General features: G+C 36.4%; 63 protein-coding genes. 25 read left to right on the plus strand and 38 right to left on the minus strand.

What is annotated here, in order from left to right:
* Window positions 1–102: 102 nt before the first annotated feature.
* On the minus strand, window positions 103–2,124 hold the full coding sequence (locus tag ACTJIP_RS00005; protein ID WP_428168917.1) for a hypothetical protein: 2,022 nt from the start codon (window positions 2,122–2,124) through the stop codon (window positions 103–105).
* A 149-nt stretch (window positions 2,125–2,273) separates the two neighbouring features.
* Between ACTJIP_RS00005 and ACTJIP_RS00010 the strand changes: the two genes are divergently transcribed.
* The gene (locus tag ACTJIP_RS00010) at window positions 2,274–2,888 is read left to right on the plus strand and encodes a DUF4377 domain-containing protein (RefSeq protein ID WP_077416556.1); all 615 of its coding nucleotides are present in this window, start codon (window positions 2,274–2,276) and stop codon (window positions 2,886–2,888) included.
* A 132-nt stretch (window positions 2,889–3,020) separates the two neighbouring features.
* Here the strand turns inward: ACTJIP_RS00010 and ACTJIP_RS00015 are convergent, their stop codons facing one another.
* Window positions 3,021–3,959, minus strand: coding sequence for an SPFH domain-containing protein (locus ACTJIP_RS00015; protein ID WP_077416554.1), 939 nt, complete (start codon window positions 3,957–3,959; stop codon window positions 3,021–3,023).
* 195 nt (window positions 3,960–4,154) lie between these two features.
* Between ACTJIP_RS00015 and ACTJIP_RS00020 the strand changes: the two genes are divergently transcribed.
* The 6 genes from ACTJIP_RS00020 (at window position 4,155) to ACTJIP_RS00045 (ending at window position 7,926) form a co-directional block, all read left to right on the plus strand.
* A complete protein-coding gene (locus tag ACTJIP_RS00020) occupies window positions 4,155–4,727 on the plus strand; it encodes a Crp/Fnr family transcriptional regulator (RefSeq protein ID WP_047385450.1) in 573 nt (190 codons plus the stop codon).
* Window positions 4,728–4,834: 107 nt separating this feature from the next.
* On the plus strand, window positions 4,835–5,368 hold the full coding sequence (locus tag ACTJIP_RS00025) for a YceI family protein (RefSeq protein ID WP_440703918.1): 534 nt from the start codon (window positions 4,835–4,837) through the stop codon (window positions 5,366–5,368).
* Between the two features lie 39 nt (window positions 5,369–5,407).
* Window positions 5,408–5,626: a tautomerase family protein gene (locus ACTJIP_RS00030; RefSeq protein ID WP_047377560.1), complete on the plus strand. Its 219-nt coding sequence runs from the start codon at window positions 5,408–5,410 to the stop codon at window positions 5,624–5,626.
* 7 nt (window positions 5,627–5,633) lie between these two features.
* On the plus strand, window positions 5,634–6,368 hold the full coding sequence (locus tag ACTJIP_RS00035) for an SDR family NAD(P)-dependent oxidoreductase (RefSeq protein WP_440703919.1): 735 nt from the start codon (window positions 5,634–5,636) through the stop codon (window positions 6,366–6,368).
* Window positions 6,365–6,817, plus strand: a complete 453-nt coding sequence (locus ACTJIP_RS00040; RefSeq protein ID WP_077416549.1) for a nuclear transport factor 2 family protein — start codon at window positions 6,365–6,367, stop codon at window positions 6,815–6,817. Before ACTJIP_RS00035 ends, ACTJIP_RS00040 begins: the two co-directional genes overlap by 4 nt.
* Window positions 6,818–6,849: 32 nt before the next feature.
* Window positions 6,850–7,926, plus strand: a complete 1,077-nt coding sequence (locus tag ACTJIP_RS00045; protein WP_440703920.1) for an NAD(P)H-dependent flavin oxidoreductase — start codon at window positions 6,850–6,852, stop codon at window positions 7,924–7,926.
* A gap of 3 nt (window positions 7,927–7,929) precedes the next feature.
* Here ACTJIP_RS00045 and ACTJIP_RS00050 read toward each other — a convergent pair whose 3' ends face one another.
* Window positions 7,930–9,285, minus strand: a complete 1,356-nt coding sequence (locus ACTJIP_RS00050; protein ID WP_219073244.1) for a deoxyguanosinetriphosphate triphosphohydrolase — start codon at window positions 9,283–9,285, stop codon at window positions 7,930–7,932.
* A 204-nt stretch (window positions 9,286–9,489) separates the two neighbouring features.
* On the opposite strand from ACTJIP_RS00050, the gene ACTJIP_RS00055 reads away from it, so the two are divergent.
* Both ACTJIP_RS00055 and ACTJIP_RS00060 read left to right on the plus strand, forming a co-directional pair.
* Window positions 9,490–10,119 carry a class I SAM-dependent methyltransferase gene (locus ACTJIP_RS00055; protein ID WP_440703921.1) on the plus strand — a complete coding sequence of 210 codons (630 nt, stop codon included), beginning with the start codon at window positions 9,490–9,492 and terminating at the stop codon, window positions 10,117–10,119.
* A gap of 90 nt (window positions 10,120–10,209) precedes the next feature.
* Entirely contained in the window at window positions 10,210–10,944 is a 735-nt protein-coding gene (locus ACTJIP_RS00060) for a DNA-formamidopyrimidine glycosylase family protein (RefSeq protein WP_077416544.1), read from the plus strand.
* A gap of 230 nt (window positions 10,945–11,174) precedes the next feature.
* Here the strand turns inward: ACTJIP_RS00060 and ACTJIP_RS00065 are convergent, their stop codons facing one another.
* Window positions 11,175–11,897 carry a LytR/AlgR family response regulator transcription factor gene (locus ACTJIP_RS00065; RefSeq protein WP_180563973.1) on the minus strand — a complete coding sequence of 241 codons (723 nt, stop codon included), beginning with the start codon at window positions 11,895–11,897 and terminating at the stop codon, window positions 11,175–11,177.
* Window positions 11,897–12,973, minus strand: a complete 1,077-nt coding sequence (locus tag ACTJIP_RS00070; RefSeq protein ID WP_440703922.1) for a sensor histidine kinase — start codon at window positions 12,971–12,973, stop codon at window positions 11,897–11,899. Before ACTJIP_RS00070 ends, ACTJIP_RS00065 begins: the two co-directional genes overlap by 1 nt.
* A gap of 192 nt (window positions 12,974–13,165) precedes the next feature.
* Here ACTJIP_RS00070 and ACTJIP_RS00075 point away from each other — a divergent pair, with 192 nt between their 5' ends.
* The 3 genes from ACTJIP_RS00075 to ACTJIP_RS00085 all read left to right on the plus strand — a co-directional run bounded on the left by ACTJIP_RS00075 (window position 13,166) and on the right by ACTJIP_RS00085 (window position 15,480).
* Window positions 13,166–13,594 (plus strand): hypothetical protein, encoded by a 429-nt coding sequence (locus ACTJIP_RS00075; protein ID WP_077416538.1) that lies wholly within the window; start codon window positions 13,166–13,168, stop codon window positions 13,592–13,594.
* Between the two features lie 7 nt (window positions 13,595–13,601).
* Window positions 13,602–14,573 carry a hypothetical protein gene (locus tag ACTJIP_RS00080; RefSeq protein WP_180563974.1) on the plus strand — a complete coding sequence of 324 codons (972 nt, stop codon included), beginning with the start codon at window positions 13,602–13,604 and terminating at the stop codon, window positions 14,571–14,573.
* Between the two features lie 250 nt (window positions 14,574–14,823).
* Window positions 14,824–15,480, plus strand: coding sequence for a glycosyltransferase family 32 protein (locus ACTJIP_RS00085; protein ID WP_077416533.1), 657 nt, complete (start codon window positions 14,824–14,826; stop codon window positions 15,478–15,480).
* Here the strand turns inward: ACTJIP_RS00085 and ACTJIP_RS00090 are convergent.
* On the minus strand, window positions 15,477–15,812 hold the full coding sequence (locus ACTJIP_RS00090) for a DMT family transporter (protein WP_077416531.1): 336 nt from the start codon (window positions 15,810–15,812) through the stop codon (window positions 15,477–15,479). The genes ACTJIP_RS00085 and ACTJIP_RS00090 overlap by 4 nt on opposite strands.
* A gap of 1,208 nt (window positions 15,813–17,020) precedes the next feature.
* On the opposite strand from ACTJIP_RS00090, the gene ACTJIP_RS00095 reads away from it, so the two are divergent.
* From ACTJIP_RS00095 to ACTJIP_RS00110, 4 genes are all read left to right on the plus strand, one after another.
* Complete coding sequence (locus tag ACTJIP_RS00095; RefSeq protein WP_440703923.1) at window positions 17,021–17,737, plus strand: AAA family ATPase; 717 nt, start codon at window positions 17,021–17,023, stop codon at window positions 17,735–17,737.
* A 151-nt stretch (window positions 17,738–17,888) separates the two neighbouring features.
* On the plus strand, window positions 17,889–18,296 hold the full coding sequence (locus tag ACTJIP_RS00100; protein ID WP_219072860.1) for a hypothetical protein: 408 nt from the start codon (window positions 17,889–17,891) through the stop codon (window positions 18,294–18,296).
* A 158-nt stretch (window positions 18,297–18,454) separates the two neighbouring features.
* Window positions 18,455–19,195, plus strand: coding sequence for a YggS family pyridoxal phosphate-dependent enzyme (locus ACTJIP_RS00105; RefSeq protein ID WP_440703924.1), 741 nt, complete (start codon window positions 18,455–18,457; stop codon window positions 19,193–19,195).
* Window positions 19,196–19,201: 6 nt separating this feature from the next.
* Window positions 19,202–19,471: a hypothetical protein gene (locus tag ACTJIP_RS00110; RefSeq protein ID WP_440703925.1), complete on the plus strand. Its 270-nt coding sequence runs from the start codon at window positions 19,202–19,204 to the stop codon at window positions 19,469–19,471.
* Between the two features lie 778 nt (window positions 19,472–20,249).
* Here ACTJIP_RS00110 and gcvP read toward each other — a convergent pair.
* Complete coding sequence (gene gcvP, locus ACTJIP_RS00115) at window positions 20,250–23,108, minus strand: aminomethyl-transferring glycine dehydrogenase (RefSeq protein WP_219072862.1); 2,859 nt, start codon at window positions 23,106–23,108, stop codon at window positions 20,250–20,252.
* A 486-nt stretch (window positions 23,109–23,594) separates the two neighbouring features.
* Here gcvP and ACTJIP_RS00120 point away from each other — a divergent pair, with 486 nt between their 5' ends.
* Window positions 23,595–23,744, plus strand: a complete 150-nt coding sequence (locus ACTJIP_RS00120; protein ID WP_164723264.1) for a hypothetical protein — start codon at window positions 23,595–23,597, stop codon at window positions 23,742–23,744.
* 1 nt (window position 23,745) lies between these two features.
* Here the strand turns inward: ACTJIP_RS00120 and ACTJIP_RS00125 are convergent, their stop codons facing one another.
* The 28 genes from ACTJIP_RS00125 to tpx form a co-directional block, all read right to left on the minus strand.
* The gene (locus ACTJIP_RS00125) at window positions 23,746–24,393 is read right to left on the minus strand and encodes a J domain-containing protein (RefSeq protein ID WP_077416519.1); all 648 of its coding nucleotides are present in this window, start codon (window positions 24,391–24,393) and stop codon (window positions 23,746–23,748) included.
* 374 nt (window positions 24,394–24,767) lie between these two features.
* Window positions 24,768–25,301 carry an alpha/beta hydrolase gene (locus tag ACTJIP_RS00130; protein WP_139348520.1) on the minus strand — a complete coding sequence of 178 codons (534 nt, stop codon included), beginning with the start codon at window positions 25,299–25,301 and terminating at the stop codon, window positions 24,768–24,770.
* 248 nt (window positions 25,302–25,549) lie between these two features.
* The gene (locus tag ACTJIP_RS00135; protein WP_047385468.1) at window positions 25,550–25,807 is read right to left on the minus strand and encodes a hypothetical protein; all 258 of its coding nucleotides are present in this window, start codon (window positions 25,805–25,807) and stop codon (window positions 25,550–25,552) included.
* Between the two features lie 91 nt (window positions 25,808–25,898).
* The gene (locus ACTJIP_RS00140; protein ID WP_047385469.1) at window positions 25,899–26,231 is read right to left on the minus strand and encodes a hypothetical protein; all 333 of its coding nucleotides are present in this window, start codon (window positions 26,229–26,231) and stop codon (window positions 25,899–25,901) included.
* Between the two features lie 11 nt (window positions 26,232–26,242).
* Window positions 26,243–26,797: an RNA polymerase sigma factor gene (locus ACTJIP_RS00145; RefSeq protein ID WP_174774444.1), complete on the minus strand. Its 555-nt coding sequence runs from the start codon at window positions 26,795–26,797 to the stop codon at window positions 26,243–26,245.
* Between the two features lie 436 nt (window positions 26,798–27,233).
* On the minus strand, window positions 27,234–29,237 hold the full coding sequence (locus ACTJIP_RS00150) for a S9 family peptidase (protein ID WP_077416516.1): 2,004 nt from the start codon (window positions 29,235–29,237) through the stop codon (window positions 27,234–27,236).
* A 176-nt stretch (window positions 29,238–29,413) separates the two neighbouring features.
* Window positions 29,414–29,872 (minus strand): DoxX family protein, encoded by a 459-nt coding sequence (locus tag ACTJIP_RS00155; protein WP_077416514.1) that lies wholly within the window; start codon window positions 29,870–29,872, stop codon window positions 29,414–29,416.
* Between the two features lie 126 nt (window positions 29,873–29,998).
* Window positions 29,999–30,457 (minus strand): SRPBCC family protein, encoded by a 459-nt coding sequence (locus tag ACTJIP_RS00160; RefSeq protein WP_077416513.1) that lies wholly within the window; start codon window positions 30,455–30,457, stop codon window positions 29,999–30,001.
* A 69-nt stretch (window positions 30,458–30,526) separates the two neighbouring features.
* Window positions 30,527–30,955, minus strand: coding sequence for an ATPase (locus ACTJIP_RS00165; protein ID WP_077416511.1), 429 nt, complete (start codon window positions 30,953–30,955; stop codon window positions 30,527–30,529).
* Between the two features lie 113 nt (window positions 30,956–31,068).
* Entirely contained in the window at window positions 31,069–31,902 is an 834-nt protein-coding gene (locus ACTJIP_RS00170; protein WP_440703926.1) for an SDR family oxidoreductase, read from the minus strand.
* 47 nt (window positions 31,903–31,949) lie between these two features.
* Window positions 31,950–32,816: a VOC family protein gene (locus tag ACTJIP_RS00175; protein WP_440703927.1), complete on the minus strand. Its 867-nt coding sequence runs from the start codon at window positions 32,814–32,816 to the stop codon at window positions 31,950–31,952.
* A 167-nt stretch (window positions 32,817–32,983) separates the two neighbouring features.
* The gene (locus ACTJIP_RS00180) at window positions 32,984–33,223 is read right to left on the minus strand and encodes a hypothetical protein (protein ID WP_228408796.1); all 240 of its coding nucleotides are present in this window, start codon (window positions 33,221–33,223) and stop codon (window positions 32,984–32,986) included.
* A gap of 35 nt (window positions 33,224–33,258) precedes the next feature.
* Window positions 33,259–33,672 carry an SRPBCC family protein gene (locus ACTJIP_RS00185; RefSeq protein WP_440703928.1) on the minus strand — a complete coding sequence of 138 codons (414 nt, stop codon included), beginning with the start codon at window positions 33,670–33,672 and terminating at the stop codon, window positions 33,259–33,261.
* A gap of 195 nt (window positions 33,673–33,867) precedes the next feature.
* A complete protein-coding gene (locus ACTJIP_RS00190) occupies window positions 33,868–34,299 on the minus strand; it encodes a VOC family protein (RefSeq protein ID WP_077416506.1) in 432 nt (143 codons plus the stop codon).
* A gap of 148 nt (window positions 34,300–34,447) precedes the next feature.
* Window positions 34,448–35,224, minus strand: coding sequence for an alpha/beta fold hydrolase (locus tag ACTJIP_RS00195; RefSeq protein ID WP_077416505.1), 777 nt, complete (start codon window positions 35,222–35,224; stop codon window positions 34,448–34,450).
* A 2-nt stretch (window positions 35,225–35,226) separates the two neighbouring features.
* Window positions 35,227–35,727 (minus strand): DinB family protein, encoded by a 501-nt coding sequence (locus ACTJIP_RS00200; protein WP_440703929.1) that lies wholly within the window; start codon window positions 35,725–35,727, stop codon window positions 35,227–35,229.
* Between the two features lie 209 nt (window positions 35,728–35,936).
* Window positions 35,937–36,398 carry a hypothetical protein gene (locus ACTJIP_RS00205; RefSeq protein ID WP_440703930.1) on the minus strand — a complete coding sequence of 154 codons (462 nt, stop codon included), beginning with the start codon at window positions 36,396–36,398 and terminating at the stop codon, window positions 35,937–35,939.
* Between the two features lie 35 nt (window positions 36,399–36,433).
* On the minus strand, window positions 36,434–36,844 hold the full coding sequence (locus ACTJIP_RS00210) for a VOC family protein (protein ID WP_077416499.1): 411 nt from the start codon (window positions 36,842–36,844) through the stop codon (window positions 36,434–36,436).
* Between the two features lie 96 nt (window positions 36,845–36,940).
* Window positions 36,941–37,348 (minus strand): VOC family protein, encoded by a 408-nt coding sequence (locus ACTJIP_RS00215; RefSeq protein WP_440703931.1) that lies wholly within the window; start codon window positions 37,346–37,348, stop codon window positions 36,941–36,943.
* Window positions 37,349–37,425: 77 nt separating this feature from the next.
* Entirely contained in the window at window positions 37,426–38,016 is a 591-nt protein-coding gene (locus tag ACTJIP_RS00220) for a Crp/Fnr family transcriptional regulator (RefSeq protein WP_219072868.1), read from the minus strand.
* 270 nt (window positions 38,017–38,286) lie between these two features.
* Window positions 38,287–39,498 (minus strand): DUF763 domain-containing protein, encoded by a 1,212-nt coding sequence (locus tag ACTJIP_RS00225; protein WP_219072869.1) that lies wholly within the window; start codon window positions 39,496–39,498, stop codon window positions 38,287–38,289.
* A gap of 78 nt (window positions 39,499–39,576) precedes the next feature.
* Complete coding sequence (locus tag ACTJIP_RS00230; protein ID WP_428168932.1) at window positions 39,577–40,707, minus strand: FAD-dependent oxidoreductase; 1,131 nt, start codon at window positions 40,705–40,707, stop codon at window positions 39,577–39,579.
* 48 nt (window positions 40,708–40,755) lie between these two features.
* Window positions 40,756–41,589 (minus strand): helix-turn-helix domain-containing protein, encoded by an 834-nt coding sequence (locus ACTJIP_RS00235; protein ID WP_440703932.1) that lies wholly within the window; start codon window positions 41,587–41,589, stop codon window positions 40,756–40,758.
* A 7-nt stretch (window positions 41,590–41,596) separates the two neighbouring features.
* Window positions 41,597–42,001 (minus strand): glyoxalase superfamily protein, encoded by a 405-nt coding sequence (locus ACTJIP_RS00240; RefSeq protein WP_219072872.1) that lies wholly within the window; start codon window positions 41,999–42,001, stop codon window positions 41,597–41,599.
* Between the two features lie 9 nt (window positions 42,002–42,010).
* Window positions 42,011–42,358 (minus strand): VOC family protein, encoded by a 348-nt coding sequence (locus tag ACTJIP_RS00245; protein ID WP_180563988.1) that lies wholly within the window; start codon window positions 42,356–42,358, stop codon window positions 42,011–42,013.
* A gap of 86 nt (window positions 42,359–42,444) precedes the next feature.
* Window positions 42,445–43,134 carry an alpha/beta hydrolase gene (locus tag ACTJIP_RS00250; RefSeq protein ID WP_077416484.1) on the minus strand — a complete coding sequence of 230 codons (690 nt, stop codon included), beginning with the start codon at window positions 43,132–43,134 and terminating at the stop codon, window positions 42,445–42,447.
* Window positions 43,135–43,201: 67 nt separating this feature from the next.
* Window positions 43,202–43,777: a Crp/Fnr family transcriptional regulator gene (locus ACTJIP_RS00255; protein ID WP_077416483.1), complete on the minus strand. Its 576-nt coding sequence runs from the start codon at window positions 43,775–43,777 to the stop codon at window positions 43,202–43,204.
* Window positions 43,778–43,861: 84 nt separating this feature from the next.
* Complete coding sequence (tpx, locus tag ACTJIP_RS00260) at window positions 43,862–44,362, minus strand: thiol peroxidase (protein ID WP_077416481.1); 501 nt, start codon at window positions 44,360–44,362, stop codon at window positions 43,862–43,864.
* 357 nt (window positions 44,363–44,719) lie between these two features.
* Here tpx and ACTJIP_RS00265 point away from each other — a divergent pair, with 357 nt between their 5' ends.
* The gene (locus ACTJIP_RS00265; RefSeq protein ID WP_428168935.1) at window positions 44,720–46,939 is read left to right on the plus strand and encodes an NADP-dependent isocitrate dehydrogenase; all 2,220 of its coding nucleotides are present in this window, start codon (window positions 44,720–44,722) and stop codon (window positions 46,937–46,939) included.
* A gap of 234 nt (window positions 46,940–47,173) precedes the next feature.
* Here the strand turns inward: ACTJIP_RS00265 and ACTJIP_RS00270 are convergent, their stop codons facing one another.
* A complete protein-coding gene (locus ACTJIP_RS00270; protein ID WP_180563990.1) occupies window positions 47,174–47,509 on the minus strand; it encodes a winged helix-turn-helix transcriptional regulator in 336 nt (111 codons plus the stop codon).
* Window positions 47,510–47,609: 100 nt separating this feature from the next.
* Here ACTJIP_RS00270 and ACTJIP_RS00275 point away from each other — a divergent pair, with 100 nt between their 5' ends.
* The 7 genes from ACTJIP_RS00275 to ACTJIP_RS00305 all read left to right on the plus strand — a co-directional run bounded on the left by ACTJIP_RS00275 (window position 47,610) and on the right by ACTJIP_RS00305 (window position 53,361).
* Window positions 47,610–48,356: an SDR family oxidoreductase gene (locus ACTJIP_RS00275; RefSeq protein WP_175627241.1), complete on the plus strand. Its 747-nt coding sequence runs from the start codon at window positions 47,610–47,612 to the stop codon at window positions 48,354–48,356.
* A gap of 171 nt (window positions 48,357–48,527) precedes the next feature.
* The gene (locus ACTJIP_RS00280) at window positions 48,528–49,508 is read left to right on the plus strand and encodes a heme-binding domain-containing protein (RefSeq protein ID WP_440703933.1); all 981 of its coding nucleotides are present in this window, start codon (window positions 48,528–48,530) and stop codon (window positions 49,506–49,508) included.
* Complete coding sequence (locus ACTJIP_RS00285) at window positions 49,505–49,948, plus strand: hypothetical protein (RefSeq protein WP_440703934.1); 444 nt, start codon at window positions 49,505–49,507, stop codon at window positions 49,946–49,948. The genes ACTJIP_RS00280 and ACTJIP_RS00285 overlap by 4 nt, the downstream gene beginning before the upstream one ends.
* Before the next feature lie 75 nt (window positions 49,949–50,023).
* Window positions 50,024–51,037, plus strand: a complete 1,014-nt coding sequence (locus ACTJIP_RS00290) for a sensor histidine kinase (RefSeq protein ID WP_440703935.1) — start codon at window positions 50,024–50,026, stop codon at window positions 51,035–51,037.
* Window positions 51,018–51,782, plus strand: a complete 765-nt coding sequence (locus ACTJIP_RS00295; protein ID WP_440703936.1) for a LytR/AlgR family response regulator transcription factor — start codon at window positions 51,018–51,020, stop codon at window positions 51,780–51,782. Before ACTJIP_RS00290 ends, ACTJIP_RS00295 begins: the two co-directional genes overlap by 20 nt.
* Before the next feature lie 367 nt (window positions 51,783–52,149).
* A complete protein-coding gene (locus ACTJIP_RS00300; protein WP_428168936.1) occupies window positions 52,150–52,923 on the plus strand; it encodes a DUF1223 domain-containing protein in 774 nt (257 codons plus the stop codon).
* Window positions 52,924–52,968: 45 nt separating this feature from the next.
* Entirely contained in the window at window positions 52,969–53,361 is a 393-nt protein-coding gene (locus tag ACTJIP_RS00305) for a DoxX family protein (RefSeq protein WP_077416468.1), read from the plus strand.
* A 305-nt stretch (window positions 53,362–53,666) separates the two neighbouring features.
* Here the strand turns inward: ACTJIP_RS00305 and ACTJIP_RS00310 are convergent, their stop codons facing one another.
* Window positions 53,667–54,659: an MBL fold metallo-hydrolase gene (locus ACTJIP_RS00310; protein WP_180563995.1), complete on the minus strand. Its 993-nt coding sequence runs from the start codon at window positions 54,657–54,659 to the stop codon at window positions 53,667–53,669.
* A 97-nt stretch (window positions 54,660–54,756) separates the two neighbouring features.
* Window positions 54,757–55,758: an aldo/keto reductase gene (locus ACTJIP_RS00315; RefSeq protein ID WP_440703937.1), complete on the minus strand. Its 1,002-nt coding sequence runs from the start codon at window positions 55,756–55,758 to the stop codon at window positions 54,757–54,759.
* Between the last annotated feature and the right edge of the window lie 67 nt (window positions 55,759–55,825).

The following is a 55,825-nucleotide window of genomic DNA, read 5'->3' on the forward strand; positions in this document are numbered from 1 at the left end:
TGGGCGGAAATGATGATGCGGGACAAATGAGTGCCTGGTATATTTTAAGTTCATTGTTCCAACTGAAATGTATTATCAGTTAGGAGCCGGAGAATCCAGGCTCTATTTAAATTTCTTCTTAAAACTGAATTTAAGTCTATTCATCAGCCCTGGTTCTATGATGTCAATTCCAATTCCAAAATTGCTGTCTGCAATGGTATGATGGTCTGTTCTGAACTTTTCAAACTCACTTTGCGGAATTTCAAGATTGATCAGAGGGTTGTATTCGATGTATACACTTGCCCCGTTCTTGCTTACTTTTTTACGGCTTTTATAGTCAAAATACGGATTGGCAATGGTGCATTCCTGAACCGTATATTTTTCTTCGGTATCAATCTTCTGATCTGTATAGAGATTAATTTCATACTTTTCGGTATCGAAATTATGCCAGAACGATAAATCTTTATGCATAAAATCTCTTGCACTTGCCTTCACAACATTTCTGTCAAAATACATAAGGAAACGGTTGTTCTGTGGATCTACATAGTAAGGATTCTCAATGATAGCGGTATATTGAATCTTCACTTCATTCAGTCTTTTATCATCACTTATCACATCAATGGCTGCATCTTTGAATACATTCCGTACATCTGTACCATTTCTGTCACTCGAATAATTTAAGCCATAGAAAAGGAAACTGTTCCAGCTGTCTATAATTTCCCTTTTGTTGGTGCTTTTAAAATACCTTCTCATGGCATTGGCCCTGCTTCCTTTGTAAGTTGTTGACAGAGTAAATTTTCCGACAGTCCCCTGTACATTAAAATCTACTTTTTCGTCAATACAGAAATAAGGAAATTGATAAGGTTTTCTTATCTGGAGCTCCTGATCTTTTTTCACTTCCAGATAATGCATAAAATACATGAATCCTCTGTTTTCAATCAGTCCGAATTCATCACGAATCGTAGCATCAATAAAGTATTCCTGATCTTTATAATTCACTTTTACGACAACATGATTGAAGTTTAACAGTGATGGAAGGTAATATTTGATATAATAATCTGTATTGAAATTCACCAGTACAACAGAAGCATCCACTCCAATATAATCAAGGATCACTTTTAATAAAACTGATTTCGCTTTACAGTCTCCCTGCTTATTTTCATAGGTTACGGACGGTGCTTGCGGCTTATGTCCATTCATTTCATCCGCATTGAAGATATAATAGATATGGTTCTGAACATATTCTATAGCAAACTGAAGCTTTTCACCCTGATCGGCAATAGCATCCAGCTTTTCAATCAGGTTCGGCGCAAAATCCTTCAAGGAAGAGCTATTGAAAATCTCCTCATAAAGAGGCACAATATAATTGGAAAGGTCTTTCCAGCTGCTTTCGGTAGCAAAGTCCACATAAGGAAAAATTTCTCTTCCGGAATCTACAGGATTAATATAATTCTGTTCTTCTATCACAAACCTCTCCCCTTTTTTCAGATGCTTCGTTTCCGGTTCCAGAACATCTCCCTGCTCATCTCTGAAAAATGTCTTTTTATAGGCAATCGTCTGCTCACGTTCATTGATAAAAGTAAATTTAAAATTGCCATAGGCCCAGTAATTATCCGGACTTACCCATACATATTTTGAGAATTCCTTTCTTAGGAAATCCCGGTCTGTAAATGCTTTAATCCTTGAATCTTCTAAAATCAGTACATCATACAGCCTGAGATCTTTAATCGTAATATTGATCTTTTTATTACTGCTCAAAACTCCGCCGCTGCTCTGGTTTTCGCTGTCAAGAACTTTAATATTCGTATCCGGAATTTTATCTATCAGTACTCCATCTCTCAAAACACTGATCCTGTGAATCTGATAGACTTCATTTTCCTCCACAATGACATCAGACACAGAAGCTCGTTCCAGATTTCCCGGCTCGTTCAGAGTATAAGCCATGCAGACATATTCACTGTTTTCCGTATTGCTCGTGTAATATTTTTTGTCTAAAAAGTAGCAGTAATCACGGCCTTCATCAATTTGTTTTTTGGCAAATTCGGAGTCTTTGATTCTGTTTTTTATTTCCTCATCTCCAATATTTCCTGCCCACATTTCAGGTTTTTGAATCCTGTAATTTTCAACTTGCATTTGATTTTCCATATTTATTGTAAGAATTATGTTTTGCGGTTAGTGTTTAAGAACTTCAAATTAAATGATTAAAAAAATAAAAAGCAATAGCAGAAGTACTACAAATTCAGGAAAGCCAAGTTCGGCATGGTAATTGCGAAGTATGGGGAAAAATCAAGTTTATGAAAAGTATCGCAACAATTCTAAAAGGGGCAGCACCCGCATTAGCATTATTTGCAATGACGCAATGTACAACCACAGCCAATGCATCCACAGGCGATGAAGCCACCTTCATTGTAGGACCACAAACAGCAGACTGTACCGGCGTAGCTCCTATGAAATGTCTGCAGGTAAAAGAAAATGCTTCCGGAAACTGGACCAATTTCTACAGCAATATTGAAGGATTTACCTATGAACCGGGATATGAATATGTTTTAAAAGTAAAAACTGAAAAAATTGCCAATCCTCCAGCTGACGGATCATCCATAAAATACACCTTGGTAAAGCAGGTTTCTAAAACGAAAAAGAAAGAAATGGCATCCAATGAAAAAACACTTATCGTAGGCCCACAAACCGTAGACTGTTCTGCAGGAGCAGGCCGTATGAAGTGTATGCAGGTAAAAGAAAATGCTTCTGAAAGCTGGACCAATTTCTACAGCAATATTGAAGGATTTACCTATGAACCAGGTTACGAATATGTTTTAAAAGTAAAAACTGAAAAAATAGCAAATCCACCGGCTGACGCTTCTTCCATAAAATACACATTGATAGAACAGGTTTCTAAAACGAAAAAATAATAAAAAAAGCTTCTGAAAATTTCAGAAGCCTTTTTGTTTTATGAAGGAAATGAAGTCTGAAGTTATTTTTGACAATAAAGGAAAATTCTCCAAGGATTCATCTTTTAAGTATTCATACTCTTTTTCCCTATTTTAAAATCCACTCTCTTTTTGAGGTGGATCCGGGTATTTACCTTTAGCTGCCTCACCTACCGTATTTGCAGTAGTCATAGCTACTACAAGATCATTCAACATGCTGCTGGCTGCTGTAGGTGAATTGGGAAGAAGAACCAGGTTGCTTCTGTTACTTGCTCCTATGGAATGCAATGTATCATAATGCTGTGTCACTACGATAAGTGCTGATGCTTCGTGTGAATTGATTTCTACATTATTCAGCATCCTTACAGACTCTTCAAGACCCTTTGCAATTTCTCTTCTTTGGTCTGCAATCCCTTGTCCCTGAAGTTTTTTAGATTCTGCTTCTGCTTTTGCAACGGCTACAATTCGGATTCTTTGTGCTTCGGATTCATATTCTGCAGCAGTTTTTTCTCTTTCCGCCGCATTGATTCTATTCATCGCATGTTTTACCTGTTCATCCGGATCAATATCAGTAACCAAAGCTTTGATAATATCATATCCATAGCTGTTCATAGCCTCCTGAAGCTCACTTTTTACTGCAATCGCCACATCATCTTTTCTTACAAAAACATCATCCAGTTTCAATTTCGGAACTTCTGCTCTTACCACATCAAAAACAAATGAAGTAATTTGATTTTCAGGATTTTCCAAACGATAATAAGCATCTCCAACCTGATTTCTGATCACCTGATACTGAACAGAAATTTTCATTTTGATGAAAACGTTGTCTAATGTTTTAGTATCAATCATTACATCCAGCTGCTGAATTCTCAGGTTCAGTCTTTTCGCAATCTGATCTATGATTGGCAGCTTAAGATGGAGACCGGAATGTTTTACTGCCCGGAACTTTCCAAAACGTTCAATAATCGCTGCGGTCTCCTGCTTAACTACAAAGAACGAAGCGAATAAAATGATTAGCCCGAAGAAAATAACGGGCGCTAAATATATTCCCATAGCTTTTAATTTTTTAATAGGTCGTAATAAATCCTGTTTTGTTAAAACATTTTTATTGGTGTTTGCTTAAATATATGAAAAATAAATCTAAGGTTTAATACAATATCTCCTAATAATCAAGCCCAAGAATGATTGATTATTTTTAAACTAAAATTATCCTGAAAAAAACTTACTTTTGAATATTCATTGCATATCATGGTCAATTCTAAAGAAATATTAAAGGATCACATCTCTAAATTCACTTCTCTTACTGAAGAACAACTTGACTATGTTTTTGAACATTTTAATCTGATTACTTTAAAAAAAGGGCAAAGCCTTATCTCGGAAGGTGATTTCGTAAATCATGAATATTTCGTTCTGGAAGGCTGTCTGAAAGCTTTTTATCTTAATGACAGCATGAAAATGTTTATTCTCCAGTTTGCTATGCCGACCTGGTGGGTGACAGATTTTGATGCACTTTACAGTAAAACCAGGGCTACTATTAACGTAGACTGCATTACGAACGCTACTATTCTTTCTATTTCCAACGAAGACAGGGAAAAAATCTGCAATGAAATTCATGAAGTTGAACATTTTTTCAGATGGAGAACCAACAAAGGATATGTAGCAGCACAAAAACGTCTGCTTTCTTTCATGAATAATGATGCTAAATTCCGGTATGAGGAACTTTTGGCCATGTATCCCCAACTGTACAATCTGGTCCCTAAACACCTGATTGCATCTTATCTTGGAGTAACCAGGGAAACCCTGAGCAGACTTCATCAATAAACAACACCCTTACCTCGTCTATCCTCTCTTCTATTTTGTGAGGTACATCACGTAACTTTTTCTTTCAACCGGCTGAACTTTGTGTCATTAATTAAACCCAAATAAAAATGGACACAAAAAATTTCAAAGTCAATAATGAAAACAGTACGATCGACTGGATCGGAAGAAAAGTAACCGGAGCTCACAACGGAACAATCGGTGTAAAAGATGGAAACTTCAGATTTGAAGATGGAAAACCTGTATCTGGAAAATTTGTCATTGATACCCGTGCTATCAAAATCCTTGATATCAAGGATGCTGAAACCAATGCTCAGTTTGCAGGCCACCTTACCTCTGACGATTTCTTTAATTCTGATCAGTTTCCTGAAGCTCTTTTTGAAATCACTCATGCTGAACCTGGTGATCAGAATCTGTATAACGTAACCGGAGATCTTACCATAAAAGGGATTACTCATTCTATCAACACAAGCCTGCAGATTGTAACAACGGATAATACGGCTGTTTTAGATGCTAAAATTGTAGTCGACAGAACGAAATTCAATATCAAATTCAGATCCTCCAATTTCTTTACCAATCTTGGTGATACGCTGATCTACAACAATTTTGATTTACATATTCATCTTGTTGCAGAAGCTTACTAACAGAACTTAAAGATTATTTAACCTTAAAAATTTACCATCATGCCATTCATAAAAGTAGATGTGCTTCGCGAAGATCTTAACCGCGAAACGAAACAACAATTAATCAGAAAAATAAGTGAAGCTGTAACTTCAGTTTTGAATAAGGATCCTCATTTGACCCATATTGTGATCAACGAAATCGAAGATGATAACTGGGGATATGCCGGAGAACAGGTTTCAGTATTAAAAGAACAAGGATTTTCAACAGAAAAAAAATAAACATAAAATGAAAAAGCAAACGATAATTGTAACAGGAGCCTCTTCAGGGATAGGATTGGAAACAGCCCGTTATTTCTTAGACAGAGGTGATAATGTAATCATCAATTCACAAACAGCATCTAAATTAGAGGAAGTTTACCATGAACTGGGATCCGGAGAAAATCTGGCGATGGTTGCCGGAAATGTATCCGAGAAAACAACAGGAGAAGCCTTGGTAAAAACAGCACTTGAAAGATTTGGATCAATTGACGTTCTGATCAACAATGCGGGAATTTACGAGAACAAACCTTTTCTGGAAGTCACTGAAGACTATCTGGACCGTTTTTTAACAACCAATCTAAAAGGAACATTCTTTACAACACAGGCTGTCATTCCTCAAATGATCAAACAAAAAGACGGTGTTGTGATCAATGTAGGAACTCCATTAGTATATCATGCGATTGCACCGTCTCCTTCTACAGCGCCTATTTCAAGCAAAGGAGCTATTCATGCACTGACTTTGCAGCTGGCTGCAGAGTTTGGAAAAGAAAATATCAGGGTAAATACGGTCGCTCCGGGCTTGATCAGAACACCGATGCATGGTGCAGGTCTTGATAACAATGCCGGAATGCACCTCATCAACCGTATCGGGGAGCCGGAAGAATTAGCTCAGATGATTCATGCGATTGCTAAAAACAAATTAATTTCCGGAGCCATCATCAATGTTGACGGGGGAATGGGTGCCGGACATCATTTATTATGAAACTATCATTAATTATAGCATGGCTGCTCAGTTTTCCATTGAGCGGCCATGCACAAAATGTAAAGAATATGAAAACCAACCCAACACCAGAAACTGAAATAAGAAACGTCATTGAAAATTATTATTTCAAAGGAATTTATGAAGGGAATACAGACCTTCTTAGAAAAGCCTTCTATAAAGGAGCTTTGCTTTTCGGAGATGTAGATGGAGTTCCCTATTTCAAAACTGCGGATCAATATATTGAGGGAGTCGGAAACCGTGTAAGTCCGGAAAAATCCGGAAAAGATTTTAAAGCTGAAATCCTTTCTACTGACATCATTAATTCGATTGCTACAGTGAAATTAAATGTAAGAATGTATGATTTTAATTATTATAATTTCATAACTTTCAATAAGATAGACGGAAAATGGCTCATCGTTAATAAGACATTGACCAATGTACACCCTTAATTCAAGTTTTTTAATTAAAAATCAACAAAATCATGTGGAATAAAAATAGAATTACGGAATTACTGGGTATTGAATATCCTATTCTGCAAGGTCCTTTTGGCGGAGGGCTTTCTACAGTTGAGCTGACAACAGCAGTGAGCAATCTTGGCGGACTAGGCGGATTCGGAGCTTATACTTTGTCACCGCAGGAAATTTATGATATTCACAAAGAAATACTAACGAAAACGGATAAACCCTATAACCTTAATCTTTGGATAAAAGATCACGATATTATTGATGAACAGCATACAAAAGACCAGTATCAAAAGGCCATTGAAATTTTCAAACCTTATTTTGATCTTTTAGACACGGATATTCCTTCACCTCCACTCTCTTTTGAATCAAGATTTCAGAATCAGCTGAGTGTTATTTTTGATATCAAACCTAAAGTTTTCAGCTTTATGTTTGGATTGATGGATGAAAATATCATCGAAGATCTTCATCAGCAGGGAACTGCTATTTTGGGAACTGCAACAACCTTGGATGAAGCTGTTGCTCTGGAAAAAACCGGAGTGGACGTTATTGTGGCTTCCGGCTTTGAAAGTGGCGGCCACAGACCTTCGTTTCTGGATCAGGCGGAACTTTCTACAACTGGAACTTTCGCTTTGATTCAATTAATTAAGGATAAGGTAAAAATTCCTGTAGTTGCAGCGGGAGGTATTGTCAACGGGCGTGGAATTGCCGGAGTTTTCCAACTGGGCGCAGAAGCGGTACAGATCGGAACGGCATTTCTGGCCACTGAAGAATCCGGAGCTTTACCGATACATAAAGAGTTTTTGTTTTCCGATGCAGCAAGATCTACCGCTCTCACCAGAGCATATACCGGAAGATTAGGGCGCGGAATTACCACAAAAATATCCCGGGATGTATTGGCTGCCACTGACAAAACATTACCATTTCCTTTACAGACCCATTTTATGGGCGCACTGAGAAAGGCAGCTTTGGAACAGCAGAAGAATGATCTGGTATTTTTCTGGGCAGGCCAGATTGCCCCGCTTTTAAAGCATAAAAAAGCCTCCACTTTAATGCAGTCATTAATTGAAGAGGCTTCTGAATTATTGAATAAATAGAATTTACACGGTCATTCCGATGTCTATTCCTTTAATTTTTCTATATAAATCGGTAGCATAGTTATCAGTCATTCCTGAAACGAAATCAATTACTCCGAGAACTTTCTGATAATCGGTACCATCATTGTAAATGAATTGCTTTGGAATTAATTTCAAAGCTTTTTCATCATAAGATTTTCTATGGCCTTCCGGTTTCAGAATGGAAGGAATAAAATGATCCAGCAATTCATACATTACATTATATCCTGCATTTTCAATTTCTACAACCGCTTTATGATTATAGATTTTTTCTACGGAGAAACTTGCAATATCCTGCAGTGCTTTATTTTCTTTTTTATAGATATCAAGTAAGCCGTTGCCAAGATTGCCTTCAAGAATCGTTTCAAAGTTATGTTTGTACATCTCAATCGACTTATTGATCAGAGCATTGATTACTTTTGCTCTTAAGTAAGAAATCTGTTCGTTTTCGTTGGAGATAGAACTTAGCTTTGTTTCAATTCTCTGAACATCATTTGTTTCAGATTTTACCAGTTCAAAAAATAAATTTTTACAGTCTGCTGTTGAAACAATTCCCAATCTGTGGGCATCTTCCATATCAATGATGTTGTAGCAGATATCATCAGCAGCTTCTACCAGCCATACAAAAGGATGTCTTTTGAAAATATAAGGTTCTTCACTTTCAGAAATAAGCTGGGTTCCTTTGGCAATTTCAAGGAATATGTCTTTTTCATTCTGGAAAAACCCGAATTTCTTCCTGTGAATGATTCCTTTTTTCTTGGCTACAGCCTCACAAGGATATTTTGCAATACTTGCCAGTGTGGAGAAAGTAAGCTGAACACCTCCCGCATCTTTCCCTTGCTGCTGCTGTGCCAGTACTCTGATCGCATTGGCATTTCCTTCAAAGTTAACCAGATCCGCCCACTCTTTTTCATTGAATTTTGACTTCAGGTCTTTTTCATTCCTTTCAAAATAGCTTGCAATGGCATCTTCTCCAGAATGTCCGAAAGCAGGGTTTCCGACATCATGACATAAACATGCAGCTGCAATTACGTTTCCCAGATTATAGAGATAAAAATTCTTTGAATCTTCAGTCAGTTCATTTTTAAAATCTTCCGCAATAAATTCACCGATAATACTTCCTAAACTTCTTCCTACAGATGATACTTCCAGAGAATGGGTAAGTCTGTTGTGTACAAAAACACTTCCGGGAAGAGGAAAAACCTGCGTTTTATTCTGTAGTCTTCTGAAAGCAGAAGAGAAGATAATTCTGTCGAAATCCCTTTGAAAATCAGTTCGTGAAGCTTTGGTCTGTGGATTGTTTCCTGTACGTTGATTGGTGAAAATCTGGTTTAAATTCATCATTTTTCAAAATTACTCCAAATTTTAATTGTATGGAATAGTATTTAGATTTTTATTAAACAGATCTGTCATTCAAAAAATCTATAATAGTAAACGTTTTTTAGGGATCGGAAAGCTTGAAGAAATATTCTACATTTGATGCAACTAATACAACCGAAGAATACTTACAGTTTTTCTTTATCCAAATTTTAAAATTCTTTTACAATGACGGACAACACATGGCTCAAAAGATGGGACGAAAGGTATAGCAGCGAAGAGTTTGCGTATGGAACAAAACCCAACAATTATCTGAGAGAACAACTTACTCTATTAAAACCAGGTAAAATACTTTTCCCCGCAGAAGGTGAAGGCCGAAATGCTGTTTTTGCGTCAACTCAGGGATGGCAGGTTTCAGCTTTCGATATCAGTGCCAATGGCAGAAACAAAGCGTTACAGCTTGCTGAGCAACAAGGAACTACAATTGATTATCAGGTTGGAGAACTTTCAACTCTGAATTATCAGGAACAACAGTTTGACGCTATTGCTCTGATCTATGCCCATTTTCCGGGAGATATTAAATCTTCCATTCACCAAATGCTGAATCAGTATCTGCGTAAAGGCGGTTTTATTATTTTTGAAGCTTTCAGTAAAAGCCATCTTAAATATATTGCAAAGAACGAAAAGGTAGGCGGGCCAAAGGACATTGAATCCTTATTTTCTATTGAAGAGATTAAAGCTGATTTTCCGGATTATAACATTATTGAATTAGAAGAAACAGAAATTGAGCTCAACGAGGGATTGTTTCATAATGGGACGGGCTCTGTGATTCGTTTTGTAGGACAAAAACTGGTCTAAGGATATTTTAGACAGGTTTGTTTTGGGATAAAGCTTTAGATTTTAAATGGTTATGGAATACTATTTGAATCTTTATCTCAAAATAAACGTATGCCTGAAGGTCCATCCATCATATTAATGAAAGAAAGCCTGCAGCCATTTGCAGGTCAGCAAGTAACAGAAGTTTCAGGAAATGCCAAATTCGAGAAAGAAATTTTCATTGGCCAATCCCTTCTGGAAATCCGCACTTTTGGAAAACAAACTTATCTCGTTTTTGAAAAAGCAGCTATTCGGATTCACTTACTGATGTTTGGCTCTTACAGTGTTAATGAACAGACCAAACCTGATAAAAGTTTGCGTTTAGCATTGTTTTTCTCTACGGGAAGCATCTATTTTTACACCTGTTCTGTAAAGTCTGTAGACCTTGAATTCCTCTCCACAATTGATTGGGAAGCAGATGTAATGAGCGATCAGTGGAATCCTAAGAAAGCTGAAGAAAAATTAAAATCCAATCCGAAAATGATGGTTTGTGATGCATTGATGAATCAGGATATTTTTTCGGGTGTCGGCAATATCATTAAAAACGAAGTGCTTTTCAGAATTGGAGTACAGCCGGAAAGCCTGTTGGGGAATCTTCCAGCCAAAAAAAGGAAAGAACTTATAGCTGAAGCCAGAAATTACAGTTTTGATTTCCTGAAATGGAAAAGAGAATTTGTTTTGAAAAAACACTGGCTCGTTCATACTAAATCTATATGTCCGGTATGTGGACAGAAATTGATCAAAAAACAAACGGGGGTTGGAAAAAGAAGAAGCTTCTATTGTGAAAAAGATCAGAAACTTTATTAGATCAATTAGCTAAAGCTGTTGAAGGGTTTATTTATTTAAAGAGGTCTTTTGTACCATTTAGCTTTTGTCATTCCGACGAAGGAAGAATCTTATTATTGTTCAAAACATAAGATTCTTCACTACATTTTATTACGTTCAGAATGACACCTCCTGCCCTACAGATTTTCACTGATGATGTAGTATCTGAGATTTATATTACCCATTCCTTATCATTCACTACTCATTTTACATTAGTCTGAGTTCAGAAGCCCTCCGGCAAATTTTGTAAAAAACTCGGATCTGTATACTTCTCCAAGAGGAATCTCGGAGTCTTCAATATATATATTATGATTGTCAAATGAATCAATATAATTCATATTGACAATGTAAGATTTGCTTACTCTGATGAAGGTTTCTCCGGATATTTTCTGATGAATTGTTTTTAAATTCATTGCAGTGATAAGCTTTTGCTGCTTTGTATGAATGACTACATAATCCTTAAGCCCTTCTATAAATTTAATATCTGCAAAACTGATTTTATAGAACCTTCGTTCTGCTTTGATGAATAAAAAATCTGCAGTATTGGATTCTACCGTATTTTTTACAGTGTCTTTGGATAAAAGTTCAGTATAAAGTATGGCTTTATCAATTGCTTTTTCCAGCCTTTTGGGATCAACAGGTTTCAGAAGATAATCTACAGCTTCCAATTCATAGCTCCTCAGTGCGTACTGAGAATAGGCTGTTGTAAAGATGATCAGCGATTTTTTGGGAAGCATTTCTGCGAACTCAAGACCTGTCACCATGGGCATTTCTATATCAAGAAAAATAAGATCTACATCAATATCTTTAAGAAAATCGAGTGCAGACGGAGCATTGGAAAATTCGCCAAGGATATCAACATTGGAAGTTTCAGTGATCAGAGATCTCATTTCTGATCTTGCCAAAGGTTCATCATCAACTATAATACAATTCATCAAACGGGAATTTTTAAATTTACAATATATTCTTTTTCACCGGATTCTATCTGCAGGTCAAAAGTGTCGTTATAAAGAAGTTCCAGCCTTCTGGTGATATTGGCAAGCCCAAGTCCACTGCTTTTTTTGTCCGAAACGGTATAACCAGCACTTCTTGAATTCACACATATAAAATGGAGCTGTTTATTCTCAATACTAATTTCTATTTTCACATAAGACTCTCCTCCATTGAGATCCACACTGTGCTTTACAGCATTTTCAACAAAAGTGGTAAACAAATTCGGTGGAATAAATGTGCTGCTGATTATTCTTTTATCAACATCGGTTTGAATATCAAAAGAAAAATGATCACGTCTTATTTTTTCAAGGTTTAAAAAATTGGACAAAAAATCAATTTCTGAAGCCAGTAACGTTTTTTCTTCACTGTTTTCATACAGCTGATATCTGAGAAATTCAGAAAGTTTTACAATCACTACTGAAGCTTTTGCAGGATCTGTTCTGATCAGTGCTTTTACATTATTCAGCATATTAAACAGAAAATGGGGATTGATCTGATTTCTCAGTTCATTCAGTTCCATACTCATAGTAAGGCTGCTTAGCTCATTGATCCTTTTATTATCATTAATCCATTTCTGCAAAAGTTTTATCGTTGTGGTCGTCATAATGATCGGAATACACATTAGAACTCCTTCATAAATTCCTCCCCTTTCACTTTCCTTAAGAATATTTTTCACTCTGAATTCTTCGAAAAACAGTCTGAAACCGTAACCAATAAAATTAAGCCCCGCTACTCCCATCAGAACAAGCAATACAAGATAGGTAACATATTTTGTTTTAAAGAAAAACCGCGGAACCAATACATATATATTTATATAGACCATTGCAATGAGGATCGTATACACAAAGAATAAAACATAGTATTGATATATTCCCGAATACCAATGCCAGAATCTCGCGCTGTACAGCAAAAAGAAAAAGAAAATCAGAAACAGGAGATGTCTTCGGAATCCATACTTCGCTTCCACCAAAAAATCCATTGCAAAGGTTTCTTCAAATTTCTGCGGATTGTATTTCATACGATAGGCTTATTTTATCATTAACAAAAATAGACAATAACGGAATTTACAACTATTTTATTATACGAAACCTCTCTTTTATTATACCAATTATGATGTTCCGGGATTTGGTATAAAATACCGGCCACTTTGTATAAAAACAAATTTACGCTGCTCTTTTCTCTATTCCTTTGTGCTGTAAAATGAACACATATGGAATTAACAGCTTTTCACGAATTGACTCAGGAAATATCATTGGAATGTTTCTTTATGACAGAATCTCAACAGGAAGAAAAAGTAATACAGCTTATTGATTTACACCATTTTATTGAGTGTTTTGAACCGAAAATGAAAATTCTCAGCTACCTCCATCATCCTATTAACATGGTGGAACATAATGGAGATAAAAAAGGAATCCTATTTTGTGACCTGAAACATTCTGCAGTGCCTGACAGCAATGCTTCTGAAGAGTTTAGAAGGAGATACGGGCTTTCGGAACTCTGGTTTGTTTTTGTAGAGGAAACATTTGTACCGGATACATCCGCCTATGCTGATGCGATTATTGAAAACAGTCTGGACATCTTCTATGACAAGATTTTCAGCTTTAATTTCTTTCAATCTATTATTCACCCTTTAAAATAAACTGCCCATGAAAACATTGAGAAGAGTACTTGTGCCACTGGCAATACTCCCTTTAAAGAACATTACGTATGCCCAGAAAAAGGACAGTATTCCTTTGAAGGTACGTGCTTTTTTTGCTGATAAAATTCCGCAGGCCCGGAACTTCAACGTCGAATACACCTTTGTCACGCCATCCTCCTTCTCATCACAGCTCCAAGGTCAGGATCTGCCGGACAATAAAGTAAAAAGCTTTCAGCAGATGAAGGCAGATGCCAATATTTATTTCATCAAAAACAGAAGCTGGCTTTTGAGTACTACACTGAACTACCGCTACACTTCAATCAGTATCGAAAATCCTGTAATTCCGGGAATTGGATCTGAAGAAAACTTTCACTATCATTCGGAAGCGATTAATCTGAGCTATTTTTCAAGGTTATTCAAAAAGACAGCGATATATTCAGCCAGCATTTCTGCTGATGGTAGTGATCAGCATTTTGAACGGATCAGAGGATTGGTAACTGCTTCATTGATTTTAAAAGTAACTCCAAAAACAAAAATGACGCTTGGATTGGCTGGAATTATTGACCCAAGCACCCAGATTCCTGTACTCCCTATCTTCACTTATGAAAACAAATTCAACAACGGATGGGTATTGGATGTTTTGCTTCCGAAAAAAGTATTGATCCGAAAAGATATTTCTTCCGATGGCAGGATTTCTCTGGGAACGGAAATGGATAATACATCGTTTTATACCTACGGCAATAACAACACCTATGAATTCCGGCAGGCTGTTCTTAATTCAGGGGCAATTTATGAGCATAATCTTGGAGGAAACTTTATAGGAACTTTTAAAACAGGACTCAGAACAAATATCAACTCAAGAGCTTTTAATAAACAGGATTCCTTTAATGATTATATATGGAAAGGGAATTATAAACCTTCATTCTATTTCAATGTTGGAATTTCTTATAATCCATTTGAAAGAAAAAGAACAAAATGATGTTGAAAACAATTCCCGTAAATATTTGATTTTGATTTTTACAATATCCGAATAGATCTCCAGAGTTCTCTAATCAAGGATATTAAAAAAAAATTAAAATTTTCTCCTTTCAGCATTTAACCATTATTACAAATTGCAATCAAAACTACAGAAAAACACAAGTTCAGAGATTCTCTTTTATGAAAAATCTTATTACCTCTTATGCAAATGATTTAAGGATTTTATAAGAATAGAATTTAAAAAATAGAAAATGGCAGTACCCAAACAGATATTTCAGACTTTTAAAACTAAAAAACTTCCTTTAATTACGCGATATCACATCTGGAATATGAAAAGGAAAAACCCGGAATACCGCTATTTTTTTTATGATGACCAAGATATAGAGAAATTTATCACCGAAGAATTTCCTCCTGAATATATTGAAAATTATCGTAAACTGGCTATAGGAGCTTCAAAAGCAGATTTCTTCAGATATGCTGTTTTATATAAAAAAGGCGGAATATACCTTGATATAGACAGCGGTATTATAAAACCTTTTAAACAACTCATCCAGGAAGATGATGAAGCTGTAATCAGTGTAGAAAGACACGAAAATCTATATGTTCAATGGGCACTTATTTTCAATAAAAATCATCCTTTTCTAAAGAGAACATTGGAATTGATGATTGATAATATAAAAAACCACCGCTTTCCGCATGATGTACATGCTACTACAGGTCCTACTGTATTCAGTAAAGCAATCAGAGAATCATTAGAGGAAAATCCGGCTATTCCCTTTAGACTATTTCGCGGCATTGAGTTCCGTGGATATTTAAAGTTTAAATATAAACTGGGAAAGTTCTTTTTATACAAATCAAGGTCTCAACATTGGAAACAGATGCAAAAGCGTCAGGAGATTATTTTTTAATGCGTTCCCATTTTTGAAAATACATTAATAACAATCACCCCAATTACAATCAGAGCAATCCCGATAATCGCCGGAAGATCAGGAATCTGCTTGAAAGCGATAACTCCAATCATTGTTATAAAGACAATTCCCACGCCGGACCAGATGGCATAGGTAATCCCTACCGGAATCTGACGAAGCGTGAGACTTAGAAAATAAAAAGCACAGGCATATCCTATGACTGTTATTACGGATGGCCATAGTTTGGAAAATTCCTCAGATTTTTTCAGAAAACTCGTGGCGATGATCTCAAATACAATCGCTAAGGCAAGAAAAATATAACTGCGTCCCATAACTTTATTCTTTGTACAAAAGTAACAAAAGCACTCCGGTAATTCCAAAAAGGAATAATGGGAAAATTCGCTGTTGATCAAGAGACAGCAAATGTTTCTCTTTCTTTAACGCTTTGAAAACTCTTAGTTTTTTTAACCATCAATCCTGCAATTATCTTCTTTCAGGCACTTAATTCATCTTAAGTGCTTTATTTTTAGCTCCATCCAATATTGTAAAGATTTTGAAAAAGTATGCCATTGTACAAACTTATTTTTCCGATATGGCACAAAAAAATATTTCTCCATGTTATGAAATGTGACAGATGACAAAAATTCCGAATCAAAAAATGAGGCTAAAAATAAATTTTCTTAACATGAAAATCATTTTCACGTGAAAAATTCACATTCAACACAAGTGGTTTAAAACAATATTATGCCAAGCATTATTTATTATTTGTTTTATCAACTCCAATATAGAAGTCAAGAAACGGTTAACGTTTTCACATAATTTTACAGAGAGAACAATAAAAGTATTAATAAATTCTCAATAATGCATTAATTTAATGTAAACAAAAATTCACTAATAAACAAACACCAACCCTCGTAATACACTGATATACATCATAAGTATTTACTTTGGCACGTGATTTGAAAGTAGTAATATTGCAATTGAAAGATTGATAAAAAAAAGTCAAATAATTAAAAATAATACAAAATGGTAACTTATATCGGTATCGTAACAGGTTTAGTGGTAATCACTTCATATTTCATGACAGTAAGAAGAGAAAGAAACTAATCTTAAATAAAACAAGCCTATAGAAAATCTATACTAATTATATTGTTTTATGTTTTTAGTCTGAGAGATCGGATTGCTCTTTTACCATCGGGTAAAAGGGCCCAAAAACATAAACAAAAAGATCTTAGTTTCATAACAAATTTTAATATCCAAATGAGAAAAGCCAGTCGCAAGTCTGGCTTTTCTTTTTTATTAAGGAATTCCGCAAAAGTGTAAATTGTTTATTGCCCACAGCTTTCACAAACCTTCACAGATTGTTTGGGGACATTTTTTCGTGTTGCGGTAAAATTGTTTCCTACTATAGATTTCCATTCATCATTTATTATTCATCATTCATTTTACACTGGACCAGACGTTTATTATTATTCAGGATTCTTTTTAACATTCAATAAAGCTTTATCTTTGTTTGTCCAATAATTATTTTATCGTCATCATGAATCTGTACAATCTTATTATCCAGGATAAAGAACAAGTCAACCTTAGCGAAGTATTTCTTGATAAAAACAACAAGGAGCATCTCGTTCAGCTTATCAAGGAACACAACTATATAAAAGAACTGCAGGAATATGGACTTCCGGTTAATAATAAGATTCTGCTTCAGGGAAGTTCAGGATGCGGAAAAACAATGACAGCAAAAGCTGTTGCCAATGCCTTAGGAAAAAACATTATAATCCTTAACCTGAGCAATATTGTCTCCTCACGAATCGGCGAAACTTCTCAGAATATCAAAATGATATTTGATAAAGCTGCAAGGGAAAGAACAGTACTTTTTCTTGACGAACTGGATCAGATCGGAAAAGCAAGAGGCAGTGATGATAAAGATGTAGGGGAAATGAGAAGACTGGTTAATACTTTAATCCAACTCATTGACTATTATCCTGAAAACGCGCTGTTAATTTGTGCTACCAACCATCCTGAAATTATTGATACGGCACTGCTAAGACGTTTCCAGCTAAAGATCAATTATGAAATGCCGTCTCAGGAATTTCTGGATCAGTTTTACGATAGTTTATTGTCTAAATTTCCGGAAAATATGAGGAATATTGAGCGGAAGTATGGAATTTCTTTTGCGGAGACCAAAGATTATGCGTTTACCGTGGTTAAAGGTGCTTTGATAAGAAAGTTGGAAGCAAAAATAGTTGAGAATTGAGATCACTAAATTAATTGCCAAAATTATATGATTCCGTTTTACTAGAAACTAATTTTTTTCTTTATTAAAAAATGTCAATTTAGTAAGTACTGATTAAAACCCATTTTGAATTTGAAAATTTATTAATTTTAAAACACTAGAATCAACACAAATGGACGATAAATTTTTACTCAATCAGCTAACCAAATCATTTTTTAATTTGTTTACCAATACTAATGGAAAAAAGCCAGACTTTGAAAGTATTGATAATATTTGTTTAAATGAAACAATAATAATCAAAAAGGATAAAGATAACGAAGAAGTTTATACCCTTGACAGTTTTATTACTCCAAGAATAAAAATTTTAACAGACGGAACCCTTATCGAATTTGAGGAATATGAAGTAAATGAGGAAACAAAAATAGTTAACAATATTGCCCAACGCTTTTCTAAATACCAAAAGCGTGGATACCTTAATGGTAATTATTTTGAAGGAAGCGGGACTAAATTTTTTCAGTATGTTAAGACTGCAAAAGGTTGGAAAATAAATTCAGTTATTTGGGAAGACGAAAATATTTAGATTAAGACATAAAGGATTTATGAATATAAATGTTGTATTAATTTAAGCGTAAAAACAGTTGAAAGAAATTATTCTATTTCTATTGCTGAAGACTATGCCTTAACTGCCGTTAAAGTGGCTTTAATGAAAAAACTGGAAGCAAAAGAATCCATCTCATCATGAAAGAAGATATCCTGCACAATCTCGCATTGATCAATAACCGAATAAAAAATTCCTGTGAAAAATCCGGAAGGAATATTGATGAAGTGAAGTTATTATTGGCCACTAAAACAGTTTCTGCAGATCATATCAAAATTGCTTTGGAAAACGGACAAGCCTTAATTGCAGAAAACAAAGTACAGGAATTGAAGGAGAAGTATGAGGACTTAAAGAACATCCCCCATGAAAATCACTTTATAGGCCATCTTCAGACCAATAAAATCAAAGATATCCTGAAATATGGTGTTACCTGCGTTCAGTCTCTGGATCGTCTGGAACTTGCTGAAAAGCTTCATCAAAGACTTTTGACTGAAAACAGGACGATGAATGTCTTAATTCAGGTGAATACGTCCAATGAAAAGAGTAAATTCGGAATTGATCCCAGTGAAGCGATTGAACTTACCCGGAAAATTTCTCGCTACTCTACTTTGAAAATAAGAGGCTTGATGACCATTGGTCTTTTTAGTGCAGAAACTGAAAAAGTAAGATCATGCTTTAAAATCCTGAAAAAACTCCAACAGGATATTATCCGTGAAAACATTCTGAATCTGGAGATGAAAGAACTTTCTATGGGAATGAGCGGGGATCTGGAAACCGCCATTGAAGAAGGAGCCACCATTGTACGGGTGGGAACTGCAGTTTTTGGGCCGAGAATCTATCCGGACAGTTACTATTGGGATGAAGATAATAAAAAAGCATAAAATTATATGTTTCCATTTACTTATACTTTTGAGAGAGAAATTATCAAAGACAAAACATCTGATCAGGTTATTTATACAACCCGTGATATATTGCAGAAAAAAAAGGTTCAAAACATTCTTTACGGGCCGAATTTTGTTTCTTTCGATGAAGGTCTTTTCACAGAAAGATCCAATTGGCATTATCTATCTTTAATTGACAATGGGAAATTCATTTATAATGAAAACAACAAAACACTGACTTATGAAGTAAAGCTATGGAAACTAAACCTTTTCTAGCTTATTTTTCTCATTATTACCATGGCTAATTTTAAAGATACCTTCGGTAATCTGTTTCCTTTTTCAGCACTTTTGATCAATCATTTACTTTGCTATTTTGGAAACCGGGGATTGATAAAAAAAATCGTTCATAAAATTAACTATTTGTCCTAATTGTTTATCATTTATTACCAACATTAGTATATAGCCAAAAACCTTACAACAAAAGGCTTTTTACAGTCTACAAATTCGGTATACTTTTTGATGTAAAACTTTCGTAACCAAACAAATACATGTATGACAAAAAAATTACTCTCGGGCTGCCTATTTATAGCAGTATTATTCTTTTATTCATGTGAAAAAGAAAACACACAGATGAAAAGTGGAATTTCAATTGAAACTATTTCAATTATAACCTGCGTTACTATGGGCGTAGCGATTTTGCTTGCCTATAGCATTAAAAGAAGGTAAAGAAATATGACAGAAATAATAGAACACCTCTCAGTTTTGAGAGGTGATTTATTTTAAAATAGTAATTAAATGATTGACATTTCATTAAAATATAATAAATTTCAAAAAATTCCCTTCCGCAACTAATAAACCTATGAAAAAAACACCTCTGGCAGTACTTTTACCTTTGCTCATTTTGAACTGTACTCACAAAAAGAAAATACTCAACAGGCAAAAAAAGAGAACCCAAACCTTAATTACTTGAGATTGCTACGCTTTGCTCGCAATGACAGAAAACAAAAATCCCTCTCATTACTGAAAGGGATTTTTTATAGTTAAAAAACTAAGATTACATATAGGCTTCAATCGGCTCACAAGTACATACTAAGTTTCTGTCTCCGTAAGCTTCATCTACTCTTGATACAGAAGCGAAGAATTTATGGTCTCTTACCCATTCTAATGGATAAGCCGCCTTTTCTCTGCTGTATGGTTTATCCCAAGAATCAGAGATTACCAATTGCTCTGTGTGAGGAGCATTTTTCAATACGTTGTTTGCAGCATCTGCTTCACCGTTAGCAATTTCATCAATTTCTTTTTTGATAGAGATCAATGCTTCAGCGAAACGGTCAATTTCAGATTTGCTTTCAGATTCTGTAGGCTCAATCATCAATGTTCCTGCAACAGGGAAAGAAACAGTAGGAGCATGGAAACCATAATCCATCAATCTCTTCGCCACATCAGCCACTTCAATTCCTAAAGATTTGAATTGACGGAAATCTACGATACATTCGTGAGCTACTCTTCCGTTTTCGTTAGAATATAAGATTGGGAAGTGTTCTGCTAAAATTTCTTTCAGATAGTTAGCATTCATGATTGCGTGACCTGTAGCCTTTTTAAGACCTTCAGTTCCCAGCATCTTGATGTAAGAATAAGAAATATTAAGGATCAATCCTGAACCGTAAGGTGCAGCAGAAATACCCTCAATAGCTTCTTTAGACCCGATTCTGATATTCGCATTAGAAGGAAGGAAAGGAACCAAGTGTTTAGCAACGCAGATTGGACCTACTCCAGGACCTCCACCTCCGTGAGGAATTGCGAAAGTTTTGTGAAGATTAAGGTGGCAAACGTCAGCTCCGATGTTTCCAGGACTTGTAAATCCTACCTGAGCGTTCATGTTGGCACCATCCATATATACTTGTCCTCCGTGTTCGTGGATAAGGTTGGTAATTTCTTTAATGTTAGCATCAAAGAATCCGTAAGTTGAAGGATAAGTGATCATTACAGCAGATAAGTTTGCTGAATGAAGTTCTGTTTTAGCTTTAAGGTCTTCGAAGTCGATTTCACCGTTTTCAAGGTTTTTCACAACTACGATTTTCATTCCTGCCATAGCTGCAGAAGCCGGGTTGGTTCCATGTGCAGACTGAGGGATCAATACTACATTTCTGTGGTGGTCTCCTCTTGAGATATGGTATTCTCTGATTACCATTAATCCTGCATATTCTCCCTGAGCTCCAGAGTTTGGCTGAAGAGAAGTTCCTGCAAAACCTGTGATTTCTGCTAAGTCTTTTTCTAATTCGCGGATCATTTCCTGGTAACCTTCAGCCTGATTTACAGGTACAAATGGGTGAACGGCACCCCAGTTTTCCCATGAAAGCGGTAACATCTGAGTTGCTGCGTTCAGTTTCATTGTACAAGATCCTAAAGAAATCATTGAATGGGTCAATGATAAGTCTTTTCTCTCAAGACGCTTGATGTAACGCATCAATTCTGTTTCCGTATGATATTTGTTGAATACTGATTCCGTAAGAATTTCGTCTTTTCTTAAGTTTTCGTCCGGAATGCTGTATCCTTCTTTTATTTCTAATTTGAAAGTCTGCTTATCTTTAAATTGAGCGAAAGAAGCCATCAGAACATTTAATTTCTCTAATGTTGTGCTTTCGTTGATCGCAATGCTTACCACACCTTCTGTGAAGTAGTTAAGGTTAAGTCTGTGATCCTGCATCAATCTGATTAATCTTCCTTTCTCATCTTCAGGCATCGTCATTTTCACAGTATCAAAGATTGGCTCTTCTACTACCTGATAACCTAATGCTTTAAGACCTCCTTTCAAAGCATTTGCTTTAAAGTGGATCTGATCAGCGATATAGTTTAATCCTTTTGGACCGTGATATACAGCATACATTCCTGCCATTACTGCTAAAAGAACCTGAGCTGTACAGATGTTTGAAGTAGCTTTTTCTCTTTTGATATGCTGCTCTCTTGTCTGTAACGCCATTCTTAATGCACGTCTTCCGTACATATCTTGAGAAACTCCGATGATTCTTCCCGGAATATCTCTTTTATAGTCTTCTTTACAAGCAAAGAAAGCTGCGTGAGGGCCTCCATATCCTAATGGAATACCAAATCTCTGTGTAGTTCCTACCGCACAGTCAGCTCCCATTTCTGACGGAGACTTTAGTTTCACCAAAGCCATCGGATCACAAGCAACAGCTACCTGAAGGTCAAGTTTTTTGTATTCTACGATATCTTCTGTATAATCTAAAACGATTCCGTTTTTACCAGGATACTGTAATAAAACTCCATAATAAGAACCATCAAACTGGTGTGCTTTATGATCTCCTACTACGATTTCGATTTCTAATCCTTCAGCTTTTGTTTTTAATACAGAAACTGTTTGAGGAAGAACAAGGTCAGAAATAAAGAACTTATTAGCTCCTGCTTTTTTCTGATCTTTCGTTCTGTTGTTGAAGAACATATGCATTGCTTCAGCTGCAGCAGTAGATTCGTCCAGCAAAGATGCATTAGCTAATGCAAAACCTGTAAGATCACATACTACAGTCTGGAAATTCAGAAGAGCTTCAAGTCTTCCCTGTGCAATTTCTGCCTGATAAGGAGTATAGGCTGTATACCAGCTAGGGTTTTCAAAAATATTTCTCTGGATTGCTGAAGGCAAAAGTGTATTGTGGTACCCAAATCCGATATAACTCGTATAATCTGTATTTTTAGATGCCAATTCTTTTGAGTGGTTCAACATTTCGTATTCAGAAAGCGGTTCCGAGATCTCAAGATCTTTCTCTAAACGGATAGAAGATGGAATGGTCTGAGAAATTAACTCTTCAATACTAGAAACGCCAAGTTTCTCCAACATCGCCTGTTTATCGGCTTCATTAAGGGAAATGTGACGGCTCACAAACTGTTCTGTATTCATTTTTATTTATTAGATTTTGTTTGTAAAAAGATGTGTAAAATTACAATTTTTTGAATGATTGTACAAGAGCATTTCCGGGGTGATAATTCACAAAAATATTTGTGATTTTTATCACACTCTATTTTAATTAACCTTTTAACAATGTTTATGTAAATCCCAACAAACACACTCCTTATTCTATACATAATATGCAACAAAACAATCAATTCACTTTCAATAAAATACTGACATCATATTTAAAACAATGTGAATTATTTACGAGTTATGTCTTACTGATTAAAGTTATCTTTAGAATATTCTCCAATCATTAGTTTTATTCAAAATGTAAACTTAAACCCAATTAAAGGATAATGTAAGAACTATTCGGGTATAGAATTTAAGCCTGAGACTCTATTAAAAAGCAAGCAATATCTGCTATACATCAGGTTTAAAGAATTTTATGAAATTTTATTAATTATATTTATTCTAAATTAATATATTTGCAGCATGAATATGATTGTCCCATTTAAAGTTCCGCCTTTGGCACCTTACTCATTCAATAACGAAGAGATGTTCTGTGAAAAGAAATCGTGTTGTAAGAAATTCAAGAAAGGGAAAAGATGCAAAAAATGTCCGGGAAGAAAGAAAATGGCATAAACTAGCTGAAATTTTTTATCAGCACATAGATAGCAATCGCTATAATAACAATTCCCCAGATCAGCATCATAATCTTAGGCTGACCGGATTTATTAATCCGTGTTCTAGGTTGTGGTTTAAACATTTCTTCCACCGTGTTTTTGAACTTCTCAGAATCGTTCTCAAAAACTTCTGTGATGGTAATTCCCTGAACAACGGTTTTGTGCAAAAGAGAATTCGTTGCATGAAGCAAAAGCTGGAATTTTCCATCTTTAAATTCTGTGATCTTAAAGATCCTTTCTCCATACGGCTTTTCTAATCCGAAAGGCAGTACTTTCACCACATCGGCATTACTCGTCTGCCAGTTGATGATAATCTCCTCCCCTTTTTTCGCATGAATTTTATTCGCTGTAAAAGTTTTGATCGCAGGTGGGATATTATATCTGAAACTTCTCTGATGATTTTCTAAATTCTGATCATATGCACGTCTTCTGACAGGATCACTCAACGTTTCATAAGCTTCCTGGATTTCGCGAAAACGGTCAGCAAAAAAGTCGTCATTGTCATTTTTATCAGGATGATATTTTAAAGACAGTTTTCGATACGCTTTTTTGACGTCTTCTTCCGAAGCATCCTGGGATATACCGAGAAAATAGTAGTAATCTTTCATTGAGAAATACAAAAATAAGGATTTATTTTTCTTTGTGTTTGATGTTTACGGTAAAATTTTGTTGAAAGTATAGATCAAAAAGTCATTGCGAACCGAAGGTGAAGCAATCTCAATACAGTTCGTAATCTATTGGTTGAAAAACGCAAGGGCGCCAAGTTTTTTTAAGCTGCCTGAATATTTTTAAGACGCAAAGATTTTATCTCCGATAAAATTGTATTTCTCTAAAAGTGAAATGGATATTTCAACGGCACTTTTGTCATTCCGAGCATAGCGAGGAATCTCAACTTCGATTAGAGGTATTTCCCGCAGATTACGAAGATCATTTCGCAACAACTTCAATAATAACCACTAAAAGGTAATAGACTTACCAATATCTATTTACGGGAAATCCAATCCTTGGTAGGGATAACCCAATCGTTGAGAGCTTTGAAAAGAAAACCATGATTCATTCCTGTATTAAGCTCTATTTCTTTAAAATCCTTAATACCGGATCTGATAAACCTTTGTTCCTGTGATAACCGTACATGTCCGTCATCTGATTTCTCTGTAATGGAAAGAATTCTTCCGTACAACCTGAAGTTTTTATCCTTTTCCAAAGAATCATCTTTGAAACTAGCTCCAATAAATACAAACTTCAATTGCGGATTCTTCTCATAATAAGACACATATTGTGCAGTATAACCTCCCTGAGAAGTTCCTACCACTGTTATTCTTCCAGCTGGAATTCCTTTTTTCAGGAGACTATCAATCTGTTTCTTTACCTTCTCAGCATACCCCGATGGATCTGTGCCTGCTTTTCTTTTCTCAGAAATAACAACTGTATTTTGAGCCCTTAGTTTGTTGAGTATTGTTTCATATTCTACAACACCATATTTGGGATGTTTTTCCCAAAAAGAATGATCTTCCAAAAATTTATTATGTAAAAAGAAAATGTATTGTTTTTGTTGTGACTTTTGACCCAACACAATCATTGATAAAAAGAAAAATACTGTAATGAAAATATTTTTGACCCTCATCATAACGTAAAATAGCATTTAGTAATAACAAATATAGTGTTAAAAAGCCTTTGTGGAAACCGTTTTATATAAAAAATTCCGGCGCGGGAAGCAGAGCTTCCCGCGCCGGAATTAAACAATTTCAATTTAGTCTTTACATATTATGCTTCGCAGGTATTATCCTTTTTGCAGCATCTTGAATGGAATTCTTTTTTGAATTTCCCTTTCAGTTCCTGATAGTCTTCATCATTCATTTCTCTGATCTTATCTGCCAGTCCGAAAGGTGATTTTTCCTTGATTCCATACTCATCAAAAATACCTTTGATAAATCTTTTTCTTTGTATTGCTTTTTTAGCGATCAAGGCTACGCCCACAACAGCTAATGCTCCCAGAGCTCCTTTTAATGCTGAATTTTTCATTTTTTCAAAATTTTAAATTTTACTACTTCTTGTTTTTTATAGAGACGAATGAATTTGCATTTTACTTTACTACTTCTTTAAAATTCTCAAATTATTCGTTGTTTCTGTTGAAGAATCCACCTGAACATTTATTCCTCCATACTTCTTTGAATTTTTCTCTTTCTTCAGGTGACCAGCTTTCCATTTTTTCTCTCATTTTTCTTTCCTTAAAATCTTTCATTCCTTTACCGAAATGGAAACCTCCGAAAAGAATTTTACTTAGGATCAGTATTCCCATTGCCTGCCAGAATGTGATGGCTTTTACTCCTAAAATCTCCGGGAGAAGGCAATTCCAAAGCAGCATTACAATCCATGTAACAGCGGCTAAAATTAATGGCGGGCATAACAATAAAAAAATCCAACCCTTTTTGTGTTTATAATTCATAATTTCTTTTTCTAACTTTTTAAATCTTCGTACAATTTTCTCAATCTGTTTCTCAAATGCTTCACAGCATAGTTTTTTCTACTGATGATGGTTTTGATGTTTTCTCCCTGTTCATCGGCAATCTCCTGGAGGGTTTTGTCGTTCAGTTCATTTTCTACGTAGACCAGCCTTTGTTTTTCAGGGAGTTCGTCCAGTGCTTCAAACAGTTTTTTCCAGATCTCATCCTGAAACATTTTCACCTCAGGACCTGCGCTTTCATCCAACAACAAGATATCCTTGATAGAAAAACTGCCGTCTTCATCCTCATATACGAAATCTTCAAGATTTTCTGTTTTCTTTTTACGGTAACGGTCTGTGATTTTATTTGCCGTTACCCTATATAGCCACCCACCAACATTTACGATCTCCGAAATATTCGTAAGGCTACTGAACTGATACCACACTTCCTGCAGGATATCTTCCGCATCCTCCGTATTTTTCACTTTCGGACGAATATAGGACATCAGCTTCCCTCCGTAGTTGGAAACGGTCTGTGAGATGATGCTTTCTTTCTCCTTCTGTGGCATTGTTATTTTTTCGACAACCTCCATATTGCTATGACGGCCAGCCTTTTGGTTTTACTTTAATAAATTTAAAATATTTTTCCGGATTTTCAGTTTTTCTTTTATCCATCGGACTTTTATTTCATCTGTTGATGTCTCGGAAATTCATTGCTTATTATTCATATTTTTTCCTGAAGCTGTTTCCCGCTATCCGCTCATACTCCTCGCTCCATGCTTATGCCCGCATATGCTGTGGGGTAACCGCTGCTATCAGGGCTAGGATGGTGAGTTGGGATTCCACGCTCCACTCTATTTCGCTCTGAATAGCAAAAGTAGTTGGCAATTCATTCTAACTGTACAAGAACAAATTTTACCATAAAACTCTTTTGTCTGGCGGCTCGTAATGACAAAAAAACGGAAGACCCAAGCCTTCCGTTTCCATTATTATTACATTAATCGTTTATTTATTAAAGTTCTCCGCAAAGAATCCTAACATTGATTTGTAAAGTTCTATTCTGTTCGGTTCTTTTCCAAATCCGTGTCCTTCATCATATTTTACCAGATAAGGAACTTCAAATCCTTTGGCACGCATTGCTTTTACAATCTGATCAGATTCATTGATATTTACCCTTGGATCATTAGCTCCCTGTACTACAAATAAAGGTTTCTTGATCTTGTCAATCTGGAAAACAGGTGAAACTTCTTTAGCAATTTTCTCTTCTTCAGGATTGTCAAGGTCATACCAGATTTGTTTTACCATTTCTTTATAGGGTTTCCAATATTCCGGGAAGGAAGCAAAGAAGGTAAAAATGTTGGATACCCCTACGTAATCTACACCACAAGCATAGAGATCAGGAGTTTTGATCAGCCCCATCAGAGTGGCATATCCACCATGGCTTCCTCCATAAATGGCTACTTTATCTTTATCTACCCACCCTTGTTCAATGGCATATTTTACTCCATCTTCCACATCATCCATCGCTTTTCTTCCAATCTGTTTGTAACCAGCTTTCTGGAATGATTTCCCATATCCTCCGGAAATTCTGAAGTTGACCTGAAGTGTGGCATATCCTCTGCTTGCAAAAAGCTGTGTTTCCGGATTGAATCCCCAGCTGTCTCTGATTCCCTGCGGACCACCATGAGGATTTACAATCAAAGGAACTTTTTTCCCTTCCAACGCGGCTTTAGGCAGTGTGATATATCCATGGATAGTCAATCCATCTCTGCTTTTAAATTCGATAGGTCTCATTTCAGCCATATCTTCTTCCTTCAGCTGAGGCATCAGGTTGTAAAGAAGCTTGGTCTGTTTGGTTTTTGTATCATATTCGTAATAGGTTCCATACAGCTTATCACTTCCTACAACAACCAGAAGTTTATCATTATTGTCATCGGAAGAAACAATGCCGAATTCCTTGTCTCCAAACTGAGACTTCAATTTGTCGTCTATTTCCTTATAAAATTTACTTACAGGAACTGTTTCTCCCTTGATTCCCTCATAGCTGATAAAATCCAGTTCATAGTTTCTGTTTTTACCGGCTGTACTTATAGAACTTACATCGTATACAGGATTAGAATAAATTTCTTTAATCACTGCATTTTTCTTTAGATCATACAGTACAATTCTGGCTTTATCACTATCCAGATTCGTCACTACATACGCTTCATCTTTATTTTTAGAATTTTCATTAAACTCTATAATACTGAAGGTATCAGACCAGTCTGCGGATTTGATCAGATTGAATTTTCCTGTCTGCAGATCTTTGTAATAAGTCTTTGTTGTCAATCCGTTTTCAAGAATGCTGTAGCCTCTCAAAGTCCCGTCTTTATCAAAAATATAGTCGTCAATAGGACTGTTGACATCTTTATTTTCATATAACTGGGTCATTTCTCCAGTAACGTAATTGATTTTAAAAGGTTCAAAGATCTGCTTATTGTTTTTGTTCATGGTAACCACAACAAAGTCTGTATCTTTGATAGGAATGATCGACTGTACTTTTACTCCGTCAAAGGGTGTTAAATCCTTCTGATTTCCACCATCTGCATCTGTAGCATACAAATGAATATTCTCATTTCCTCCTCTATCCTGTGTGTAGTAAAGTCGTTTTTTGTTCAGCCAGCCATACCCTCTGATCAGGTCATCTTTTTCTACGATGGCTTTAGTAATTTTTCCTGTACTCAGGTCTTTTACATAAACGTGGTTCTTTTTATCCTGATCTTTTTCTTTATAGGAAAGGTATTTTCCGTCAGGAGAAATTTTAAATGCTGAAGCTTTTGGTCTTGCAAAATAGTCTTCCACTTTGTATTTAAAGTTTCCTTTGTCATAAGAAATAAGTTTCTCAAGATTGCCCTTGGAAGACGGTAAGGTAGGATCTCCCGGCAGTTTGGCAGTAGAGCTCTGTGCGTTGATCATAATGGTAGATAGTACAACAAGGGCTGTACCGAAAATGTTGTGATTTAGGTTCATAACTTCTGTTTTTAAGGTTCAAGTTATCAGAAAGCACTCATTTTTAAAACAATAGAAAACAAATGCATTATATAATAAGACATATGATACCCACAAAACGTTACACTCTTTTATCAATTATATGAAAAAAATATCAATTATATGAAAAAAACAGCCTTAGTGACTGTCTTTTTTATCTAGTGTAAATAAATTCCGAAATACCATGTCCAGACAATTAAAATAATCTGCATGGGAATCCTTTGAGTATAAAGGTACTTCATTCCCGGGCCGGTGTAATCTGCTTTAAAAATATTAATCCTTTTCCTGGAAGAATTGATATTGGCAACAAAAACCAATACATAAAAAATGATCAGTAAAATTGCGGTAATTTCACGAATTGCCGGAATCATAAGCCCGATTCCCGCTGCAATTTCAAGGACTCCTGTACAATATACCCAAAACATTCTGGCAGGAATAAACTCCGGAATCATCATGGCCATCCCTTTCTGAAATTTAAAATGTGAAAAGCCTGTAAACAGAATGAAAACAGCCATTCCCAGGTTTCCTGAAAATATAAAATCCGGTTTTCCCTGAAATAAAAAAGTTCCCAGCAAAGCCAGAATAAATGTTGTAAAAAGTATTACGAGTAGTTTCATTTTTTAGGGGATAGGTAGCAGTAATTAGGGATTAGGCATGAAGGTAAAAGATTTGAGACTATAATTAGATAATCAACAATTTCAAACTTTAAATTCTAAACCTTGAACTTTAAACTTTGAACTTCATCACACTGAATCAAGACTTACTCCTTCTGCAAGACTTTTCACGACCATCAGACCTTTTGTAAAGCCAGTGTTCATGTGATCTTCCCATTGTTTTTCAACCTGAACTTCAGCATGAAGTTTTGTTTTCCCACCAAAGTCTATTAAAAAATATTTTTCAAAGCTTCCGTTCCATTCCATTACTTCTTTGCTTTGGGTATCCTCTACTCCATTTTTATCTACCATTCCCAGATGTTTAAAAACAATCTGATTGGGTTCTTCCAGGCTGTCTATGGTTGAAACCATTCCTTCTCCTTCAGCATTAAGAAAATAGGTCTTTCCGCCTACCTTCCAATCGGATTTCATGACAGATCCTGCACCGAAAAACCGGGTCCATTCACTATACGTTTCAGGATTCCAAAGAATGTCCCATACTTTCTGTAGAGGAGCATCAATTACTGTTTCATATGATAAAGTTTCCATTTTTTATATTTTTACAGTGATTTGGTTATGAATTACTTTCAATATCAGGTCTGTTTCAACCTGATGTGTTTAAAGCTGATTTTCTGAAAGGTGTTTAACGATGTTCATCGCTTTTGGAAATTTCTCTTCAAAAAAGTCTTTAAATTCGGGAGGAGTCTGTATTTCTGCTTTCAGCAGAGTTCCTTCTTCGTTTTCTTCAAGAAAATAAGCTTCCGTTGCTTCTCCCCAGTCCTGAGGAACTTCAATACCGTCATAAATTTCTCCCAGGTGCAGAAATTTTATTTCTTCGTTGGGAATAACTTTTTCTACCCTGCTGTACATTCCATTGTTTTTTGGGTCAAGAAATTTAACAATATTGTTCTCTTCAAGTGTTCCTTCATAGAAAGAACCTTCTGTAAATGCCGTTGTCCATTGCCTGTATGTAATATCTGCCCACAGGACGCTCCATACTTTTTCAGGTTCGGCATTGATTTCTATTTCATATGATAATCGTTCCATTTTATTTTAGGTATTTGGTTGTAGATAATGGGTGGCAAGTGATTGGGTTGGAATTGAAGGTTTTAAAGTAAGAGTGTATTAAACTACAATTTCTAACTTCCTAACTTCTCATTCTATCCTCCGACAAAATCACCTCCATTGATGTGAATGATTTCTCCTGTGATATAGCTTGCATCTTTAGAAGCTAAAAAAACATAAGCAGGAGCGACTTCCGACGGCTGCCCCGCACGCTTCAGCGGGGTATCTTTTCCAAATCTGGAAAGATCATCAAAAGCTTCTTTCACCAGCGGAGTCCATATAGGTCCGGGTGCAATTCCATTCACCAGAATTCCTTTTTCGGCAAGATTATCCGCCAGTGAACGGATAAAAGACAACACTGCTCCTTTTGTAGCAGCATAATCCAATAAATGATCGCTTCCACGGTATGCTGTGACAGAGGTTGTGCAGATGATTCTTCCTCCTTTTCCAATCAGTGGAAGAAAATTTCTGGTGAAAGAAATCATAGAAATGATATTGGTATCAAATGTTTCCTGAATCTGCTCATCAGAGATTTTTTCCAGGCTGCTTTTGGAAGTATGAATTCCTGCATTATTCACAAGAATATCAAGTTTCTTCCACTCTTTTTTAATCTTGTCTGCACACTTGGTCCTGAATGTTTTCCGGGTAAGATCGCCTTTTATAAGAAGGCATTTCTGTCCTTCTTTTTCAACCAGTTTTTTGGTTTCTCTGGCATCATCGTCACTTTCTTTATAGATGATAGCAACATCCGCTCCTTCTCTGGCAAAATGAACGGCTACAGCCTGTCCTATGCCACTGTCTCCTCCTGAGATTACCGCTTTTTTTCCAAGCAGTTTCCGACTTCCCTGATAATCGTTCCGGATAATTTCCGGAAACAGCCCTTCTTTAGGGACTTTTGACTTAGATTCTGATTTGTTCTGTGTTTTCATATGCAAATCTTTTCTCTAAATCACATCAAACAATACGCCGAAATAGATTAAGAATGATAAGCATCCTCCAAATCCTGGATGATAATTTTCTGCATTTTCATCATAGCCTGAACTACTTTATAAGCTTTTTCCTGATCAGAATCATTCATTAGCTGAATAAGTCTTTTAGGCACTATCTGCCAGCTCAACCCATATTTATCTTTCAGCCAGCCACACATACTTTCTCTGCCACCATCTGCTGTCAGAGTGTTCCAGTAGTTATCGGTCTGCTGCTGGTTGTCCGTCATTACCACCAATGATATTCCTTCATTGAAATCAAACTGGTGATCGTAAGAATTATCCATGCAGAATACGTTGTAATTGTCTATTATAAAATGGGCATGCTGAACATTTTCTGCTGGTTCCGGGATGTCGTGCCCTTCACTTCCTGCTCCATAGGTCAATATGTTTCCTATGCTTGAGTTGGGAAACGTTTTGGTATAAAGTTCCATTGCCTCTTTTGCTTTTCCATTGTTTTGATGAATAAACATTAAGGTAGGAATTATTTTCTGCTCACTTGCTTTTTCACCCAAAAACAACTGCCATGTTACTCCATATTTATCCTGAACCCAACCGTATTTTGGACTCCATGAGTAAGATCCCAGCTCCATCAAAGCCATTCCGCCCTCCAGCAGCTGATCCCAGTATTTTTGTACCTCATCTTCTGTTTCACAAATTACCATGAAAGATATGGAAGGATTTTTTTTGAATTGCGGACCGCCATTCAGAAGCATCAATCTTTGTCCGAACAAATCAATATTCATCACTACAGGTGTATCTGCTGTAATCTCACCCCCAAAAACTTTACAATAAAATTCGGCAGACTGCTTGGCATCTCCGTCATACCAGAGACATGGGAAAATATCGTTATTCATAATTTTATATTTAAATGGATTGATTTATATTGTTTTACTTTTTTCTTAGCGATAGTAGATTCATCTACTGATAATTTTACAGCAAAAGAAATCGTATGTCTTTACATTTAAAGGAAGCTGCTTCGCTTTATCTGCAATGACATCGTAGATATGTCTGGTTATACTTTCTATGCTTCTTTAAAGCATACCTGATTTTCTTTCATAAAATTCTTCAGTTTTACCATCGTATTTTTCCCGAAACCATGAAGCTGCATAATTTCTTTCTCGGAATAATCTGAAAGTTTTTCCAAAGAATTTATTTTTTCTTTTTCTAAGGCTCTTCTTGCAGGTATTGCAATAACCCCATGAAGAAATTCTTCTTTAGGGTCATAATTAAAAGCATAAATGGAATTTAAACTCTTGGACATGATAACTAAATTGATCATGGCTACAAAAAATATTGTTAATGATTCTCAACATACTTGTGGAAATTATTAAGAATAGCATACCAGCCATCTCGTTGCATTTCCACAGAATTTTGTTTTTCCGGATCGAAAATTTCTATAACTTTCGTTGCATTTTCATCTATTTTATCGAAAACAACTTCTACTTTCCGTCCGTCCTCCATATGATATTTGATCACCTCATGTGGGATAATTTCGTCATAAACGCCTTCAAAATCAAATCCGAAACTTTTGTCTTTAGCTTCCATTCTGTTTTTGAATCTGCCTCCTACCTTCAGGTCATTTTCAGAACTAGGACACTGCCAGCTTTCATGGGCAAAATTCCATTTTGTAATATGTTTTGGCTCATTGAAATAATTCCAGACTTTTTCAACGGGTGCTAAAATTGTAATGTCTATTTTAATTGGATCCATAGTTCTAATTTTTTTATAGTTTAAGTAAAGAGTTATAGCTGTCTCAAAAGTCAAATAATTTGTTTTTCGTCATTCTGACAAAGGAAGAATCTTACTGATAAACAATCACTTGAGATTCTTCATTACATTCCATTTCATTCAGAATGACACTTACGAGACAGCCACACCCCTTTTTATCATTAGTTAAATATAAGATTATTTTGCGTATTCATCATTATAGTTCACCATCCAATGAACACCATATTTATCCTGAAAGCATCCGAAATAGTCTCCCCAAAACTGATCTTCAATCGGCATTTCTACATTTCCGCCATCAGAAAGTTCTTTAAAGATTCTGTCGGCTTCATTTCTGGAATCCGGGAAAACAGAAACATAATTATTGTTTCCTACGGTCAGAGTCTGCCCAAAACCCGGTACAATATCTGATGCCATTAAAAGGTCACCTCCAATAGGCAAAGCAATGTGCATTACCCTGTTTTTTTCTTCTTCTGAAAGGTTTTCTGTACCGGGAGCATTTCCCATTTTATGAATTCCTCCGACGAATTCACCCCCGAAAACAGTTTTGTAAAAATTGAACGCTTCTTCAGCTGTTCCATCAAAATTCAGATACGGATTTAATTTAGCCATGATTTTTAATTTTAAAGTTATTATTATAAAGTATAAGGTTCTATTGTTGATCCATTAAGGAATAATTAATTGAGTATGAATAGTAAATACAGCTTGATTGTTAAATCATTACAATTCACTGAGCTCCATTTCCTATTTTTCAAAATTCTTAATGGTTTATAAATTTTTCTACTTCTCTTACGGTAAAGTTTATTAAGTTTACATCAATACTTCCGTCAAAGTCAGGCATCATATAAACACCATGAGTTGCGGGAAGTATCATTAACCGGGAGCCTTTCACCAGACGCCACATCGCTGCAGCATGCTCCGGTTTCATCACATCCTGATCACCGCTGATGAATAATGTAGGTGATTGTATGGAAGCCAGCACCTCATCATCCCAGTCTTTAAACGTCTGCATCCTTTTGCAGTCTTTCACAAAAAGGTTTTCCAGTTTTGAAAAATCAGGATTGAGATTTAAAAAATTAATTTTAAAAGGTTCCGGCATCGATTCAAAAGTTGCTTCCTGCATTCCTTCAAAAAAGCCGTCTATCATTCCGTTTCTTTTATAAAATGCTGAGGCAACGACCAGTTTTTCTACAATTCCGGGATGGCGGTGACCAATCTGCATTACCGTACTTCCACCATTGCTGAATCCCCAGAAGGAAGCTTTTCCAATGTTTAATTCTGCTAAAAGTCCGGCAACATCGTCAGCATCCTGTTCAAATGTTTCAGGAATATCGCGGTGTTCACTGCGTCCGTGGTTTTGCAGATCGATCCCTATGAGCTGGAACTTGTCTTCCAGTCTGGCAATGACTTCTTTAAAATCATACAGAATAGAAGAACCTCCGCCATGGATTAAAACCAGGGGTTTTCCGGATCCATAGATTTCGTAATATAATTGGATTCCATTGACTTTTTTATAGCCTTTTTCTACCGGATTCATGATTAATATTTAAGATTTTCGTCCACATCATACTTCATTCCGGGATAACCCAGAATTCTGCGCATCAGGCCTATCTGCCCGCAGAGATAATCTTCACGGCCGATACACATTCCGACAAAATTGAGTTTTGTCTCTTTAATAAACGGAATATTCATTCCTATTTCAAATATCTCATCCAGTTCTTCATCAGTTACTTCATAAAGTCTTTGGTATACTTTAGCAGAAATTTTATGAAAGTTTTCTTTTAATTCAGTTAAAGTTGGATATTTAAAGCTTTCATCCAATGCTTTTCCCTGGAAAAACAAGTCACTGTAAGGATCTTCTTCCTGTATTCCAAGCACCCAGCCTAAGCCATAGCGCATGTTAACAAAATTTCCTGCCATCCATACAATATGGTTGGTTTTATTTTCAATTCTTTTCAACGCGTCTTCTTCCGAAATGCCGTCCAAAACATTCATAAAGCTTTGGGAATGCATTCTGTAAGCCGGAATAACGAGTTCCATTTTTTTTGATTTTGGTGTGTTCATTTTAATTAGAGATTAGAAGTTAGAAATTAAAGGGTAAAGGGTCGGATAAACGCAAAGGCACAAGGTTTCTAGAAGCTGTGTGTTTTTAAGGCGCGAAGATTTTATCTTCGATAAAGTTGTACTCTTCTAAAAATAGCATGGAAAAATTTGACAGTTCATTTGTCATTCCGAGCAAAGCAAGGAATTTATTTTATAGCGCCCGGTTTTCCTAAAATTCTGCGGAGATAACCCAGTTGTCCGCTGTGGTAAATCTCATGAAGGCTTAGCGTTGAAATATCATTAACCATTTCAGGTTTAAAGCTCGTAAGAATACCGAGTTTTATTTCCAGCCTTTCCTGAGATTGTTTCAAATAGGATTTTAAATCTTCAAAGCTGACCAATTCATCTTTCCGTTCCAAAGGAATTTCCCCTCTGTTATAGCATGAAAACTTTTCACTGTCCCAAACGGATTCTTCGCCTAGAATATTAAGAAAGGGATTTCTGATATGGATTAAATGCCCCAGAATCCAATTCATACAATTGGCTTCACCATTAGGAAAAATCATAGATTCTTCATGGGTAATGCCGTCAATATTCAAAAAAATCACCTGATAGTTGCTTACAATCTGATTCTTTATTAATTCTATATCGTTTGATATTGCTTCCATTAGATATGTATTTAATTAATAAGTGAATGATAATGTTATTCTGCAGGCATCTGAGATACATCTCCATGCATTACTTCCCACTGATGGCCATTGATATCAGCAAAACTGCTTTGATACATCCATCCGTAATCTACAGGCTCACCATATTTTGAGCCTCCGTTTCCAATGGCTGTTTTTACCATTTGATCTACTTCTTCCCGGCTGTTCACCCCAATGGCAAGAAGTACCTGTGTGGTATCTCCTTTAGCAAAAGGCCTGTTGGTAAAGGTTTGGAAAAATTCCTCTTTCAGAAACATCGTGTAAATATGATCTTTCTTCATTACTACACATATTGCCTTATCGTTTGAAAACTGTTCATTGATAGAAAAGCCAAGATCTGTCCAGAATTCTCTGGTTTTTTGTACGTCTTTTACGGGTAAATTGACGTAAATATCATTAATATTCATTTTGTAAATTTTAGTGGTGATTGTAGTTCAAAATTACCAGGATACGGTAAGAATGTGCTTGTCATAGGACAAGATTTAATTTTTATTTGGATTTAATTATTCTGTTGGCATTTGAGATAGATTGGCAAAAGTGATATTCCAGCCGTGCCCGTCCAGATCCCAGAAAGAATTCTGATACATCCATCCGTAATCCTGAGGTTCTTCATGCTGCCACGCTCCGTTGTCTACAGCGGTATTCACTACTTTATCTACTTCTTCACGGCTGTTCAGCCCTACTGCTACAAGAACCTGACTGGTATTCTCTTTGGCAACAGGTTTATTGGTGAAGGTCATGAAATAATCCTCCTGCAGAAACATCACATAGATGGTATCATTCAACACAACACAGGTTGCTTTATCATCAGAGAATTGTTCATTAATCGAAAAACCTACCTTGGTCCAGAATTCTTTTGTTTTGTGTACATCTTTTACAGGAAGGTTCACATAAATTTGATTGACTTTCATTTTTTATAATTTTAGTGTTAATTTGTAATCCAAAATTACCAAGGTGCAATGAAAATCAACTTGTCATAAGGCAAGATTTAATTTTTCTTAGGATGGGAAACTATTTCTTTGCGAATACGGCTTAAGGAGGTGTCTGTAACTCCCAGATAGGAAGCAATCTGCTTCAATGGTGCAAATTGTATGACTTTAGATTTTTGTTCCAGCAGATTAAGGTATCTTCTGGTTGCTGAGAGCGTGAACATTTCTACGGACCGCTGTTTGTAGGCAAAAAGCTCCTGAGACATCCATGATCTTCCCCATTCCCTGAGATTTGGGATTTTATGGAACAATTCCTGAAACGTATCATAATCCAGCCTCCAGCATTCACAATCTGTAATACAAGCGATATTTTCCTGAGACGGAACTCGCTGAAACATTGACAAAACTTCAATAATCACTTCATTCTCTACGAAAAAATGAGTGGTTACTTCATTTCCGTTGAAATCATTAACATAGGAACGCGCCAATCCGTTTTCAAGAATATAATATTCATTGGCTGTTTTTCCTTCTTCAAGAATGAAATCACCTTTCTGGAAAGATGTTTTTTCATGAGCCTGAAATATTTCAGCAAGCTCTTCAGGGAAGAAGAAGGGAAAATCATAGCAGGTTTCTAAAGCCTTATTGGTCATTGGTGTCAATTTTTTAAGTCTTTAAAAGTAAAATTTTTAATTGAATTAAGAGCAAAAAACATTAAACAAAGAACTCAGCACTTTTATAAAATGACACATACTACACTGAAATGAAAGAGATTTACAGACTGATATTTTTTAAACAACTATTTAAAAAATACTATTTTACCACCCCGGCAAAAATTCAAAGAATTTTTGCCACCCCTCCAAAGGATGGGAATAACTATTTGCCGATGATAGTAATTGTAGATTTTTTACAGGAGATATTTTTTAAAATAGAGAAAGTTGTATGGATTTTGGAGTGCTGGGTTTCTGAGCATCTCCAAATACGGTTTTTCCGCCAAAGCGCCAGGAGTTTTGTCTTTCTTCTTCAATGACCTGCTGGATATCAAAATCCGGAGTGAAGTCCTTTTCTGCTTCGGCAACGATCTGGTGAAGTTTATTTAAAGAGTTTAGCTTATCAGAATTTCCCAGTTTGGACTTTTCTATTCCTCTTCTGAGAATGCTGATACTTTCATCATAGGTATTGACAGGCACAGGGAAAGGATGTCCGTCTTTACCCCCATGAGCAAAGGAAAACCTTGCCGGATCGGCAAATCTTGACGGTGCCCCATGAATTACTTCACTTACCAAAGCCAATGACTGCATGGTTCTTGGTCCTACTCCTTCCAGCAGCAGCAAATCTTCAAAATTCTGTGGCTGCTGTTCCCGGGTAACATATAAAAGAGCTCCCAGGCGTTTCAGATCCACATCGGAAGCCTGAACGTCATGATGGGCAGGAAGAATCAATCTTGCAAAATCTTTCATCACTTCTCCGGAATCGGTATGGGAAATATCTAAAATTCCTTTTCTATTCTCTGCAGCTTCAGTATCGGTAAGGTTAAGAATCTTTCCTCTTGAAATTCCGTTGATTCCTGTGTGAGGCTGCTCTACAAATGAAGTGATGTTTTCGGAATGCCAGTGATATCGTCTTGCTGTTCCATCCGATTCATGCATTCCCTGCTGAATAACACTCCAGTTTCCGTTATCTGAAAGAATGAAATTGTGCAAATACAACTGATACCCATCCTGAATGGCCGTATTATCTACTTTCGCAGAAAGTTTGCTGGCTCTTACCAAATCTGTTCCGTTAAGTCCGGTTTTATCTGCAATTCTGATTAACTCTGAAGGCGTTTCTCTGGAAAGCTTTCCTTTTCCACCACAGATATAAAGTCCCAGCGATTGCGAATTGGGATTAATGGAACGTTTCAGCGCTCCCATGACAGAAGTGGTAATGCCTGAAGAATGCCAGTCCATTCCCATTACCGCTCCAAAACTCTGAAACCAGAAAGGATCTGCCAATCGACGCAATACCTCATCTTTACCGTAATCCATGAGAATGACTTCAATAATGGAAAGTCCCAGCACAGACATACGTTCATACAGCCATGGCGGTACTTTGCCATAGTGAAGAGGTAAATCTGCTGTTCCGGAACGTTTCATTATATTTTTAAAAATGTAAAGTTAAGTTTTATTCCCCTTACTATTTAATGATCCGGATCATTAATTCTACTATTACAATTATTGGATAAGGCTTGTAAAAGAAAAACCGGGATCACGCATTTCCAGTTCATTTTTACTGGATTCCTCCTGTGCTTCTTTAGCGTAGATAAACATTTTTTGTTCGTAAGCATCAATAGCTTCCTCTATGCTTTGATAGTTTCCTTCTATTAGATTTTCTGATAAAATTAAAGCATCCATCAACCCGCTATTTACTCCCTGTCCTGCAAAAGGCGGCATCAGATGAGCAGCATCACCAATAAGTGTTACAGGCAAAGAGCGGTTGTCTTTCCAGGGTTGGTCTAATGGGATCTTCCTTGTTGGCAGCCCTACAAAAAAGGAGGTTGATAGGAATAACTGCTGGTACAGTTCATTCCATGCAGAGAATCTTTTGGCGAGAAACTGACGAACCTGTTCTGTATTCTGAAAGTCCAGGGTACAGCCATCTTTCCATTCTTCGGGCTTTTTGAATATGACTCCATAAGTCAAAGCTCCATTATTAAAAGGATTAGCTACCAATAAATTGCCTTCAAAAGCAGCCATTGGTCTTTTTCCGTCACACCATTCGAAAAATTCAGGACAAGTTTTTTCAGGCTGAGGGACATCTCCCTGGATAATAAAAGTTCCGGTTTCTTCCACTTCCGTATCTGTCACATATTTTCTTACTCTGGACATTCCACCGTTGGCACCGATGACAAGATCGACAGTTACATCGGGTTTGTCTTTAAAGTGAAGCAACCATTTGCCGTTATTTTCTTCCATCCCTGTAAAGTTCATATCCCAGATTACCGTATCATCCGCCAGACTATCCAATAATATTTCTCTTAAATGATTTCTGTTGATTTCCGGGTTGTCATATTGATTTTCAGGGGTGATTTCTTTCGTAAAAAGTATATTGCAGTGTTCATCAGAAACTTTGATTCCCATAGGCAGCGCCATCTCATAATATTTATCCAACAATCCAGCCTTTTTCATAGCTTTCTGTCCTGATTCTTTATGAAGATCCAATGTGCCGCCCCAAACTCTTGTCTGTGCATTGACATCTCTTTCATAGACTTTTACTTCAACACCTTTTTGCTGTAATAAAACGGCCATGGTTAAACCTACAGGCCCAGCGCCAATAATTGCTGCTTTTTTATGATTCAGTACCATAATTTTTAATGTATTTATTATAGTACAAAATTCCGGAATGCAATGGTATCACGCTTGTACAAATGCGACAAAATCATTGCTTAAGATTTGTTTTCTTTTTTTGGCTTCCCGTGCCAAAGCAGCAGGTGTTATACCACTGTACCGTTTAAATTCTCTGCTTAAATGTGATTGGTCTGTATATCCAAATTCCTGTGCGAGTGCAGCAATTGAAGCTTCCGGAGCGTGCCACAAACGGTTTCTTATCTGTTCAAAACGCATAATTCCGGATATATCCTTTACGGTATGACCGGAAGACTGCTTAAATTTTCTTTCCAGCGTACGGACTGTTGTATGGGCTGAATTTGCCACCTGATTGACAGGGATCGCTCCATTATTTTTTCTCATGGCAGCACCTGCTTTGAAGAGCAGACTGTCTATTGTAATCTGTGAATGTAATTTCAGAAAATATTGTTCTACCTGAGAGACAGCTTCCTCTATTTTCCTCTGATTGATGAGATCATTCAATATAGTTTGAAGCTGTACAACGGGATGTTCAAATGTATGGACTCCGTTTTCAGTTTTTTCTGATGACAGTCCCAACAAATCAAAAACAGCCCATGGAAAACACCTGATCCCGATAATTTCCAGTTGGTTTTGAGCATGAAAAAGAGCAGGCTGATTGAGCAGTCCCATAATGAACGGAGAAGGTAAATCCTGTAAAATTCCCTGATGGGTAATACTGCATCCACTTCCAAAATGAAAGATGATCTCGGCATAACCATCCGGCATCACCGTAAATCCAGACTGTTGTTCACCATAGTCTCTTCTGTTATACCAAAAACATTTAATGGTATCCCTAAGTTCTTCCGGAACTGCAAACTCCTGATGTATATTTGAAAACATTGCTTTATTAATCGTGAGAGTACAGTTTCAGATCTTTATGTTTTGCTTCATTATATTCTTCTTCAAAGGTAATTTTATTTCCAAAAGGGTCAATTACAGTAAACGATACGGATCCGTAAAACGTTTTTTCAAGTCCGGGACGGTTATATTTATATTTTTTGTCAATAAGTTCTTTATGATATTCCGGAACGCCTTCACCCCAGACCGCAATCCTTGTTCCGGGCGTTCCATCTCCGTGATGTTCACTTAAATGGAAAATGATATTTTCTCTTTTCACTTCCATATAAACGGGAGTATTTTCATCAAAATAATGTTCCCAAACGATCACGAATCCCAGCCAGTCTACATAAAATTCTTTTGTTTTCTGATAGTCAAAGATTCTTAGTATAGGAATAATACGTTCTGCTTTCATTGTATGTTTTTATTGGTGAGACAAGATATTGATCATTTTCTGAAATGGATCTTTAACGAAAAATCTGCGGACTCCCCAGTCTTCATCGGTTAGATGATAAGTAATTTCAAAACCGGCATTTTTCATTTTGTCATAGATTTCATCTACATTATCTACTTCAATGGAAAGATCGGGAACTTCTGTATTGTTTCCTCCCTGTTCGGCAAAACTGATCTGAATTTTTGCTTCTTCATCGTTTCCCAATGTTTTAATCCAGCCATGATCCATCAGAACATCCAGTTCCAGAATATCCTGATAAAACTGATTGGCTTTGGAAAGATCATCCGTTTTGATATTGGCTACAATTCTTTTTACCATTTTGCACTAGTTTTTCATTAAAAAAAGCCTTGTGAAATTACATAAAATTTCACAAGGCTTAATAAATTATTGTATTGTATCTTGTATTAAATGGAAGCTGCCGCTTCTAAAATCAACTGGGTAACTTCTTCAGGATGTGATGCCAATGAAGCATGTCCTGCATCCAGAGAGATTATTTTTTTAGGTTCAAGACGCTCTGCCATTTCTTTTTCAGTTTCTGCAGGGATCATACGGTCCTGCAATGAGATCTGATACCAACTTGGGCGTGTTTTCCATGCCGGTTCGCCCGCAACATCACCAAAACACTGACCATGAATAGGTTTTTGCGATAATGACATAACCAGTGCTTTTTCATCATCTAAATCCTGGCAGAAAGCAGATTTAAATTCATTGTATTTAATCCATAAAAAACCTTTGTTATCAGGATAAATGCTTGCTCCACCCGGTGATTCTCTTCTTCCTAACAGAGATCCCAAACTATCTCCGGCATCAGGTGCAAAAGCAGCAATATAAACCAATCCGGCTACTTTATCATGGTGCCCGGCTCCTGAAATAACGGCTCCTCCATAAGAATGTCCAACTAAAAGCACTTTCCCTTCCTGGGCATCAATAAGGTCTTTTGTCTTATTAATATCATCCTGCAGCGACGTTAATGGGTTCTGAACACTTCTTACTTTATATCCTGCTTTTGTCAACGAAGGAATCACGTATTGCCAGTGTGATCCGTCTCCCCATGCTCCGTGTACCAAAATAATGGTTAAATCTTTTTGTTCCATAATGATTGTGTTAAAATTTGATAATGGTAAAGCTACGGTATAAAATGTCGGTGGAAGTTAACTTAAGTTAATTTACAATACGGCTTCTTATACGGCTGAGTGACTGTTCTGTTATACCAAGGTAACTGGCAATATATTTCTGAGCGATTTTCTGAAAAAGAGCAGGTTGTTTTTTTACAAGATTAAGGTATCTGTTTTCAGGGGAAAAACACAGCAGGTCGTCGATCCGTTTCTTGGCATCCAGATAAATCTTTTCACTCATCATTCTCCCAAACTGCTGCCAATAGGCTTCTTTTTTATATAGATTCTGCAGATGATCTTTACTCAACAATAATATTTCACAGTTTTCCAGCGCCTGAATATTCATATTGGAGACTGTATCACAAAGTATGCTTTCATAATCGGTAAAAAATTCATTTTCAAAATAGAATCCAAAATTGATTTCACGTCCCTGATCATTGATATAGAAAGACCTGATGGTTCCTTTTTTGATAAAGCCCAGATATTTGCATTTTTCTCCCTGCTTCAGAAAAAAGTCAGATTTTAAAAGTACTGTATCATGAAGTAAAGCGTAGAATTCTTTAAAATGATCTGAATCTACCTGAAAAAGTTCTCCGTATTTCTTGTAATGGTCTTGCATCATTTGGTGTTGTTGATTAGATTTTACATTCAAAAAAAGCCTTGCAAAAATTACATTCACAAGGCTTTTCTACAAAAATTATTTCTATTATTTCAATGCTGCAAGAGCTGCATCGTAATTAGGTTCGTCAGCAATTTCCGGAACCTGTTCCGTATATACTACTTTGTTGTTTTCGTCTGTAACGATCACGGCACGACTCAATAACCCTTTCAAAGGAGAATCTGCGATTGTCACTTCATAATCATCTCCAAAGCTGCTTCTGAAATCTGAAAGTGTTTCAACATTATTCAACCCTTCAGCGGCACAGAATCTTCCTAAAGCGAATGGAAGGTCTTTTGAAACATTGATGATTACTGTATTGTCAAGTTTTGAAGCCTCTTCATTGAATTTTCTTGAAGAAGCAGCACAAGTAGGCGTATCAATACTTGGGAAAATATTGAATACTTTTTTCTTTCCTGCAAAAGTTTCAAGCGTTTTTACCGCTAACCCTGAATCTACCAATGCAAAATCTTTTACTGTGGTTCCTACAGATGGTAATGCTCCTATTGTGTGTACTTCGTTTCCTTTTAAAGTGATTGTCGTGGACATAATTTTATTTTTTTAGTTTTTCAAATTTAATCAAAAAAGAAAATTTTTCCCGACTTATTATGGTTAAATTAATCTTAAAGTGAAAATAAAACTTTTTCACCTGCTCATCGGTTTTCAAACAAAATTACTTACACACCTGCGCTCCTAAAAAAATTAAGCTTCAGACTGCAAAAGTTCAATACCTGAAATAATAGAATTATTTTTAGAATTAATGGCAGCACATCCGGAAGCAATACAATTGCACAGATATAAAATTAAAGATATAAAAGCCACTTTTTTATGGAAATATCCTAAATAAAACAATGATATTTACTAAATTTGTGGGACTTAAAATTTCAAATAAAAAATAACAGTATAATGTCAGAAAAATCAAAAATCTATTACACACTTACTGATGAAGCTCCAATGCTTGCTACTCACTCGTTTTTACCCATTGTAAAAGCTTTCACAAAATCAGCAGATATCGAAATCTCGGTTCCGGATATTTCTTTGTCAGGAAGAATTCTTGCCAACTTCCCTGAGTTTTTAAAAGACGACCAGAAAATAGGTGATGCTTTGGCTGAACTAGGCCAACTGGCAACTCAACCTGACGCTAATATCATTAAGCTACCTAACATTTCTGCTTCTGTACCTCAACTGGATGCAGCAATCGCTGAACTACAAGGTAAAGGTTTCGCCGTTCCAAACTATCCTGCAGAACCTAAAAATGATGATGAAAAAGCAATCAAAGCTAAATATGCTAAAGTATTAGGAAGTGCTGTAAACCCCGTATTAAGAGAAGGAAACTCTGACAGACGTGCTCCAAAAGCTGTTAAAAACTATGCAAAAGCAAACCCTCACAGAATGGGTGACTGGGCATCTGACAGCAAAACTGACGTAGCTCACATGAACAATGGTGATTTCTACGGTACAGAAACTTCTACAACATTAGAAAACGCTACAAAATACAAAATCGTATTCAAAGGAAACGACGGTTCTGAGTCTGTATTAAAAGATTTTGCAGGTCTTCAGGCTGGTGAAGTAATTGATTCTTCTGTAATGAACTTAAATGCATTAAAGGCATTTGTTCAGGAAGCGATTGAGGAAGCTAAGAAAAAAAATGTACTTCTTTCTGCCCACCTTAAAGCTACGATGATGAAAATCTCTGATCCTATCATTTTCGGAGCTATCGTTGAGACGTTTTTCAAAGAAGTATTTACTAAATATGCTGAGACTTTCAAGTCTTTAGACATCAATCCAAATAACGGTCTTGCTGATCTTTTTGATAAAATCAAAGGAAATGCTCAGGAAGCTGATATCAAAGCTGATATTGAAAAAGCTCTTGCTGCAGGACCTAGAGTGGCAATGGTAAATTCTGACAAAGGAATTACGAATTTCCACGTACCTTCTGATATCATTGTTGATGCCTCTATGGCTGCTCTTGTAAGAGGCGGAGGTAAAATGTGGAACAAAGAAGGAAACGAAGAAGATACAGTGTGTATCATTCCGGACCGTTCTTACGCTGGTTTCTATCAGTCTGTAATTGACGATATGAAAGCGCACGGAAAATTAGACCCTACAACAATGGGATCTGTTCCAAACGTAGGTTTAATGGCTCAAAAAGCTGAAGAATATGGTTCTCACGATAAAACTTTCCAATTAACTGCTGACGGAACTGTAGAAGTTCAGGATGAAGCTGGAAACGTTCTTCTTTCTCAAAAAGTAGAAAAAGATGATATCTTCAGAATGTGTCAGACAAAAGATGCTCCTATCCAGGACTGGGTAAAATTAGCGGTAAACAGATCAAGATTATCTGATACTCCGGCTATCTTCTGGCTAGACAAAGGAAGAGCTCACGATAGAGAAATCATCAAAAAAGTAGAGAAATATCTTGCTGATCATGATACAACAGGTCTTGACATCAGAATTCTTGATGTAAAAGATGCCATGACTGAAACGTTGAAGAGAGCAAGAGAAGGTAAAGACACTATTTCTGTTTCCGGAAACGTATTGAGAGATTATTTAACTGACCTTTTCCCAATCCTTGAGCTTGGTACTTCTGCAAAAATGCTTTCTATCGTTCCATTGATGAATGGTGGTGGTTTATTTGAAACAGGCGCCGGAGGTTCTGCTCCGAAACACGTTGAGCAGTTCTTAGAAGAAGGATACTTAAGATGGGATTCTCTAGGTGAATTCTTAGCACTTCAGGCTTCTTTAGAGCACCTGGCACAAACTCAGGGAAATACAAAATCTCAGGTTTTAGCTGATGCATTGGATGAAGCTAATGCTAAGTTCTTAGCTACAGATAAATCTCCTGCAAGAAAAGTAGGTCAGATCGACAACAGAGGTTCTCACTTCTATTTAGCAATGTACTGGGCTGAAGCGTTGGCTAACCAGACTGCTGATGCTGAATTGGCAGCTAAGTTTGCTCCTGTTGCACAGGTAATGCAGGAAAACGAAGAGGTAATCAATGCAGAATTAATAGGTGCTCAGGGTAAACCTCAGAACATTGAAGGATACTACAAAACTGATACGTATAAAACATATGCAGCAATGAGACCTAGTACAGTTTTAAATGAAATTATTGACGGAATCTAATTTTTCGTTTTGATATAGATAAAAAGCTCCTTTTTTTAAAGGGGCTTTTTTTGTGGAAGGATTATTACTATTCGCAATTTAAAACCACCCCGTCAAAAATTCTTTGAATTTTCGCCACCCCTCCGAAGGAGGGGAATAATAAACACGTACTTACTCATCAAGGTAAACATCGGCAACTCCTTAATCCCTAATCCCTACAACCTATCACCTGCAACCTAATATCTGCCATCTCACCTACCTATCCTCCACAATCACTCTCCTATGCTCTCTGCCCCAATTGATCATTTCCTGGATGATATTTCCAAAGGTTCTGCAGTATGCTGTGGGTTCATATTCTATTAAAACGGGAGTTTCCGGGTAAACGGTACGTTTTAACAGTTTATTCATTTCCATATCTTTCAGTTCTTTTGAAAGCATTCTGGTGGTAATTCCGGGAATACTCCTTTCAATTTCCCTGAAACGTCTGTTCCCGTTACAAAGTGAATTGATCACAGGAATTCGCCATTTCCCTCCGATAAAATAAAGGGTATCCTGTAAGGCTCTAAGTTCTTCTGTCTGATCTCTTTCCATAGTTGCAAAGTTAAGTGATATCATGAATGATACCGGTATACTCTGTGATACTGATTACAAAAGTATACCGTTTTGAAATAACTTTGTCAAAAATTTTACAATGAAAAAATTCAGTAACAAACTGGCTATCGTAACAGGAGGAAACAGCGGAATAGGATTCGCTGCCGCAAAAGAACTTATTTCAGAAGGAGCAACGGTTATTATCACAGGAAGACGAAAGGAAGCTGTAGAAAAAGCCGCTCAGGAACTTGGAGCCATTCCTTTCATCGCAGACCAGGCAAACCTTAATGATATTGATCTTTTAAAGGAAGAAGTAGAGAAACAGTTCGGGAAAATAGATATCCTGTTTATTAACGCAGGAATTACAGGAAGCCTGACTCCAATTGAGAATATGGATGTCGAAAATTTTGATCAGGTGATGAACATCAATTTCAGGGGTGCATATTTTACATTAAGCAAATTCATTCCTTTATTGAATGACGGCGCTTCTGTCATATTTTTATCATCTATTGTGGCTTCTACTTATAAACCCAACAGTTCAGCGTATCAGGCAAGTAAAGCCGCATTGAACTCGATTGCAAAAACGGCAGCGGCAGAATTAGCTCCAAGAAAAATCAGGGTGAATATGATAAGCCCCGGTCCTATAAAAACCGAGATTATGAGCAAAGCCGGTCTTGATGAAGAAACTTTAAAAAATATTCAAAATCATCTCATAGACCAGATTCCATTGAAGAAAATGGGAGCCGCTGAAGAAGTTGCCAAACTGGTTACCTATTTGTCAGATGATCAGATTTCAAGTTACGTCACCGGAACCGAAATTGTGATAGACGGCGGTATTACTTTATAAATAATAGATTTAATCAAATCCTGGTAACATAATTACCGGGATTTTTCTTGTATATTTTCGGGACTTAAAATTCTGTATTCACCTTTTGATTTGTCCGGTTAAGCCTGTTTTCCGTTTCGCGGCATATACCATCCATTTACTTTTGATCCAGAAATAAAAACAATACTCATTATGGATACCGTAAAGAAAAAAAGAAATCCCATTGCTATCGTATTTCTGGCTATACTAGGAATCTTCGGAGGGTTGCAGCTATTCAGCAACCCCCTGGAAGGAAAACCTGTTACAGGAAAAATTGAAGCACCAAGGGAAGTGATCAGTATTCTTGAAAACTCATGCTTTAGTTGTCATTCCAATCAGCAAAACCTCAGCTGGTATGATAAAATTGCCCCTGTTTCCTGGGCTGTGAATAAAGACATCAGGAGAGCCCGGGAAGTCCTGAATTTTTCAGAATGGGAAAAACTATCTCCTGCTGAACATCAGGGAAATATGTATGCAATTCTTAATATGATGCAAAGCGGAAAAATGCCTCTTCATGAATACACTCTTATGCATCCATCTGCTAAGATTACCCCAAAAGATATTGAAATCATTAAAAAATATACACTTTCATTATCTTCAGTAAATCCGGCAGCACAACATAAGAATGAACCTCAACCCTCTTCCACTACCTTTGTTTCAGCTCCCACAAATTTTCCGGTTTCACCCAATGGAGTTCAGTACACTCCTGATTTTAAAAACTGGAAAGTGATCAGTATGAGTACGCTGTTTGACAAATCCATCCGTGTCATCTACGGAAATGATATTGCTGTAAAAGCTGTAGAAACAGAAAACTTTCATCCATGGCCAGACGGAAGTATTGTCGTAAAATCCGTATGGAAACAGGAAGAACTTTCTAACGGGGAAATCAGACCTGGAAAATTTATCAATGCTCAGTTTATGGTAAAAGATTCCCATCAATATAAAGATACTGAAGGCTGGGGATTTGCAAAATTCTCCGGAGATGATCTTCATCCTACAGGAAAAACTGCATCTTTTGCTAAAGAATCATGCATCGCCTGCCACAGACAGCTCGCAGAAAAAACAGGCTATCTTTTTGATGTTCCGATGAAAGTAAATACACAAAGATTAATCCAAAATTTACAAAAAAAATGAAAAATACCATCCTGATTTTACTGGTGAGCCTTGTTGCTCTTACCTCTTGCAGCAAAGAAAATAACGATAAAGATAATGGACTTTCAAGGGTTGTTTTTGACCCCGGCCATCTTAAATTCATTTCCAATTCTTTAAATCCTAAAAAAGAAACAATGTCCGCTTTATACGGCAATGAAAAAGCTTTGGAATCTTTATCGAAAGAAAGCCAGACACCGGAAGTTGGTGCTGTTATGAAACTGGTGACCTGGAAATATCACGACAATCCTCAATATATTGGCGGTACCATCACAGGTGAATTGGTAAGTATCGAAACAGTTCAGACCGATCAGTCGGGAAATATTTCTTATGCTGTTAAAGATGATCTTACAGAAAGCAGTTCTCCTGATAAAGAAGAAAGAATAAAGTACTTCATGAGCTACCGTCCTGTTAGCAGACCATAACAGATGTCCCTCACTATTTATCATAATATTTTCAATAAAAAGCATTAATTTAACCTTTTCAAATCAGCAGATTTCATGCAACAGCAAAAAATAAAAATTTCACAAGCCATTATCTGGATAAGTTCTATTTTTCTGGGTATTTTATCTTCTGTTCCTCAGCTTGCTTATCATGAATTCAACTGGAAAGAAGCGATAGTCAACTCAGCTATTACCGCAGCATTTTCCATCATCATGTGGTATGCCAACATTTATATGTTAAATCGTACCGCAAAACGGAGACAGCAGATTTCCTACTCAAGATTGATGGTCGTACTGGCTTTCGGGATGATAATTATGTTTGGACTTGCCTGGATTCAGCAGCTTATTTTATCTCATATCAATTTCGGCCCGGTAATGCTAATGGTTGAAGTAAGAGGAATTTTAATCAATCTGGTATGTTATATGTCTTTGACACTGCTTCAGAATAACTATACAGGCCAGCAGATACAGCTTGAACTGGAGAAGGTAAAAAGTGACAATTTAGGAGCTCAGTATGAATTATTAAAACAACAGATCAACCCGCATTTTCTTTTCAACAGTTTGAATACATTAAAATTAATGGCAGAAACACATGACGAAGAAACGGTTGATTTCATTGTAAAACTTTCTGATTTTTACCGATTTACACTTGAAAGCAGAAAACTGGACCTGATCAGTGTTCAGGAAGAAATGAAAATAGTAGACGCTTATCTTTTTCTTCAAAAAGCACGTTTTGGTGAAGGAATTAAGTTTACCAACGATCTCGGAAAAGAAACTGACCCAACCCTTATTCCTCCTTTTACGCTTCAGCTTTTGGTAGAGAACTGCATCAAGCACAATATTGTTTCGCAAAGTAAACCTCTGCACATTAAAATATATACCGCTGATGATCAAATTGTGATTGAGAATCCTATACAGCGAAAGATGAATACTGAAGATTCTCTGGGAGTGGGACTTGATAATATTAAAATGCGTTACAAACACTTACTGGAAAAGGAAATTACGATTAACTCAGACGAAAAAAACTTTCAGATAAAACTACCATTAATTCATGAATATCATCATTATTGAAGACGAATTCAGGGCTGCAAAATCCCTTCAGAATTTAATTTCAGATTTAAAACCGGATTCTAAGATACTGGGGGTTTACGACAGTATCGAAACAAGTATTGAAGGCTTGAAAGACGTGAAACCCGATCTCATTTTTATGGACATCCAGCTTTCGGACGGACTTTCATTTGAGATTTTCAAATCAGTGGACATTACATGCCCGGTGGTTTTCTGTACAGCCTTTGATCAGTATATGCTGGATGCTTTTAAGAGTAAAGGCGTTGATTATGTTTTAAAACCATTTTCTAAAGAAGATATTGCTGAAGCTCTGAGAAAGGTTGACGAATTAAAAAAATTCTTTCAGAAGAATGACCTTCCTGATCTGGAACTGTTGATACAAAAAATCAACCAGCCTGCTTCTGCCGGGAAGAGTAATTTTCTGGTATTTAAAAATCAAAAATATACAACGATTCCTACGGAAGACATTGCCTATTTTTATATCCATAATGAAATAACCCATCTGGTAACCTTCGGCAAAGAGCAGTTTTCCCTTAGTCAGCCTTTGGGACAAGTTGCGGAACAGGTCTCTGATAAACAATTCTTCAGGGTTAACAGACAATATTTGGTTAATTTCAAAGCTATTAAAGAGATGGAACATTATTTTCAACGTAAAATACTGGTGAAACTTACTGTTGAAACACCTGAAAAACTTCTTATTAATAAAGAAAAGACTCATAGTTTCTTTACCTGGCTGGAAGATAGATAGAGGAGTTGAAAGGCTGAAAGTGAAAGGCTGGAAGTGAAAGGCTGGAAGCTGGAAGTACTTGCAGTCATTCTAAGAAATAGAACTCTTTTGAAATACATTATAACCCTGATTGATATGATCAGGGTTTTCTTTTTTATTCTTTATTTGGTTGTATCAATTTCTTAAGTTTCTTCCTGCTTATATCTAAAAAAAATAAAACGCTATTCCTTTTCACACCCCAAAAACTTCCAGCCTCCCACTTCCAGCTTCCAGCCTTAAAATCCTTCCCCTCACAATTTCCTGATTCACCTTTTAATTTGTCCGGTTAAACCTTTTTTGTATTCTTCTGCCTTCCCAGAGTATCTACTTTTGAATCAAATTAAAAGACATGATACTAAAAAACTTAATCACAGTAAGTGCTTTCACTGCGTTATTATTTGCTACTTCAGCATTTATTTATCAGGATAAACCAGAAAAGACAGCACAACATCCAACCACAGAAAATGGTTTTGCTGTTTTGGAACTCTTCACGTCAGAAGGCTGCTCCAGCTGTCCTCCGGCAGATGAACTAATGGGCAAAATCGGGAAGGAATATAAAGATGAGCCCGTTTATCTACTCTCCTACCATGTGGATTACTGGAACCGTCTTGGATGGAAAGACCGATTCAGTACTGCAGATAACTCCCAACGACAACAGCAATACAGCCGTATCTTAAATTCACAGGTTTATACGCCTCAGTTGGTTGTCAATGGAAAAACAGAATTTGTAGGATCTGATGAAAACAATATTAAAAACGCAATCCGGGAAGCTCTATTTAATTCTAAAAAAACAAATATAGCATTAACGGCAAACGTTTCTCAAAAGGGCATCAATGTAGAATATAAAACATCGGGCACCGATCCTAAAAATACACTTCTCATTAATCTGGTTGAAAAACATTCTTCTACTCAGGTAGGAAAAGGTGAAAATGAGGGTCACCATCTGCACCATTGGCAGATTGTTCACAAGCAAAATCAGATCTCATTGAATAAACAAATGGAAGGAACAACAACATTTCAGCTTCCGAATGGTTTTTCTGCTGAAAACTGGGAAGTCATAGCTTTTATTCAAAACCAAAAAACAGGAGAGATATCAGGGTCTGCAAAAACAGCTTTCAAATAACTTTTACACAACACAGTAATAATAACAACTAAAAATAATACTACAATGAAAACAAAAACAACAAAAATCATCTATTGGGCGGGCGCTATTTTTATGTCATTATGGTTCGGAGCCAGCGGTTTCTTTGAACTTACAAAAAATCCTGTCGTTTGGGATATCACCCAACAGCTTGGCTATCCATCTCATTTTATTTATATACTGGGAGTTTTCAAAATTTCGGGGGTTCTTGTTCTTCTCCTTCCCAACAGATTACTGAGGTTGAAAGAATGGGTATTTGCAGGAATGTTTTTTGATATTATTTTTGCTTTCTTCTCAAAAATTGCGGTACTTGGTTTTCCAGCTACAATAGACGCAATAGTCGCTTTCTCTGTCCTTACGATGACTTACCTGATGTTCAGAAAGATGTATTCTCCAGAGCTGGTATTTGGAGAGGCGTAATTACAATAAAACTTTAATTTTTTCTTATGTTGAAACAGATCCTCTCGTTGCCGGGAGGATCTGTTATATCAAGTCGATGATTAATATGTTTTGGCTAAAGCCAAATGCATAAATATTTATTGAAAAAGCGGACTAAAGTCCGCTGTTATTGATTGAATTACCTTTTATATTTAACCACCCCGTCAAAAATTCTTTGAATTTTCGCCACCCCTCCAGAGGATGGGAATATTGAACACATATTTATTAATCTTGGTCAACGCATCTCTAATCCCTAATCCCTATCCCTGCAACTTATTACCTATTACCTAATTCATAAAACTTTCCGGAAACCATTCAAATGCACCGGATTTTGTTTTTGTAAAGCCCAGACCCGGCCATGGCAAATGATAAGCAAACGCTCTTACTTTGGTATCTGCCAGCTGTTGAAGAAGCTTTTTTCTTGAAGCGCTAGCAATATCCAGATCAGTATCTCCAAAGTAGCCCCACTCAGGATGTGGAAAAAGGATTACATCGGAATGAATCAAATCTGCAATGTAGATCAGCTTTTCATTCCCTGAAGAAATGGTTGTCACTGTTAAACCCGGAGTATGACCGGGAGCGAGCTGAAAACTGAAATAGTCATAAAGCGGATTATTAAGGTCATAAAACTTCAGTTTCGGCTGAATCGTTTTCAGAATATTTTGAACAGCAGGAATAATCTGATTAAGTAATTCAGGCTGCTCTTTCAAAGCACTATTATTAAAATCTTTGATAGTGGCTTTCATCCAAAAATCATGTTCAATTTTTGAAATAAAAATATTGGCGTTCGGAAAAACGAGGTTCTGCTTTTTGTCAACTACGCCACCAATATGATCAGGGTGGGCATGAGAGATAAAAACATCGGTAATATCTTTTGGTGAAAAGCCGGCTTTTTGGAGACTTTTTAATAAGAATCCGGTTCTTTCATCAGCAAAAATACCCATTCCGGTATCTAAGAGGATAAGTTTATTCTTTGTTTTAACCAAAAGAATATTCATGGCCATATCAATATAATTGTCCGGTCTGAAATTATTTTTAAGGATTGATTTCAGCTCAGCAACAGTTCCTCTGGGAGCAAATGCATTGAGATTTTCTTCATGAATATATCCGTCTGTAAGAACAAAAAGTTCCAGTTCTCCAAGCTTCAGTTTTTTAAAGCCGGAAAGATCATCACCTGTTTTTTCAGGGATTTTCGGAGTTTCTGCCAGTACACTGGAAAAAGGAATCATGCTGAATGTTCCCGCCAATAATCCATTCTTTAATAGTTCTCTTCTGTTCATAACTTAGTTTTTTTCATTATTTATACATTCTCATTGAGAATAATAACAAAAAACTGAGCTCCCATCATCAGCAGGAACTCAGTTTTTATAATAGTTTTTAGTTGTTCACCAGTTTCATTGAACCTTCAGTGTATCTTTCCCCTACATTCGGGTATTTTTTCAGAATGGCTTCAATAGTATCCAGATCTGATTGGGAAAGGTCTATATTGACGGCTGCAATATTTTCTTCCAGGTATTTAATTCGTTTGGTACCCGGAATCGGGATGATGTCGTCTCCCTGATTCAATACCCAGGCCAGGGCGAGCTGGGTTCCTTTTACCCCTTTGGAAGCGGCAAAATCATTAATCTCATTGGCCAGTTTGGTATTATTTTCAAGATACTCCTGCTGATAGCGTGGTAAAGATTTTCTAAAGTCATTATCACCCAGGTTCTGTACGTCATAAATATTGGTAAAAAGACCTCTTGCCAAAGGCGAATAAGGCACTAAAGAAATCCCCAGTTCTCTGATGGTTGGTAAAATTTCTTTTTCAACATCTTTTGTAAGGATGGAATATTCTGACTGTAATGCTGCAATCGGGTGAATTTTATTTGCTTTTCTGATAGATTCTGCTGAAGCTTCAGATAATCCGATGTATTTCACTTTTCCTGCTTTTACCAGCTCTGCCATTGCCCCTACTGTTTCCTCTACCGGAACATTAGGATCCACTCTGTGAGCGTAATACAAATCAATAGTGTCTATTTTTAATCTTTGAAGGCTTAGATCTACTGCTTTTCTAATCCATTCCGGAGAACCGTCAAAATAAGTTCCCGGAGCTCCGCTGTGGCTGGCTTTACCGTCTTTAAACCTGAATCCGAATTTGGTTGCAATAAAGATCTTATCTCTATTCGGAACCAATACCTTAGAGATCAGTTTTTCGTTTTCCCCATTGGCATACATATCTGCTGTATCCCAGAAGTTTACACCCAAATCCAAAGCTTTGTGTAAGGTATTGATACTTTCCTGTTCATCCGTAGGACCATAGGCAAAGCTCATTCCCATACATCCTAAACCAATTGCTGATAACTGTTCGTCTGTGTTTCCTAATTTTTTAAATTTCATGATAGGTATGATTTAATTTTATAAGACAAAATTAGAACATGAAAAGGCCAATCCCGATATAGAATTC

Source organism: Chryseobacterium sp. 22543 (assembly GCF_052044565.1).
Lineage (GTDB): Bacteria > Bacteroidota > Bacteroidia > Flavobacteriales > Weeksellaceae > Chryseobacterium.

What these genes read in the sequence shown, in the direction of transcription:
- ACTJIP_RS00045 (WP_440703920.1), top strand. Translation starts at nt 6,850, where the DNA reads ATGTGGAATAAAAATAGAATTACGGAATTACTGGGTATTGAATATCCT.
- ACTJIP_RS00220 (WP_219072868.1), bottom strand. Translation starts at nt 38,016, where the DNA reads ATGACCAATAAGGCTTTAGAAACCTGCTATGATTTTCCCTTCTTCTTC.
- ACTJIP_RS00110 (WP_440703925.1), top strand. Translation starts at nt 19,202, where the DNA reads ATGTTTCCATTTACTTATACTTTTGAGAGAGAAATTATCAAAGACAAA.
- ACTJIP_RS00180 (WP_228408796.1), bottom strand. Translation starts at nt 33,223, where the DNA reads ATGTCCAAGAGTTTAAATTCCATTTATGCTTTTAATTATGACCCTAAA.
- ACTJIP_RS00085 (WP_077416533.1), top strand. Translation starts at nt 14,824, where the DNA reads ATGGCAGTACCCAAACAGATATTTCAGACTTTTAAAACTAAAAAACTT.
- ACTJIP_RS00050 (WP_219073244.1), bottom strand. Translation starts at nt 9,285, where the DNA reads ATGAATTTAAACCAGATTTTCACCAATCAACGTACAGGAAACAATCCA.
- ACTJIP_RS00160 (WP_077416513.1), bottom strand. Translation starts at nt 30,457, where the DNA reads ATGGAAACTTTATCATATGAAACAGTAATTGATGCTCCTCTACAGAAA.
- ACTJIP_RS00150 (WP_077416516.1), bottom strand. Translation starts at nt 29,237, where the DNA reads ATGAACCTAAATCACAACATTTTCGGTACAGCCCTTGTTGTACTATCT.
- ACTJIP_RS00070 (WP_440703922.1), bottom strand. Translation starts at nt 12,973, where the DNA reads ATGAAATACAATCCGCAGAAATTTGAAGAAACCTTTGCAATGGATTTT.
- ACTJIP_RS00010 (WP_077416556.1), top strand. Translation starts at nt 2,274, where the DNA reads ATGAAAAGTATCGCAACAATTCTAAAAGGGGCAGCACCCGCATTAGCA.
- ACTJIP_RS00295 (WP_440703936.1), top strand. Translation starts at nt 51,018, where the DNA reads ATGAATATCATCATTATTGAAGACGAATTCAGGGCTGCAAAATCCCTT.
- ACTJIP_RS00155 (WP_077416514.1), bottom strand. Translation starts at nt 29,872, where the DNA reads ATGAAACTACTCGTAATACTTTTTACAACATTTATTCTGGCTTTGCTG.
- ACTJIP_RS00140 (WP_047385469.1), bottom strand. Translation starts at nt 26,231, where the DNA reads ATGAATTATAAACACAAAAAGGGTTGGATTTTTTTATTGTTATGCCCG.
- ACTJIP_RS00245 (WP_180563988.1), bottom strand. Translation starts at nt 42,358, where the DNA reads ATGGTAAAAAGAATTGTAGCCAATATCAAAACGGATGATCTTTCCAAA.
- ACTJIP_RS00005 (WP_428168917.1), bottom strand. Translation starts at nt 2,124, where the DNA reads ATGGAAAATCAAATGCAAGTTGAAAATTACAGGATTCAAAAACCTGAA.
- ACTJIP_RS00310 (WP_180563995.1), bottom strand. Translation starts at nt 54,659, where the DNA reads ATGAACAGAAGAGAACTATTAAAGAATGGATTATTGGCGGGAACATTC.
- ACTJIP_RS00075 (WP_077416538.1), top strand. Translation starts at nt 13,166, where the DNA reads ATGGAATTAACAGCTTTTCACGAATTGACTCAGGAAATATCATTGGAA.
- ACTJIP_RS00100 (WP_219072860.1), top strand. Translation starts at nt 17,889, where the DNA reads ATGGACGATAAATTTTTACTCAATCAGCTAACCAAATCATTTTTTAAT.
- ACTJIP_RS00135 (WP_047385468.1), bottom strand. Translation starts at nt 25,807, where the DNA reads ATGAAAAATTCAGCATTAAAAGGAGCTCTGGGAGCATTAGCTGTTGTG.
- ACTJIP_RS00210 (WP_077416499.1), bottom strand. Translation starts at nt 36,844, where the DNA reads ATGAATATTAATGATATTTACGTCAATTTACCCGTAAAAGACGTACAA.
- ACTJIP_RS00040 (WP_077416549.1), top strand. Translation starts at nt 6,365, where the DNA reads ATGAAACTATCATTAATTATAGCATGGCTGCTCAGTTTTCCATTGAGC.
- ACTJIP_RS00265 (WP_428168935.1), top strand. Translation starts at nt 44,720, where the DNA reads ATGTCAGAAAAATCAAAAATCTATTACACACTTACTGATGAAGCTCCA.
- ACTJIP_RS00300 (WP_428168936.1), top strand. Translation starts at nt 52,150, where the DNA reads ATGATACTAAAAAACTTAATCACAGTAAGTGCTTTCACTGCGTTATTA.
- ACTJIP_RS00270 (WP_180563990.1), bottom strand. Translation starts at nt 47,509, where the DNA reads ATGGAAAGAGATCAGACAGAAGAACTTAGAGCCTTACAGGATACCCTT.
- ACTJIP_RS00235 (WP_440703932.1), bottom strand. Translation starts at nt 41,589, where the DNA reads ATGTTTTCAAATATACATCAGGAGTTTGCAGTTCCGGAAGAACTTAGG.
- ACTJIP_RS00030 (WP_047377560.1), top strand. Translation starts at nt 5,408, where the DNA reads ATGCCATTCATAAAAGTAGATGTGCTTCGCGAAGATCTTAACCGCGAA.
- ACTJIP_RS00145 (WP_174774444.1), bottom strand. Translation starts at nt 26,797, where the DNA reads ATGCCACAGAAGGAGAAAGAAAGCATCATCTCACAGACCGTTTCCAAC.
- ACTJIP_RS00015 (WP_077416554.1), bottom strand. Translation starts at nt 3,959, where the DNA reads ATGGGAATATATTTAGCGCCCGTTATTTTCTTCGGGCTAATCATTTTA.
- gcvP (WP_219072862.1), bottom strand. Translation starts at nt 23,108, where the DNA reads ATGAATACAGAACAGTTTGTGAGCCGTCACATTTCCCTTAATGAAGCC.
- ACTJIP_RS00205 (WP_440703930.1), bottom strand. Translation starts at nt 36,398, where the DNA reads ATGGAAGCAATATCAAACGATATAGAATTAATAAAGAATCAGATTGTA.
- ACTJIP_RS00290 (WP_440703935.1), top strand. Translation starts at nt 50,024, where the DNA reads ATGCAACAGCAAAAAATAAAAATTTCACAAGCCATTATCTGGATAAGT.
- ACTJIP_RS00315 (WP_440703937.1), bottom strand. Translation starts at nt 55,758, where the DNA reads ATGAAATTTAAAAAATTAGGAAACACAGACGAACAGTTATCAGCAATT.
- ACTJIP_RS00275 (WP_175627241.1), top strand. Translation starts at nt 47,610, where the DNA reads ATGAAAAAATTCAGTAACAAACTGGCTATCGTAACAGGAGGAAACAGC.
- ACTJIP_RS00305 (WP_077416468.1), top strand. Translation starts at nt 52,969, where the DNA reads ATGAAAACAAAAACAACAAAAATCATCTATTGGGCGGGCGCTATTTTT.
- ACTJIP_RS00120 (WP_164723264.1), top strand. Translation starts at nt 23,595, where the DNA reads ATGAATATGATTGTCCCATTTAAAGTTCCGCCTTTGGCACCTTACTCA.
- ACTJIP_RS00165 (WP_077416511.1), bottom strand. Translation starts at nt 30,955, where the DNA reads ATGGAACGATTATCATATGAAATAGAAATCAATGCCGAACCTGAAAAA.
- ACTJIP_RS00285 (WP_440703934.1), top strand. Translation starts at nt 49,505, where the DNA reads ATGAAAAATACCATCCTGATTTTACTGGTGAGCCTTGTTGCTCTTACC.
- ACTJIP_RS00250 (WP_077416484.1), bottom strand. Translation starts at nt 43,134, where the DNA reads ATGGAACAAAAAGATTTAACCATTATTTTGGTACACGGAGCATGGGGA.
- ACTJIP_RS00190 (WP_077416506.1), bottom strand. Translation starts at nt 34,299, where the DNA reads ATGGCTAAATTAAATCCGTATCTGAATTTTGATGGAACAGCTGAAGAA.
- ACTJIP_RS00195 (WP_077416505.1), bottom strand. Translation starts at nt 35,224, where the DNA reads ATGAATCCGGTAGAAAAAGGCTATAAAAAAGTCAATGGAATCCAATTA.
- ACTJIP_RS00055 (WP_440703921.1), top strand. Translation starts at nt 9,490, where the DNA reads ATGACGGACAACACATGGCTCAAAAGATGGGACGAAAGGTATAGCAGC.
- ACTJIP_RS00255 (WP_077416483.1), bottom strand. Translation starts at nt 43,777, where the DNA reads ATGATGCAAGACCATTACAAGAAATACGGAGAACTTTTTCAGGTAGAT.
- ACTJIP_RS00280 (WP_440703933.1), top strand. Translation starts at nt 48,528, where the DNA reads ATGGATACCGTAAAGAAAAAAAGAAATCCCATTGCTATCGTATTTCTG.
- ACTJIP_RS00225 (WP_219072869.1), bottom strand. Translation starts at nt 39,498, where the DNA reads ATGAAACGTTCCGGAACAGCAGATTTACCTCTTCACTATGGCAAAGTA.
- ACTJIP_RS00095 (WP_440703923.1), top strand. Translation starts at nt 17,021, where the DNA reads ATGAATCTGTACAATCTTATTATCCAGGATAAAGAACAAGTCAACCTT.
- ACTJIP_RS00105 (WP_440703924.1), top strand. Translation starts at nt 18,455, where the DNA reads ATGAAAGAAGATATCCTGCACAATCTCGCATTGATCAATAACCGAATA.
- ACTJIP_RS00090 (WP_077416531.1), bottom strand. Translation starts at nt 15,812, where the DNA reads ATGGGACGCAGTTATATTTTTCTTGCCTTAGCGATTGTATTTGAGATC.
- ACTJIP_RS00060 (WP_077416544.1), top strand. Translation starts at nt 10,210, where the DNA reads ATGCCTGAAGGTCCATCCATCATATTAATGAAAGAAAGCCTGCAGCCA.
- ACTJIP_RS00025 (WP_440703918.1), top strand. Translation starts at nt 4,835, where the DNA reads ATGGACACAAAAAATTTCAAAGTCAATAATGAAAACAGTACGATCGAC.
- ACTJIP_RS00200 (WP_440703929.1), bottom strand. Translation starts at nt 35,727, where the DNA reads ATGGAACTCGTTATTCCGGCTTACAGAATGCATTCCCAAAGCTTTATG.
- ACTJIP_RS00020 (WP_047385450.1), top strand. Translation starts at nt 4,155, where the DNA reads ATGGTCAATTCTAAAGAAATATTAAAGGATCACATCTCTAAATTCACT.
- tpx (WP_077416481.1), bottom strand. Translation starts at nt 44,362, where the DNA reads ATGTCCACGACAATCACTTTAAAAGGAAACGAAGTACACACAATAGGA.
- ACTJIP_RS00065 (WP_180563973.1), bottom strand. Translation starts at nt 11,897, where the DNA reads ATGAATTGTATTATAGTTGATGATGAACCTTTGGCAAGATCAGAAATG.
- ACTJIP_RS00215 (WP_440703931.1), bottom strand. Translation starts at nt 37,348, where the DNA reads ATGAAAGTCAATCAAATTTATGTGAACCTTCCTGTAAAAGATGTACAC.
- ACTJIP_RS00230 (WP_428168932.1), bottom strand. Translation starts at nt 40,707, where the DNA reads ATGGTACTGAATCATAAAAAAGCAGCAATTATTGGCGCTGGGCCTGTA.
- ACTJIP_RS00185 (WP_440703928.1), bottom strand. Translation starts at nt 33,672, where the DNA reads ATGGATCCAATTAAAATAGACATTACAATTTTAGCACCCGTTGAAAAA.
- ACTJIP_RS00175 (WP_440703927.1), bottom strand. Translation starts at nt 32,816, where the DNA reads ATGAATAACGATATTTTCCCATGTCTCTGGTATGACGGAGATGCCAAG.
- ACTJIP_RS00080 (WP_180563974.1), top strand. Translation starts at nt 13,602, where the DNA reads ATGAAAACATTGAGAAGAGTACTTGTGCCACTGGCAATACTCCCTTTA.
- ACTJIP_RS00170 (WP_440703926.1), bottom strand. Translation starts at nt 31,902, where the DNA reads ATGAAAACACAGAACAAATCAGAATCTAAGTCAAAAGTCCCTAAAGAA.
- ACTJIP_RS00240 (WP_219072872.1), bottom strand. Translation starts at nt 42,001, where the DNA reads ATGAAAGCAGAACGTATTATTCCTATACTAAGAATCTTTGACTATCAG.
- ACTJIP_RS00035 (WP_440703919.1), top strand. Translation starts at nt 5,634, where the DNA reads ATGAAAAAGCAAACGATAATTGTAACAGGAGCCTCTTCAGGGATAGGA.
- ACTJIP_RS00125 (WP_077416519.1), bottom strand. Translation starts at nt 24,393, where the DNA reads ATGAAAGATTACTACTATTTTCTCGGTATATCCCAGGATGCTTCGGAA.